Genomic DNA, 57,671 nt, shown 5'->3' with positions numbered 1-57,671 from the left:
AAATGCTGAAAGATCACACGGTTAAACACGCCCCTCCGGAAGAGGGATTTTGTCGGTCACTCATCTAATTACCTGATTGCCGCTCGATCTGTTGGTGGCAACATCTCTGCGACGATCACCCAATTGGAGGGTCCTCATGACAATGACTTTCCAAGCGGCTATGCCCGCCGACGTGCAGACAGCGCCTCAGGCCAAAGCGCGCGACGCCTCGCTCGATCGCATCCGCACCTTCCTGACGCTCGTGGTGCTGCTGCACCATGCCGTCATCCCTTATACCCATTTCGGTCATACCGATCCCAAGTCGTTCATCGGCTTCGACATGATCGTTCTTGCCACCGACAGCTTCTTCATGGCGATGTTCTTTTTTCTGTCGGGGCTATTCGTGTGGCCTGGTCTGGCGCGCAAAGGACCCGTGAACTATTTGGGCGATCGCCTGCTCAGGCTTGGCGTGCCGTTTGTGATCTGCGCGTTCACGATCATTCCGCTCGCCTACTACGCCATCTCGCTGCGCCAGAATCCGGATGTGAGCTTTGCGACGTATTGGTGGAAGACCATTACCGTCGGGCCTTGGCCGAGCGGACCGATCTGGTTTCTGTGGGTGTTGTTCACCTTCGACCTGATCGCCAGCTTTTTGTACTGGCTCTCACCCCGGCTGCTGGATGCGATCAATCGCCTCTCGCTGCGGGCCCGCGAGCGTCCAGCGGACTTCTTCCTGGTCATGCTCGCTGTCACGATCGTGGTCTACGTCCCCCGGCGAATCTACTGGGGCGGAGGCAGCTGGTTCGCGTTCGGGCCGTTCTCGGTGCAGCACGGCCGTTTCCTGCTCTACGCAACCTACTTCCTTTTCGGCGCAGGCATCGGATTGGCCAACCTCAATCGCGGGCTGTTGAGCGCCGACGGCAAGCTGGCGAAGCGCAGCTCGGATTGGGTGATTGCCGCGTTCATTCCGTATTGCCTGATGTGGGGGCTGATCTACATCAAGCGCGGAATATTGGGGAATCCTGTGCGGCTGCCAGCCTGGTACGAGGGGGCGTATGGTCTCTGCTTTGCCGCCTTCAGCGTCGCGATCATGTTCGTGATCCTGACCTACTTTCTGAGGTTCAAGCAATCAGGGCGGAGCATCCTCGATCCCATGCAGCCGGATGCCTACGGCATGTTTCTTGTGCACTATCCGATTGTACTGTGGCTGCAATATTGGCTGTTCGACTTTGACATACCCGCCATCGCGAAGGCGCTGATCGCTTTCGTGCTCACGGTTGTCATTAGCTGGGCTGTGACGGAGGCGTTGCGAAGAATCCCGGGCGCAACGCGGATTCTCTAGGATGGATCCGGATTGCTGGCTTCGATACAGGTATGCCAGTCTGCGGAGGGAGACGCGAGACATCCTCCGCGGTCGTCCATAGCTTGGCCCGCTCCTCTTGCGCGGGCCGGCCGTCATAGCTGTCCTCGTTTCGAGGGTTGCATCCGAGGAAAGTTCGTAGCAAGCGTTGCAAGCATTCCGTGAGGCTATGGTGGCGATCTTCCGCGGCCCGGCGTGATCACTGCTGTCCTGACGCTCAAGTGAAAAACTCCACTGCACCGGTTTTGAGATTGTACATTGCGCCGGTGACCTTGATTGCGCCATTGGATTCCAGCTCGGCAAGAACCGGGCTGTCTTTCCGGATGTTCGCGACGGTCAGTTCGACATTCTTGCGCGCGACTGCATCCACAAAATCGTAATTCTTGGCCGAGCGCTCCCCCTTGTAATCTGTCGCCTCCACTGCAGGTTTGATCTTGGCCAGTAATCCGGTGAGATTGCCCAGCTCGGCATTGTCGATAGCCCCTTTGATTGCGCCGCAGGCGGTGTGCCCCATGACCAGTACGACCTTCGCGCCGGCGAGTTTGCAGGCGAACTCGAGGCTGCCTAGAATGTCAGCATTCTCGACATTTCCGGCGACCCGAGCGTTGAAGATGTCCCCGATGCCGAGGTCCATGATGACCTCTGCCGGAGCGCGCGAGTCGATGCAAGTAAGCAGGGCAGCTGCAGGATATTGTCCGGCGGCGCTTGCCTCCTGTTCACGAAGATAGTTTCGCTCCTTCCTTTCGCCCTTCCGAAATCGTTCGTTTCCGTTCTTCATGGCCTGAATGATCTGATCCGGGGTCAACTTGTCCCGCAGCTCTTTCGTAAGAGCGTCTGAGCGTGCCGCGGCCGCGAAAAGAAGGCTGCCGCCACTGATTCCGACTGCGGTCGCTCCGCCTGCCAGCTTGAGAAGACTGCGCCGATCCAAACAATTGCAATCCTTGTGATGTCCTGACTTCTGGTACACGGCGACCTCCTCTCCATATATTTGTCTCAAACGATCTAAAGCGTAAACGATTCTATGATCGGCGTTCCTGGTAAGATTTCATCAAACAAACAACTTGTGCGACGCGTTCAACGCACTGCAGGCGACGCTCGGCGCGAGACGCATCGTTTGGAGCACACGATAGGAGGACGCACCGCCGCGAACAAGCTTTCGATGGCGTTTGTCGTGCGTAGATGCATGCACTGCGCGGCCTGAAGGTCACAGAAGGCCAACAGCGCCTAAGCCGTTCTGGATCAAGGAGTCGACTGCCTTATCGTATTTGACGCCTCACCCCGCAATCGCCCTCAGCCAGCTAAAGGCAGAGGCGCTGGGCGTTCGAGGCCTTCTCCGAAGGCTGTTACGGCCCGGGGCTTTGATACCGCCATGTTTCAGCTCACGCACAGGCAGAGTGGAGACCGCAACGATTGCTGGCGCGCATCGTTACGATCGGCATCAGCTCCTGATGCGCTGGTCACCTGGGCTGGCCGCCATGCGCATGGTGCCCGCTGCCATGGTAATAGCCGCTGTGGCTATGGTGATGGTGCATGCCGGAGTGATGATGGTACGTCGCGGCATTGGCCGAAACGCTTAAGATGATCAACAGTCCTAAAGCCAAAATAGAACGCATCGCGCCACTCCAATTCGGACTACGGTCGATTTGATATCGATGCAAGAACTCTACTACTCCAGGCTGCAGCAATTCGACGGTCAAATCACATATGCGAGAGCTATCACCTTAATCGCGCGCAGCGGAGCTATGCTGTCGGCGTACCGAATCGCGCCGCCGGATGCAGCCGAGGCTTCAGGGATTGACAACGAAAAACATGAACGCGGCAAACATCACCAAATGCACGATACCTTGCAGCACGGTGGTTCGCCCGGTGCCTAGCGTAATCACGCTGAGAATTAGCGTGACGGCCAACAATCCCTGATCTTTCGTGTCGAGGCCAAGCTGCAAACGCTGCCCGAGTACAATGGAAACGGCTGCGACGGCCGGAATCGTCAGCCCGATCGTGGCCAGTGCGGATCCCAAAGCCAAATTCAAGCTGGTTTGCAACCTGTTCAGACGGGCTGCCCGTGAAGCCGCCAAAGCCTCAGGCAACAACACTAGAGCGGCGATAATTACGCCCACCACCGCCTTCGGCATAACAAGCTGGGCGACAGCGAATTCAACGGTTGGCGTCAAGACTTTGGCAAGACCAACGATACCAAGCAGACACACAAAGAGGAGGCACGCGCTAGAAACAGCGGCGACACCAGACGGCGGAGACTCATGTTTCTCCTCATCCTCGATCTTGACCGGAAGAAAGAAATCTCGATGTCGGACCGTCTGGACGAAAAGAAACGCGCCATAGAGCACCAACGAGACCACCCCGGCGAACACGAGCTGCGGTGTGCTATATGCCGATCCGAGTTCCGCTGCCGCGTAGTTCGGAAGGATCAGCGCAAGGAAGGTGAGCGCAGTGAGCACGGCTAACGCTGCGCTTGCGCCCTGCAGCTGGAAGCCTTGCTCTCGATGGCGTGTGCCACCAAGGAGCAAGCAAAATCCGACAATTCCGTTGCATACAAGCATAACTGCCGCGAATACCGTGTCCCGTGCCAGACCAGCTTTATCGGCTGGAGCTGCGATCATTACGGAGACAATCAGCGCGGTCTCGATAATGGTCACAGCCAACGCCAGCACCAACGTACCGAATGGCTCGCCCAAGCGGTGTGCAATCACCTCTGCGTGGTATACGGCCGTGAACACGGTGCCTAATAGCGTAATGCCGGCGAGTGCAATGACCGGCCCGGCATTCTCAAAAACGAAAGCCAACAGCAAAATGAGCCAAGCCAATGGCGGCCACGTCCATGCCCACCACGGGCTGCCTAATGCTTTCATTTTCAGCCCTTGATCATGAGTGTGATTCCATAATGATGCTCATTCCGACGGCGCCTTTTCTATTCGCGCACGCTACACCGCCGCCTGGGACTGCAGCTGGTGGGCCGCTCGACCTGCTGCTCGCGGCAGTCATAATGGCAGCGCTCCAGCGGTTTGGTGCAGACCGAGTCTCCCGCCTTGCCGCACAGGTAGTTCGGCACGCTCACGGTGCAGCGTCCGCCCGCCGCCGTATAGCAGGCGCAATGGCAAGCCGCCGACGCGCTAGCTGCTCCGATCAGGATCCCGATTGCAGACAGAGCAATCGCGATCAGCAGGTCGTTCGTGCGCTTCATGCGGCTAATGCCCGCTCAGCACCAGCGTCTGGACCGGCAGCACCAGCGCTTGGACGCGCAGCAGCAGCGCATGCACGACCGCCGTCGCATCGACCACGTGCAGAGCAAACGCCTTGCCGGCGCTCGTCTCCTTGGCGTTGATCACGTCATGGTTGCTGGTATAGGCGTTGACGATGCACCGTGAACCCGGCGTGACCTGTTCGAGACCGCCTTTGTAGAGAGGTTCCAGGAAGGCGACGATCGAGCCCGGCTGGCGCAAGCTCTGCGGATCGATCAACTGCTCGCCGGACCGGAACTGACCTGCGGCGATGAAGTCCTGCACAGAGACGACAACCATAGGAATGATCACCCAGGGTTTTGAGATGCAGGTCGCTTCCGCCACCATGCCAGGCTTGATGACCTGCGCCTCGATTTGACCGAACCCTGCTTGCAGAGATTGCTGGCCGGCCCCCGCCGGGATCAGGATTCCGGCGGGCCGCATCGCCTGATTGACGACATCGCCAACGCGGAGCGCGAACTGCTCGACCCGGCCGTCGACGCCGGCGCGGATATAGGTCTTGTCGAGGTCGACCTGGGCCTGTGCCAGCGCAGCCTCGGCGCTTGCCTTCTGAGCCGGCAGAATGGTGGACATCTGGGCGGTCACCGATTCCTTGGTGGCCATCGCCGCATCGATGCCGGCCTGCCTGCCATTGACGAGAACCTGCAGCTTCTCGATGTCGCGCTGCGGCACGATGCCCGGATTGCGGCGCTGTAATTCCGTCTTCGTATCAAGTTCGTCCTTGGCCTGCTGGTAGGAAGCCCTGGCATCGTTGATCTGAGCCTCGGCCTTGAGCATGTCGGCCTGAGCGGCGTGCAGCGCGGCGTCAACCTCGGCGACCTTGCGTTTGGCAGCTTCGAGCGCGGCCTCCTGCCTCGAACTGTCGAGCCTGAACAGGACGTCGCCCTCCTTCACATCCTGACTGAGTCCGACATTGACTTGGGCGACCCGGCCCGAACTCTCCGGCAGGATCGGCACCGTCCGGAAGTACAGCGCCGCGTTCGTCGTCGAGGGATGGTAGTAGAAGATCATGGTGATCAAGGCGATGGTGAGCATCAGACAACCGGTGATGCCCCAGCGCAATTCGTACCACACCGAGAAGAAGGTGATTTCCTTGCCGAACCGCTTGCCCTGCCGATAGCGGCGGTAAAGATAATCGGGCAGGATTGTTACAAGCGAACAGAGGATGAGCTCAAGCATGGCGCTTCACCTCCTCTTGCTTCCCGCCAGAGACTTTCGGCGCGACGCGTTCGGCCCGTGGAGGTGATGGCGCTATCGTCACATCGCTCCCCTGTGCGGCGCCAGCGATCCTCTCGACTGAGCCGGCAATGCTGCGCAGCGGCGTGCCGAAATCCGGCAGATCGATCAAGGCCAACAGCAGCGCCGCGATCCAGAAGATGTGCAGATGGGTGAAGAGCGATATCAGGCAGAGGACGCCGACGATCTCGAACTGCAGCTTGTGTGATCTGTGCGCCATACGTTCGGGCAGACTGTGCAGCTTCCAATAGAGGATGCCGACCGAAAAGACCGCCGCCACAAGCAGCAGGCCCGTGAAGATAGTCAGGCCGTCTACCTCATTCGGCCCGCTGACGAAGAACGGCAGATGATGAGGCGCTGCCGGATGAATTTGTTCGCTCACGATGTCCTCCCTACCCAGATCCGCGCACTCCATTGTTGCGCGGAGCGCTTGCAACCTGCAAGCGCGTTTTGCAATCCAGCCCTGTGACAACCGGCCTGTGATGCATCATCTTCCGGCTATGGCCCATTCGCTGACGCCATGACCGCCTTTGCTTTGGGCTCGCGCTGCCCTGCGCGGCAAGCCGCAATCATCGAGCTTGCGACACCATCATTTGGAAATTGGCGAAGAATTTCCTGGTAGCTGCGGACAGCGCCGTCCAGGTCTCCGGCTTCGAAGAGCGCGGATGCTGCCCAGGTCATTTCAGCCAGTGTCCGGTCAGCGGGACGGGCTTCGAGTTCGGGATCGGCGATGCCGGTCGATCCAATCAGCTCGTAGATCATGAATTGCTGTTTTCGTCCCTTGACCTGAACGTGGCGCAGCGGCCTTGCCACGATCCCCGATGAGGCGGCATTGAACACGCTGTCGCTGATGCAGATCGAGGTGCCGAACGTCTTGTTCGTGCCTTCCAGCCGCGCTGCCACATTGACCCCGTCGCCTATGGCCGTATAGCTGAAGCGTCCCGACGATCCGATATTGCCGACCAAGACTTCCGCGCAATTCAACCCAATCCGGATCCGCAACGTCGGCTTGCCCTGCCCGCTCCACTCGTCGTTGACCGCCTGCATTCGCCGCACCGCGCGCAAGGCGCCGGCGCAGCCGCGCAACACGTGATCCGCGAGCACCACCGGCGCGCCCCAGAACGCCATGATGCCGTCGCCGATGAACTTGTCGACGGTCCCCTGCTCCTCCGAAATGGCACGCGTAACCTGCTCGAAATAGACCGACATCTGCTCGAGCAGCGCATCCGGCGCCGACTGCTCGGCGTGGGTCGAGAAATTTTCGAGATCGGCGAACAGGATCGTCATCTCGCGTCGTTCCACCCCAAGATGCAGCGGAATTCCAGACGCGATGAGGCCACGGACCACATCGACCGGTGCAAACGAGCAGAACGACTGCAGAGAATTGCGCAGCAGCGCGGCGGCAGACTGAAGCTGATCGATTTCCCGGACCCGGGACGGGGCCATAACGCGCTGGTCGAACGCCAGCCCTTCGACCGACTTCAGCTCCCGCGAGACGCCTTCGATAGGCCGCGAAAGCCGTCGGGTGACAAAGTAGATCAAGACAAGTTCGGCGATCGAGAGCGCAACGATGATGATCCCGATCTGCCGGTTCGTCCGCTTGAGCTCTCCGGTGAAATCATCGGCCGGCGTGAGCACGATGGCCTCCCATTGATGCCCAAAGCTGATCGGAAAGCGGGTGAATGACGCACTCCACTCCTGACCATCACGAGGTGATCGGAACAGGAATTTGTCCTCGCCGCCTTGCCGGCGCAGACGGTGGGCCTCCCGGGTATTCTCGTCTTCAATGTTGTCGAGCTTTGCGACCTCCAGCCGGCCATCGACCGCGCGAACGCTCTTTCGCCGATCAGACGCGGCGATCACTTTGTTATCTGACGGATTGACTATGATGGTCTCGCTGTTCGCACTCGCGCGGTGGGTCGCCAGGAACTCCGATAAGACGTTAATGGTGATACTGGCGCCAGCGCAGCCGATGAAATTCGAACTTTGCAGGATCGGGTATCTGAGATTGATAATGGGGTAGCCCGTATCTGCATTGATCTGCGGATCGACGACGGCGAGGTTTCTTGATTGCTTCGCCTCCGGATACCCCGACGTACGGCGATAGTCAGTCGTCGTCGGAACCGCGTATTCACCGACCAAATGTCCCCATGTATCAAAGAACGTCCGGTGGCGCCGACGGTTTTCGCCCAGTGAAAAGTCGTCGATGAAGCTCGAATGCCAATTCGCGGTTCGCGGGATCCTTGGGTCGGAGCGCCTGCGGTCGTCGTCGATCCGTGTCACAACCCGGTGATATCCATCTTCGAAGCTGACAAAGGCGGCGTCGATCTCTTCGGCGGTTGTCAAAACTCGGAATAGGATGTCGCGACTCCCCTCGGTTCGGAAGAATGCGGAGTCGGCCGCCGTCACGACCGCGAGCAATCGGAGCGTCGTCCCGACGCCACCGATCATCGCCTCGACGTTCTCGATGCTGGCCCGGCTCGTTCTGGCCACCTCCTCGTGCAGCGTCGCAATAATGATCTGGGAATTTCGATAGTAGTTATAAAGCAGGATAAAAATCAGGACGGGAATGCTGAGACATACAAATAAGCCAGCCATGATCGCGCTGAGCTTTGGCCGTTTCACCGCAAGCCAAAGACTCCGTCCCCGCTCCGACAGCAAGCTTCTGAACGCGTTCAGGCGCGCCCACATCGGCGCTCGCATCGTGATGCAACCCTTGAGTGATGACGAGCAGGATTGCCCCACAATAGCCGAAAACGTGAGGATCTATTAGCAAAAAGAGCGAGGATTATTCCGCCTGAAAGTGCTTCTTGCCGGCAGCGTGAACGGCTGTCTTGGAGCGCTGGGCTAGTGCCACTCGCTGCTGGCCGATGAGGCGTTCGAGGCGATGCGTCGCCAGAGCCGGAGCGGCACATTCGCCAACCTCGGAGTCCCCCGCGGAATACCTTTCGAGCTCTGCCTCCGGGATCTGGTCGATATTCCCGCTCGGCCTCCCCCAGTTCCGTCTTCCGTGACGGACGCCTTCACTTGAATAGCTTATCGGCACATTTATCCAGGAACGACTGCTGCTTGCCAACGAGATCGGCAAGCCGCAGCGCAGCATAGCCGGCGCTCGGGCCCACGGTATGAGTGCCGACGTGCTGCAATGGGTGCGGGACCGATGCTGAAGCGGTGGCGCTCGCCAAGCTTGCGAAGCTTCGATAGACTCATTCGGCGTCTGTCCGGCCATAGGCTAGCCATGCCCAAAACGGCACAACGATTGGAAGCGCTTGTGCGATGGAGGTGGCTTTGGCTCGCGGCAACTGTGCTTGCATTGTTCGTCGCAATCAATCGCGCCGGGACCTCCGATCCCGATCCCAGCGGCGAGGCGTCCTTTCTCTCCCGCGCCGAAGTCCGCGAGCGGGGCGCCGTCACCGTCCGTGCCACGGTGCTGACCGATGATGAAAGTGAGCGCTATTTTGGCGCATCGCTGGCGGACCACGGCATTCAGGTTATCTGGTTGAACGTGGAAAAATGGCGGTGATGCTCCGCTGATATTTTTGCCGATCGTCACGGATCCGAACTTCTTTTCCGAGGCCGAAGTGGAAAGGCTGCTGAGCGCCTGGTGGCGCGGAAGCAAAAATGCATCCATCGCTGCGGCAATCGAACGCGCGCGCATGTCGGAGGTCGTCGGCGAAAAGCAGACGGTCACCGGCGTCGTCTTCACGCATCGCGAAGGCGGCGCCAAGTTGTTCACCGTCGGGTTCGAAACGGGCGCTGAAGAGCTGCTGTTCCGGTTCGCTCTGCCCATCGCCGGCATCTCGTACGCCATCCAGAAGGTTGATTTCGGAAATATTTATCCGCAGAGCGCGATCGAAGAGGTTGACCTTCCGACGCTACGCCAGAAGCTGGCGCAGCTGCCGTGCTGCACGACCAACAAAAGAGGCGATCGGAATGGCGATCCTCTGAATATTGTGATTGTCGCCCGCGGGCTCGACGGCTTGTTTTCCTTCATCGGCCGCGGATGGAAGCTGGACGAGCCGTTCGATCTTCACAGCATCTTCCGAACTGTTGGGGCATTTATGTTCCGCAACGAATATCTCAACGCGCCCGTGAGCCCTTTGCATGTCTTCGGACGCCCGCAAGAGGTCGCGCTTCAGAAGGCCCGCAACAACATCAGCCTACGCAATCATCTGCGCCTCTGGCTCACACCCTACCGGCTCGATGGCATGCAGGTTTGGATCGGCCAGATCAGCCGCGACATCGGCATCAAGCTGACGACCGATGTCTGGTACCTCACGACCCACCGGATTAGCCCCGACGTCGACCAGGACCGCTTCTATTTGCTGCAGGACCTGATCATGTCCGGATCCGTATCGCGCTTCGGCTATGTGCAGGGCGTCGGCGCATCGACGGCGCAGAACCAGCGCGTGAACCTTGGAGGGGATCCCTATCTGACCGACGGCCTGCGGCTCGTCGTCATTCTTGGCGCGCCACGCCGCGTCTTGGACCAGATCGATTTTCTGAATTGGGAGCGTCTCCGGAGATAAGAAGCTCGATGTAACAGGCGCTTGCGCCGTTTGAAGCGCAAAGCTTGTGAACTCATCGGCCAATGGGAAACTGAGCCGAAGGCGCTCGGGTATACGATCGGCTGGAGTCGCGGAACGCATGCATGCCGCCCGCGAGCGGAGGCTCTCGCGCGGGCGCTTCCCGGCGGAGCGTGGCCAAGTCCCCTCGCCGGTCCCGCAGGCACCACCGGCAATGGCTTTGACCGCCTCTAGGCCAGGCGACTGCCAAAGCGCCACCCACCTCTGCTCTCGCCTCGATCAAGTCCTCCGCGCGTTGGATCGACTGGTCGGCATATCTGCCGCCAGAAGCCCGCTCCGTTAGTGGGACGATGAGCGGGAATTCACTGGTAGTCGGCAAAGAGATTGGAGCGCTAATCGCCGAGCCTGTAACAGCCTCTCATCGCGCAGCAGGATTCGCGACTCAGCTACCTCGAATCTGCGGCTCTCGAAAGCGGTCTGCAATTTGACGTCAGATCGCAAGAGCCGAGAGCCTTGGAGCAGCTAAACCGAAGCAAACTCACCCTGTCGCGAGGGCGAAACGAGAAATTTCGTTCGTATACGCGCCTAAACGCTGGCAAGCTGTTGACATGCCTCGATTTGTCGATCGTTCGGCAAGACTGCTGTCTTCACTCAGGATCTCCTGTGTAAACACGCCTTCAGCGGAATTGCTGGCTTCACCCCAACGAGATAGCCGCATGCGGCCCGCGAAGCGTCAGCACCGGAGGTGCATAGGGTTTGAAAAAAGACCTTGCTTTCTTGTTTGGCCTATCAGCTCGGCTCTCAGTATCATAGCATCCGCTTCAGGGCCTGATCGCGAACGTTCTTAAGGCGAAACGTTGGGCGCGCCGGGCTCAGAATGGACAGTAATCGACATGCGAGGCGGCATCGTTTGGTTTGTCTAGTTTGCGCTGAAGTCTTGCAAGTTGACCGGCAGAAATGCGCGGCCGTTGCGGCACCAGGAGAGCAATCCCGGCCCAGTTTCTTTGCAAGCCGGTTGGCATTTCCCGTCCGTGCAATGGCCGAACAAAGCGCGCCAACGCCAAATTGTTATCATTGCGGACGCAGCGGCATGAGCGCACATTTCACGGATACCGCGCCAGCTGCTTGACTCCCTGGAGCTCTGTGCGACCGGTTGACAGACTCCAGAAGAGCTCTCGCCCGTGAACCGTCAGCAAGACGCGGATTGCCAGTGCCAGGTGCTCGACCTGGATCAGGTGCTCCGACGCTTCAACCCGGAGGGATCGCTGGACACGGCCCTACGGGAGAAATGGCATTGCTTGAGCTTTCGGCGAACGGAATGAGCAAAAGGGCTGCTCCTTGCGGAACAGCTCGCCCATCATTCAAGGGCCCCCCTACCGGCTGGCTCGTCGGCCTCGCGTGGCGTGCAGACAACGGGTCCGCTGTCGCTGAGCGACCGGCTAGCGTGCTCGGCCAAGGCGGCTTCAGCGGCGGCTTTGGCGGCATCGAAGGTCACGGCCAAGCCGGTGGCGATGAGCGTCGCGTATTCGGCTCCGAACAACTCCCAGCCGATCTCGGCCGGGAATCCGTTGGCGGCCGGCAGGTCGAAGGCAATCAATTCGTAGCCTTCGACAAAACAATGTTCGGCGCGATGGGCCGACCAGAACTCCGGGTCGGGGTGCCAGCCAGTGGCTGTCTGCTTGCTAGGCAGCGACATCGGCCGCCTCCACCGCGTTGCAGGAATTCGGCTGAAGCCCGTGCAGAAAGTCGGCGGCGCGCTGGGCACGGGAGGCGGCGGCAAAGATCGCGCGGCTGTCGGCCTTCAGCACCTTGATCCAGGATGCGAGATAGGCGGCATAATCCTCGCGGACCTCAGGCGTCAGCGCGAGATCGGCAGAGAGGAAGGCTGCGCCAAGCTCGACGACGAGCTCCTCCATGGCGTAGCCCGCGTCGCCAAACCGCTTGCGGCCAAACTCCCGGTTCAGACGGCTCTCATGTCGTGTCCAGTGCACCGTTTCATGAGCTCGGGTTGCATAATAGCTCTCGGCATCGCGGAAGAACTCGATGCAGGGCATGTGGATGGTGTCGGTTGTGACGAGATAACAGGCCGTGTTACCGCCGTGCACGACCTGTGCGCCGGTCGCATCCAGGAAGCGTTCGGCATGGGCGATGCGCTCGACGTCGTTCTGGGGTGTTTGCGGCTGGCTGTAATAGTGCGTGGGCAACCCGTCGATCTGCGCGACGTTGAAAACAACGTAGCCCTTCATGAAGGGAATGGCGCGCTCCTGGTCCTCGCCGGTCCTGGCGTCCGTCTCGGTCCGGATGATCTTGTCGGCATAGACGACAAGACTACCCTGCTCACCTTTGCGGACATGGGCGTTCAGTTCCACTGCCTGCCTGAACGTCATCCAGATTGGCGCGGCGTAGCCCTTCTCCAACGCTGCTGCCCATAACGTCAGAACGTTGATGCCCTGATAGGGCGTGCCGTTCGCTCGCAAAGGTCGCGTGATCCGTCGCGCCCTCCGTCCGACCAAGGCCGCTGCCACGGCCTGACGCCCTGCTCCAGTGCTGCAACAACCTGATCCGTGATCCTCTGATAGATGTCCGCTCTCATCTTTGCCTCTGGTTTGCCGGTTGCGCATGCGACCGGGACTAGGCGAGCGCCGATGAGCGGGGGTCGGCCGTCACAGGCCGGCGGCGGGTTGAGGGGAATCGCCCGCCCGAACGAGGAACGAGCGGGTCTGCACGGAGCGCAGCGCAGGAAGACCCGGGATACAGCCCGCCGCCGCTTGCCTCGGCCTTGACGGCCCGGGAGCCGCAGGCCCCTCTTTAGATTGTGAGCTCTTTGACTGAATGCTCGCGGAGAGAAGCGCCCTCCCTTGGGCCGCGCTTTTGAGATCTTGTCCAGCAAGTTGAGGACCTGATGGAGGTTCAGCGGCTGCTCGATCGCGGCAAGACGTCGTAGCGCCGGCCGACGGCATTGGAACAAGCTCGCCAGGCTGTCCCAGGTTGCTCTGAGCTCCACGTCCTTCGTCGAGTCGGGATTCAGCAACACAAGGGATAGCAAATGGCTGATGACAACGGCGTGTACGCATTCATGCCGCACTTGCGGCTTGTCCAACACACCCCACGATCTTGGTGATCGATGCGCAGGCCGCGAAATGTGTAACAACGTCATCAATTGAAGCCATGGGAAAGCCCGCAAAGTGGATGATTGTTCTCGGCGCCGCTATCGTTGCCCTCCCACTTCTGGCGGTGATATTCTTTTACGTCTTTTTGAATGGCGGAATTCACGGCACGATACTGCGGATGACGCCGAGGCAAACCCTGAAAATCCCGGCATCAAACGAGATAGGGCAACGTTGGAAGCCGACCTTGATGGCGCCTTTCAGCGCGTCATCACCAATATGGACGTTTCTCATTACGCGGAATCGAAACACGACGTCTGCTATAGCGGCGAAAACAACTTCATGAGAAGCGAAGGCTATGCCCATCGCTGCACGCTCCAGGTCACTCGTTTCTATGGCTTCGATGGCGATTTTCGGCAAAAAATGATCAACTTCGAAAAGGGCATCATCAGCGCTGGCTGGCACCTCGGGCTTGGCAATGGGGACGGCCGATCCCGCTTTACTGGCGATAGCATGGAAGCCTACATGCTAAATTATTATGACACCCGCCCGAACGTCACGGTCGATCAAATCGCCGGACCGCTCGGATACTCCAAGGGTCCGTTCGATCTCAGGATCAAGTGGGCTGAAAGGAACATGACACAGCGCCTCAGTCTGGAGTTGCTCCAGAACGCGACCGGAAATCTAAACCGGTTTCACGATGAGCGGAACCTTAGTGGGGTCATTATGCAGAACTCGACTCTCTGAGTGCGAATAACATATGACGTCGCTGGAACAAACTGTTTCGGGAAAACTCGGCAGTCGGCTTAGGCCGTATCAATCCTTTCTCTGGTGAGCCAATGCCGTCTACCGTTGAAACACTCGTTTCCGCTTACGTACGTTTGAACAACCGGCGAGCGCTTGAGAATATGCGAGAACTCCGGCGGCAGTTGCTGAAAAACCTGCACTCCGCAGCCAGCATCCATTCGCCCCATGCGCCAAAGCACCTCTATGATGATCTGCGAGCGATCGAAGAAGGATTGGAGCAACTCGGCAGCGTTTGATGCTTCAATCGAGGAAGGCCTGCGGCGAGGGTGGCAAGTCGTCGTGGCTGCAGGTTGCGCAATTCGCGGATGATTTCCTCGGTGACATCCCGCTACCAACCGGCGGCGGTGTTGATCGCAACGATGCGCGCCGGCCGGCTGTATTGCCCTTCCATCGGGCGGCGGATCGGCATGTCACAGAGCGCCGCACAGATCGCTCGCCGTCTGGGGTGTGTAGCTGCAACACGGTCTGCGGTAGGCTAACTCGTTTGAGCTTGAAGCGTGGTCGCAAGCCGCCAACAGCAAAGCCCAAGATAATGCTGGTCCCGAAGCGAAGGCCGGCGTTGTTGGCCGCCTGTGCCCGTCCGATGCTAAAGAAGTGTCCCAGGGAAAAGTCGGAAGGCAGCCCAAGGAATTCAGTAAGCGCCAGCTTTACGCCGTGCTAGCTGAAGCGGTCAGAAATACGGACTGACAGGCTCACATCATAGAAAGAGCAGACTTCGCGTTTTGTCGATGCAAAAGTCACAGGAGGCGGCGCCGCTGATCGAAGTGGCGCGGCACAGCGGCGAGCCGCCTAAGTTTCGCGCGGTTGCTTTGAGCTGTATTTCTTCTCCCCGCGCACAACCCGCGGGCGGTATTACTGCGTCAAAATTCTATATGCGACGATCAACGCCACCATGCAGGCAAATATCAGCAGTGCCGGGAGTGATCTTCGGATCACTGGACTCGTCGAGTGGCGCGCAGCGGACAGACTAGGCTGAGGTTTAGGCCTTCTCTCGACCTTGTCCGCTGTTGTTGCTGTGCGAGGCTTTGGTTCGGGTGCCGCGCCGACGCCTCCCATCTCGTTGTAATAAGCGCTGTAGACCTCGCGAGCAGCCAGGGCCGTGGACTCGGCCTCGGTCATGGTCTCGAGTCGGGTTCGATAATTGGTCAGAAAGCTCTGCGCGTTTGGTGGAAGGTCATCGAAACCGCCGAGCTTGGCCATCATAAGCCAAGTGGCAAAATCCGCCTCGGCCTTCGTCCAGGCCTTCTTGGCGATACTGGCGTTAGAGCTAGAGGACATGGTGGTCCGATTGGTTGGTCCGCCCAAACTTGCCGGCGTTCATGGCTATCGCTGGACAGTATCTCGGTTGACGTCAGCTGTCCCGCCTAAGGCCCGTCTTGGCGCGAGAAGTTGATCTTGCCGCCGAAGCCGGCGCTGGACCAAACTAAAGGCTGCCTACTGGGCGGCCAATCTGCCCTCCCGTGGAAGTCGTCTATCTTGACCGAGCCAAGAAGCTCGCTCACACAAAAATGTGGCCGAAAAGTTCGTGGCTACGGTCCGCAGCAAAAAAGACTCGCCAACGTTAGGGTTGCGCTCCCGCACTTCGATCGCGCCGGGCTTCTGGAGCAAATGCAAGACCTCCTGCGAATAAAGAAAACCAAACTTTCTTGCATCCCACTTGGGCTTGGGCAGCATCATGATCAGCTCCGCCCTTCAAGCAAGTATTTCTCATTGGATATGCCATGGCCGCTGGCTGCGCAGTCCGTGCGCATGTCTATTCGATCAGGATCAGACCGGGAGGGAGTGAATCGTCGTATAGGCCGGCCCGGTCGGATCGTCCGATCGGAACGAACCCTTTGATTTTTGCAGTCTGTGGCGCGGCGACGCCGGATTTCTCCAGCTTGTTGGCAATCAGGCCGCGCGCAGGAACGGGTAGATCAAGGCTCCGATCGTCGACGACCCGCGCGGCCCTGATGAACATTTTCTGCAAGTCGAGCAACTCCGGCGTAGTCCAATCCAAGTGCTGGAAAGCCTGATACGCGTACTCGACGAGGTCGGGCGAGACGACAGTCTCCGGCCCTGCGTAGAACGGAGTTCGGTTGAGCAGAAGCCCGAGTGCCGCAAGATAAGGAGCGCAGTGCCGCTTGGCCTGCGCAAGTGTCACCGCGGTGTCGCAGAAGCAACGCACCAGATCCGCCTTGGTGTCGAGCTCAATCAGCTCCAGGGATCCAGCTAGGCGGACGAGTTCGTCGGGCGCCTTGCCGCTGCGGATCCTGTCGATCTCGCGGGCCATAAGTTTGGTCTGGCGTTCCCGCGTGAGCCCGCCCGCCACTCGGCGCCAGAGAATGTATTCCTGGCTCTTGATGCGCCGACCGGGAAAACACGGGCCATCGTCGTGCACCCGCCACAGGGCATCCATCCGAAGGTCATCCCTGAGAACGCCGAAGCCCGGGCGCAGCAGGAATCCAGCCATGATGAGCCAGGTCTCTTCGTGGTCCGCCGAACGTCGTCGGTCGTCCCACCGCTCCTCGAGCGCAGGCCAAAGCGCGCGCAATAGGGGCCCGTTCCATTCACTTCTGGCAGACGCGAGGATGCGCTCCATATCCTTGAGGATCGCGGCAGCGGTCAGCTTGTTCTTTTTGCCGTTGGTCGCAGGCTGGGTGAACACGATCCCGATCTGCTTGCGTGCCTTTTCCAGCGCGTCTGCTGAAGCGTTCGGTTCGCTCGGAGCGTTTGCCTCCCGCCCCCGCCGTGCTCCAGGCGAGCCCGCAACGCCTTGGACGTGCTCGCGCATGTTGAATTCCAGCGGCCAGGATTGCTGGATCGCGGGGTCGGCGCTGACGCACGAGATCTGGAGCAGCCCCAGCGCGTTCATCCGCGCCGTCAGAGCGACGGGCAACATCCCGCCCACTTCCGGACCGGATAGCTCAGCCGTCCTGATGATGGTCTGGAGTGGCGGCAACGGGTGAAATTCGCCTTCGGACCAGGAAACGATGTCTCCGGCCCGGCTGACGCTCTTCCGGGTTAAGGAATAAGCCTGGAAACGCACCAGTTGATCAGTGCGGAGCTTAAGCCCAAGATCAGCGATCTCAAAAAGCTGGGACGGTGCTGCACCCTGAGGAAGAACGCATACGAGGGGCGGATGCACAGTATGGCGATCCGTTGCCTGTATCCCCTCCACTTCAAGAAAGATCGCAGCGGCCGCGCCGGCGGCGATGCGACGCGAACGTTGGTGGAGAAGGGCACCAAATCGTGCGGCTCCGCGCGCCACCGCCAGGTCCGGCTCCTCGTTCTCCAAAGCCTGCGGTACGAAGCCCTCTTGCCAGCCTCCGATCTGCTCGCGCAGTCTTTGGCGCACCAGCGACGGTCGAACGGATCCGCCGTTGAACAGGACGGCATCAATGCGCGGGCGATCGTTGAGGAACTCCGCAAGGTGTCGGGTTATCGCGCTGTCGGCAGGATAAGGAAGCCCCCATTCCCTTAGTGCCGCGTGCGTCCGATACGGCCGCGCCGCTACGTCGCAGAAGGGAAAAAATCCGTCCAGCAACAGGCTCTCGATTTCCGTCCGCATCACCGTCGCCGCTTGCGAGCCGCCGACCATCCCCGACCCGCGACCGGCCAGTGCAATAACGAAGCGCTCATCCGGCGGCCCCGTAGCGGCCAGCGCGTCTTCTTTCATCTGACGGCAGGCGGCGACGAGCTGATCCCATTGCGGGCCGGAGAGTTGGCCGCCCGCCCCGGCAAGCCGTGGCTCCAGGAAATGGGCGACGGCAAGGTCGATATTGTCGCCGCCGAGCAGGGTATGCTCGCTCACGGCCACGCGCCTGATGTCAGGGTCCTGCGTTTGCTCGTTCAGGCGAACTTCAAAAATGCTAAAATCCGAGGTGCCGCCGCCGATATCGATGACCAACACGTGTCGCAGCCCGGCATCGCCGTTGTCGGCCCGCTGCCATAATGCGCGCGCTGGGTCGTGACTTTCCAGCCAGCAATAGAATGCCGCCTGTGGCTCTTCGAGCAGTCGCACATCGCCGACGAAGCCCGCTTCCTCGGCGGCGGTAATCGTCAGCCGCTGCGCCGCTGCATCGAAGGAAGCCGGGACGGTAACCGTGATGTCCTGATCATCGAACGCAAACCCGGCCTGCGCAAAGCGGCTATTCCAGGTCCCCCGCAAATAATTCAGAATCAGTGCCGAGGCGCGTACCGGTGAGATTTTCTGCTCACGTGCCAGAACCGTCGATCCCCATGGCAGAAAGGGGGCCGACCGGTCGGCGGCGTGATGGCAGAGCCACGACTTCGCGGAATGGACGACCCGTCCGGGCGCCTGGCTTGCCTTCATGCGTGCAAGAAGACCGACGATCCATTGCCCTGCGCCGGCCTCCTCACCGCGCAAGTGTGCCGCGACCGCTTCCTCCGGCAGGTACAGGAAAGAAGGTAGCGTTGGCTTCGCGGTCAGACTTGCCAGGTCTTCCCATTGCGGGACGAGAAGAACCTCCGGCATCCCCTCGCCGACCAGCGGCGCGTATGCGAGTGCGGAGTTGGTCGTGCCGAGATCAATTCCAATGGCGAAACGGGCGCGGTCTTTTGTCAATGAGTATCTCCGGAGGCGGTCCGGCAGCTATTCCGTGCGGACCTGGAACTCAACCTTCCATCTCCGATCGGAGTTCGTGTGCCTCATCCAAAGCTCAAGGATGCCAAGTTCGGTGACGACAGGGCTGACGCGGACCGGCACCACCTGCCCCACCGGGAAGTCCAGTGCCGGGATCGCGACTTCGAGCAGGCCAGCGTCGTCAAGCTCACGTTCGGCGTCGGGGAGTATCTGTCCCGGCGTATCGCCGCTTCGTACCGAGGAGGAGAAAAACCGAAACTCAGCCGTCCGGCCGGTTAGAAGGCCGAACTCGCGTCCTTCGATCAGCAGTTCGGTGCCTTCCTGCATGCCCTGCGGGACAACACACAATGCCTTCAGCGGGGGCTTGTAGCCCGGAATGGCGGGCATCGACGTTTCGAGGCCAATGTAATAGGAGCGCGCCGCGCCGGCCTTGATGCGCATGCCCTTGCCAGTGGCGCGGAGACGTCCGTAGATTGCGCCGCCACGTGCGACAGCGAGATCTGGTTCGAAGCCCTCCAATTCGCGGACCGGCTGGCCTCCATTCCACGAGGCCAGCAGATCAAGCACCCGGGTGCGGATTGGCGCAGCGTTGAAAACGCCTCCGTTGAACAAGACGGCGGTCGGCATGAGCACCTGCGCGCCAGCCGTCGCTCCCACCAGCGCGGAAAGCTTTTCGCTTCCCTTCACGTTCTGCAGACTCTGGGCGAGAAACCGGGCGATATGCTTGCTGACGACCGGATCGGAAGCATAGGGCAGACCGAATTCCTGCAGTCCTGCCATATGGTTCTCGCGCGGCAGGTCCTCAAGGCTGGTCTTGGCGAAGAAACCATCGACAACAACTTGCTCCAGCGTCTCGCGGTCCAGAGTCGTTGAGATGGTCTTCGCAAGCAGGCTGGAGCCGCGCGAAGGGACCGCAATGGGTGCCTGCGCCAACCCGTCATCACCAAACAGAGCGATCTTGGCTTTGGAGGCGGCATGCACGAGCGCCAGGAACTGCCAGGAATCCAGCCGTTTGCCCGTGGCCTCAAGCTTAGCGTTAAGCGCATATGCGAGCGCCAAATCCATATTATCGCCACCTAGCAGAATGTGCTCCCCGACGCTGACACGCTCAAGTTCGAGGCGGCCTTCGACATCTGTGACCGCGATCAAGCTGAAGTCGGCGGTCCCGCCGCCAAGATCGCAGACCAGCACGATATCGCCGGCAGCAATCAAGTTTCGCCATTCTCTCTGCGTCTCCGCCATCCAGGCATAGAATGCTGCCTGTGGCTCCTCCAGCAACGTGACGTCTCCAAGCCCCGCAGCCCTAGCGGCCTCGGCTGTGAGGCTTCTTGCGACCTCATCGAAGGAGGCAGGAACGGTTACGACGATCTCGCCTTCAGAGAGATCCCAGTTTCTCCCGTGCGCCCGTTCGGCATGCAGGAACGCATCCCTGAGGTGTTGGAGGTAAAGGCGTGAGCATTCGAATGGCGAGAGCTTGTCTTCCTCGATCTCGGACCGCCAGGGCAGGATCCGCTGCTTCGGATCGATGTGGGGATTGGACAGCCAGGATTTGGCGGAGGTCGCGACGCGATCAGGCACGAGCGCCCCCCGTTCGCGCGCGAACTGGCCAATAACCGCGCGCTGCGCGGCATCACTCCAGGGCAGAGGAAACGCGTTCTCCGGGAACTCCTCGGAGTGTGGAATGTAGCTCGCGGACGGCAGTGTCGGCATCTCGCCGATCTGATTTGGTCCGAGAGTCTGGGCGATTTCGATAATCCTGGTCTCACCACTCTCGAGATCGGCGATCGCGACTGCGCTGTTGCTGGTACCGAGGTCGATAGCAAGACTGAAACGAGCGCTCATAAGGATTGTCCTGGGGCGTACTCTCAATTCGTGTCAATAGCCGCGCGGGTTGCAAAGCGCCGGTTACGTGATCCGACTCGGCGTCCAAACCGGACAGATGCGAGCTCGCTTATCTCAGCTCGACCTCCGCCGGAGCGATTGCCGGAAGTCGATCGCTCGAGCTCCGCAAAACGCGCGGTAGATTCACTACATCCGTTTTCCAGCCGTGGTGGACAAGCACTCCCGAGAACGGCCCCGGGCCGCTGATCTTGCCCACCAGTCGGTACTCGTCGGGTGAATAGCCGGCGGCGACCTGCACCGTCGATCCCTCGCTCTCTGTGCGAACGGGGGAGATTCTGAAGTGCTCCAGCAGCACGGTCTTGCATCCGGCATGGACCACGCGCGCGGCTGCCCCAACCTGAGCGTCATCATGCGCGTTGATGTTGTCCATCAGGAAATCGACCAGACGGCCCCTTGCCTGCAGCATCGCCAAAAACCTGACGATCTCGGCGTCCGACTGGTTTGCGCGAGTCGTAACAGGCGTCGGTCGGGCCGCCTCGGCCCCAGTCCGGTTATCTCGTGGCAGGCCGCGCCCGACCAGGATCGCTATCAGGGCGACAAGGCTCAGCACCACGGCACTGCCCGATAGATACATTTGGAATGCGCTGGCCGCCGGCAGCAATTCCAGAGCGTTCACCACGACCAGGAGCAGGATCACTATAATTGCGATCGCTTTCATCGCATGCATCTTCAGCCGCAGCTCCCTTTTGAGACGCATCAGCGTTGATTGACCCACGGAGAATATAGGATATCGACGATTGTGGAAACCTGACCGGGTCCGCCGCTCAGATACCTGCTCTCTACGACGATCGGGAACACGTTGATGACGCCGGGCTGGTAAGCTCCGATGTCGATCTTCGGGAACGCTCTCGGCAAGGCGGGTACTATGTCAACGACGTGATGAAGGCGTAGCGCTGAGCGATCTGCCTGTAAAGTTCCCCCTTCGAGACCGCCGTGCGCTGAGCCTCACCATCTCACCACCACCGCTCGCCCGCGCTGCCGTATAGCGGACCACGTCTCCGATGGGACCAACAAGGCTTACAAGTGCAAGATACGCTCGCCGGGGTTTGCCCATCTCCAGGCGATGGACTTCCTGTGCAACGGACATCTGCTCGCGGACGTTTCGGTCATTCTCGGCTCCCTGGACATCGTGTTTGGCGAAGTCGATCGCCGTTTATTCCAGCCTGCGGCTACAGCGCGCTCGACCTGCACGCGGAGCCAGTGTTCCGAGATGGGCTTAATCTAGGAAAGCCGTCAAAGCCCGAAACTGCTCCTGAAGGATCTCCGTCACGCGCTCCGTTGCGCGGACCCCGAGCGGCATTGACATGTTGTGCAGGTGCCGCATCCGGTACGACTTCCCATTCGATTGGCGACATCAGCGGAGTGTGCGCTTTCGCGTGATTGATTCTGATCGGACCACGACGCGGCGGCCGAGGCCGTGGAGCACTATGACATTTCACGGTACCAGGCGTTCGTAAGTTGCCAGCGCGCGAACGGGACCCACGCAGCCCGAACGCAAGGAGCGATTGCGACAGAACTTGACTGCTAGGCCACAGCAACTCCGGCTTTCGGTGCTTTAGCACGTTATTGCGGATGTTCCGCCCTCTGCTTTATGCGCAGAGAAACGTTGATCACTGTCAGGTCTTCGTCCCGTAATCGAAGCAGCCGCGAGCGTAGGCGGGCCGCCCGATGCGTATGCAGAAGATGCTGGTACCATCGATCCTTCACCACATCGGGAATCAAAACCGCAATGCGCTTGCTCGGATGTTGTGCTTTTATCTGATCGATCAACTTCATCATGGGCAGCTGCAGGTTTCGATATTCGGATTGCAGAATGACCAGTCGGGGCGGCGATAACCCTTCTCGGGCCAAAGGCTCTTCAACCTCAGCTCGCCAGCGCTCCTCCAGCTTCCGCCGCTCTTCTTCCTGATCCGGTCTCGAGAGCTTCAGCAGATGGACCGCTATCACATCCGGCGAGATGCTCATCGCGAATGTAAGGGCGTTCTCGCTTAACTTGGTCCAGCTCTCTAAGGTGACCATGGCAATCGGCGCACTCAAGTCACTCAGTTTGATTGGTGCTGGAACGCGAAGCTCGTCGAAAAGCCGGTCGTAATAGCTTCGTATATTTTTAAGCAGAACGATAACAATCGGAAGCACCACAATTGTAATCCAGGCCCCTTCAAGAAGCTTAGCAGCCACGATGACAATCAGAGCTACTCCGGTCGTAAGCGCTCCGGCCGTGTTCAGGGCAAGATGGGTCTTATTTCCTCTGTTGGAGCTTCCGGCCGTTATGGACCTGCGCCAATGCCATACCATTCCGGTTTGCGAGATCGTGAAGGTTAGGAAAGCACCGATCGCAAAGAGCGGGATCAACCTGTCAGTAATCCCTCCGAACGCAATCAAGAGAACGCCAGACGTCACGGCGAGGTAGAGGATCCCGACATCAAAAACCAGACGGCGGCCCGCGATGGCGAATGATTTCGGCAGAAAACCATCTTCCGCGACAACTCGGCACAGGCGAGGGAAATCGACGAAGCTGGTATTGGCCGAAAAGGCTAGCACGCAGAGCAACGACCCGATAGTCGTGTAATAGAGGACACCTTCCCCGAGCACCGCTGCTGAGATCTGGGACAGGACGCTGCGATATCCATCCTGCTCCTGTGACATCGCGCCGATCTCGTAAGTATGTGCTAGAAACGCGATCCCAAGCAATAAGGTGCCCAGGATAACTACGATGGCGGTCAGCGTTCGATGGCCATATTTCACCGTCGGCTCCCGAAAGGCGGTCATGCCGTTGGAGACCGCTTCGACCCCGGTCATGGCGGTGCAGCCGCTGGCGAACGCGCGCAAAAGCAACCACAGCGTCACCGCTTCCGTTGCCTCCCCCGCTGCAGGCGGCGCCACCAGGGCTTGTGGATTACCGCCGGACGAGAACACCCGATAGGCACCTAGAGCAAGAACGAAGCCGAAGCTTACAATGAAGAGGTAGGTTGGGAGCGCGAACACGCGGCCGGCATCCAAGGTACCGCGCAGATTCACGACCGTGACGATGACGAGGATGGCCAAACAAAGGGGAAGAATGTAGGGGTGCAGCGCTGGAGCGGCGGATACTAAGGCGCCAACGCCTGCGGCGATGCCCACGGCGACGTTGAGGACATAATCCACCATCAGCGCGGCGGCGGCCAGGAGACTGGCGTTCGTGCCCAGATTGTCTCTCGCCACGATGTATGCGCCCCCATTACTGGGGTAGGCGCGAACGGTCTGCCAGTATGAGGCGAAAAGTATCGCCAACAGGGCCACTATCGGCACCATGACCCAGCCGATGTAGGATGTCGCGCCTGCTCCCAATGGGATCAGGATCGACAGCGCGGCTTCGGGTCCATATGCGGACGAGCCGAGCCCGTCCAGTCCCATCGCTGGCAATCCTTCGAAGGCACCGATTTTCCGCTCGTTGAACTCCCGATTGGCTAACCGTCTGCCGAGAACAAGGTCGAGTACGCTCACAGAAGGATCCAAAAACGAGAGGCGAAAGGGACCTAAGAAAATGGCTGCTTTACTGTTTCGCCAACCCTGTCACGTCCGTTCTCCTGGTTGGCTTCTATCGACCGTCGACTTCCCTACCCTGCTCCCTGGCGATCAACACACCTGCGGCTCGCGACCGTGTGTCCGCTCCTCGGCTTCCTAGTGCGGTCAGATCTGACCCGTCCTTTGTTCGGCTGGCAAGCGGACATTTTGGAGTTCGCTCCTGGGTGGGTGGCTTGCGGATCAATCTCGTGCGGCGTTGATCGTTCCTGCTTTTGATCCCGCCCACGGACCGCGCCATCTATGAGGTCGGCCCGAGCGCGGCCTTGGCCTTCGCAACCGCCTTAGAGCTTTCGTGTCACCAGCTTGAAGCGCAGGTTGGAAATGGCTTCGCCCGGGTTCAAGCCCTTTGGGCAGGCCTTTGCGCAGTTCAAGATCGTATGGCAGCGATAGATGCGGAAAGGATCCTCGAGCTTGTCGAGGCGCTCTCCAGTGGCTTCATCGCGGCTGTCGTTGATCCAGCGCGCCGCCTGGATCAGTGCCGCCGGCCCCAGGAATCGTTGCGGGTTCCACCAATAGCTCGGGCATGATGTGGAGCAGCAGGCGCAAAGTATGCACTCATACAACCCGTCCAGCTTCTCCCTGTCTGCGTGGCTCTGCCGCCATTCCTTCTGCGGTGTCGGTGAGCTGGTCTGCAGCCAGGGCTCGATCAACGTCAGTTGTGCGTAGAAGTTGGTGAGATCCGGCACGAGATCCTTCAGTACGGGCTGATGCGGCAACGGCATGATGCGCAGAGGCTCGGTCACCGGATCGGTCATGGCTTTGGTACACGCCAGTGTATTCTGGCCATCGATGTTCATCGCGCATGAGCCGCAGATGCCCTCGCGGCAAGAGCGGCGAAATGTCAGCGTCGGATCGACGTTGTTCTTGATCCAGATCAATCCGTCGAGGACCATGGGCCCGCAATCGTCTGTGTCGACGAAGTAAGTGTCCAGGCGCGGATTGCGCCCATCTTCTGGATTCCAGCGATAGACAAGAAATGCACGCAAGGATCCGCTGCTTGGCTTGGGCCAGGCGTTGCCACTCTCAACGCGGGATCTCTTCGGCAAGCTGAATTCGACCATTGAACCTCCAAAAACACCTGGCGCCGAATACACCAATGATGGGTCCACTCTGACAGCCATCAGGCGCATCGGCGGCGCCAATTGCGCCTCAGCCGAGGCGCTTGCGGTCCACGCTGTACCCATCGCCAGCCGGTGCGGGAGCCCTCGCCGTTTTTTCGACCTGCGCGATCACAACGGTGCGCCTCTATTCGCCCTCCGCTCCAGCCTCGGCAGCGTCCTGGTTGACGCGCTCCTCAGCAAGCTTGGTGAGGATCTCGTCGGTCTTTCTCTCCTCTTCCAGGGTTTGTGCCAGGAGCGGCACTGCCTCTTCCAGGCCAAGTTCCGCGGCCCAGCTCTTGAGCGTGCCATAGCGCGTGATCTCATAGTGCTCGACCGCCTGCTGCGCAGCGATGATGCCTGCATCCAGCACTTCACTGCCCTTGAACTCCTGCGCGATCTCGTTAGCCTCCTCAAGTATGCCGTTAATAGCCTCGCAGGTCTTGCCACGGGCGGGCTTTCCGAGCATTTCGAAAATCTGCTGCAACCGGTCGATTTGTCCTTCTGTCTCCGCCCGGTGCGCGTCTAGCGCCACGGCGAGCTTTTCCGATTCAGCCGCTTTGCTCATCTTACCAAGGGCGCGAAGAACTTGTTTTTCCGCCGAATAGGTGTCTTTCAGAATCTCGGTAAACAGGTCGTTGAGAGTCTTGTCTGCAGCTTTCATGGATGTCTCCGTTGGTTTGGCGCATCAACGGCACCCAGAGACGCTTCGTTCCTAATTGGGGCCGCGCGGCGTGGGTCGTAAGGTCTGGAATGTCGCTAGCGCGCGGAGGCTGCCTGCCAACACGGGAAAGCGCTCCCCTCGTCTTTTGTACCATGACGAGGGCCCGCACCGCTCAGCCGGCTCGCCACGGGCACATCAGGAGGATCACAGGTAACAACCTTTGGTCAGGTTATTACTTCGTTATACGAGAAGACGCTCACCACGAGAAAATCGACGCTTTCCGGCCGAACATCTTTATCAGGACGAGGCAGTCTTGAGGCCATCCGCAAGCTCGAAGACCTACGGCCCTGCGGTCCTGCGCCGCTTTGCACTGCGTACGGCGATGCTCGCCATGTTTGCAGGCTTTGGCACACTGAGCTATGGTCGAGGCCTAGCAGCTCTACTGTGGCTGGCGATCATCATCTGTGCTGTGGTAGCCGCGATAAGGCGTGAACCGTTGTTCGGCGCCGACCTGAACCACTGGGATGAGATGACGGCTTTCGCCGCATTGCTTTGCATGGTGCTAAAACTCGATCAAATGTTCGTCAGTGGCTAAGCCCTCGTGGATACTCAAGTTAGGTTCGAAAGCGACTGTCGTTTGTAAGGAGTCCTCGAACTCAGGGTCCCGGAGGCTCTGGTCAGGTTGTCACCGCCTGCTCCCAACCTCATCAGAATCGCTATCGCACGCCCATTCGGCAAGCGGCATCAGGCGGACGCGTCAGTGGCTTCAATCGTGGCCATGTGGGCGCGAGCTCGCGCGTGCCCGCGTTCAGAAGCAGCTCCGATCCAGCGGCGAGCAAGGCAGAAGTCGGCGGGAACACCGTGGCCACCCCAATACATTGCACCTAGGGCAAACATCGCCCCGACATGCCCGCTGGCAGCCGCTTGCTCGAACAGCACCCTGGCCTTTGGCGGTGAAGCGGGACCGCCTCGCCCGTTGACCAGCATTTCGGCGAGCGCAACTTGCGCGTCCGCAAGCCCGGCGTCGGCCGCGCGAGCCAGCCAAATGCGCGCCCCAGCCGGATCGGGCTGCATTCCACGCCCGTCCGCGAGCATGCGGCCATAGGCATATTGCGCCTCTGGCAAACGCTCCGCGCTTTGCCGAAACCACACCGCCGCAGCTGTCTCGTCCAGCTCTATCCCAAGAGATCGGCCGCAGCATAAAGCCAGGTTGAAGGCTGCTGCGGCGTCACCCTCATGCGCTTGCTTCTCCCATTGCTGCCTAAGGTGTTTGGCCGCCGTCGGATCCGGCACACCTGCGAGCAGAAGATTGCCGGCCTCAGCCTTGGCCATCTGATTGCCGGCGTCGGCTGAGACCAAAAGCCATTGTAAAGCTTCCTTGGGATCACAGGGCAAATCCTTCCCTGTGAGATGGAGCTGGGCCAGGCTTCGCGCCGCCGTACCGTCTCCGGCTTGAGCCGCTCGGCGCAACCAGTTGGCCGCTTCGGGATAATTCGACGGTAGCAGGCCAGAGCCGAGGTAGAGGTCGGCAAGCCGTCGCGCGGCATCATGATTGCCGGCACAAGCCGCGCGACGGAGCCACGTTTCGCCCCCAATGAGATCACGCCTGCCGGAGATGCCTTCGATCAGCAAAGCTCCCAAGGATGTCTGGGCGCCGTGATGACCCTTCTCAGCCGCGCGTTGGAAATACGAGACTGCAAGTTCGAGATTGCGCGAAGTGCCTCTGCCGTCCTGATGCATGAGCCCGAGAACATAGGCGGCCGCGGGAATGTCTTGGATGCGCTCGAGCAGAGCTCGCACGACTCCCCAATCCTGGAAAGTTGCCGCATGTCTGGCTTCAGTCAGCGCGTGCCCGAGTATGCCTTGTGGACACCCGGTCATTGCGGACTGCGTGTAGAGCTCCCGCGCAGATTCCAGATCAACCATCGATCCTGGGCCGAAGGTGAGAATGTAAGCGGCGAGGGCCTGAGCTTCGCCGCAGCCGGCTTCGGCGGCTCGAAGAGCCCAGCTCAATGCGGACTCGTAATCCGGCTCGCACTTTGCGCGGACATCGAACAGCGCGTTGAGCGCTGTACTCCCCTGCTCTGGCACGGGTGCGACGCCAAGCAGGTGAAGTGCCGCAAGCCGTGTCTGCGCTTCCACGATACCGCGGCGAGCCGCGAGGTCCAACCAGCGCAGGGCCTCGGCCTGACAGGCCGGCAGATAGCCGCCGTGCAGGTAGCCGCACCCGAGCCGATAGGCTGCGGCCGCGTTGCCAGCCCTCACGGCACGCACCAGCAACTTGACCGCCGCGGAATGCTTGTCGCGTTGGATGAGGCGATTTGCGCGGCGGACGCAATGATTGGAGAAGGCGGTTGCGAGATGATGGGGCAGCCGCATGCTCAGCTCACGGCTCTCGCATGCCTTCATGGAACACGGGAAGCGTCGAACCGAGCAGATAGCTCAGCACAGTGCGCTTTCCGACCTTAATGTCGACGCTCACAGGCATACCCGGTATCATTCGAAATTGCTCGGGGACATCTCTCAATCCGACTTTGTCGATCGATATACGGGCACGGTAGAACGCATCGGTGTCCGTGCTCACCACGGGGCCGGTCGGATTGCGCGCTTCGCTCTGGGCGCTGAAGCTGTCGGGACTGACGATGTGCACGGCGCCTTCTGCGGCGCCGTATTGCGCATAAGGGAACGTATCGAACTTTATCGACGCCGGGTCGCGCACGTGAACGAACCCGTTCTCGCGCGCCGGAATATTGGCCTCGACCTCCATTTGCGAGCCGATCGGCACCAGCGTCAGGAATTGCTGACCCGACTGCATGACCGAGCCGATGGACACTCTGGCAACCGATTGAACCACGGCGTCCGTCTGAGCCCGCAGTTCGACCAGTTTGCGCCGGTGCGCCGCCTTGGTCAGCTGCTCCTGCGTGTCCTCGGCCTTGGCCCTCGTTTCCGAAAGGGTCTGAGAGGTCTCGGCAGTCCAGCCCCGCAGGAAGGCGTCACGTTCGGCCACAAGGGCATCCTGGTCTCGCGTGGTTGCCTCCGCGGTGTTTTCGGCATCGCTCAGCGAACGTTGGACATCGAGACGCGAGTCAACTGCGGCAAGAGTATTGATGTGGGTGCCCGCATGCAGGCTTTCGAGCTGCTTTCGCATCTGCTCAAGATCGTGCGCGATTCCAAGTCGTTCGCGATATGTGGCAGCAGCCGCGCGTGAACGGGCCAGGGTCGCGTCAAGCTCGTGGATTCGATGATTGTAGTTATCGAGCTTCGCCTGGTGCTGGGCCTTACGGGCGGCATAGATGGCGGCCTGCAAAGACCAGCTCGGGTCTGTTCCTTCATAGCTGAATGGCGCGCCAGACGCCTCCGCAGTCAGCCGCGCAACCTCGGCCTGGAGCTTATTGCGCTGCGCCTCGAGGGCCGCCGCATCCGCGCTGACGAATGTCGGATCGAGCCGCGCCAGCACCTGCCCCGTGTTGACGACCTCGCCCTCTCGAACGTCGATAGAGCGCACGATCGCGGTCTCCAGCGGCTGTACCAGGATAGTCGGCGCCTGTGAAACGACCAACCCGCGCGCGCTCACCACGCGATCAATCGGGACGAGCGCAATGATGGCAATCAGCACTACTACCATGCTGCAGATAAGCGACACGAGGCGCGCGGCCGATGTCGGGACCGGAGCATGAACGACGGCCGCGGACGGCGATTGAAAATGCAGCAAGATTGCGTCTGCGCTGGACGGCTCGCGGGCCGGAACGGTGCGAGAACCTGTCATGCGCGCCCTCCTGTGGCGGCCACGCGCGGCACGGCGATACCACGAGCGGCGGATTCGGAGTAGCGGTTCTGCTGAGCCCAGAGCTGGCGATAAAGGCCGCAGCGGCTCAGCAATTCGGCGTGCTCGCCGACGTCGACGACACTGCCGTCGTCAATTACCATAATCTGCTGGCATTGCACGATCGAGCAAAGCCGGTGTGAAACGACGATCATTGTGCGCCCGCTGGCGATGCGCAGCAGATTGGCGTTGACGATCGCTTCGCTTTCGGGATCGAGCGCGCTAGTCGCCTCGTCGAGGATGAGGATCGCAGGCTTGTGGATCAGAGCCCGCGCGATTGCCAGGCGTTGGCGCTGCCCGCCGGACAGGTTGGGCGACCCCTCTTCGATGTAGGTCTCGTACCCGCCGGGCATCTGTTCGATGAACTCCTCGGCGCCAGCAAGCCGGGCTGCCTCGATGACGTCAGTCAGCGTGAAGCCCGGCCGACCGGCGATGATATTTTCGCGAATCGAGCCGCGGAACAGAAAGTTATCCTGCAGGACGATCCCCATATTCCGACGCAGGTGCCTCAAGTCGATATCGCGAAGGTCAACGCCATCGATCTTGACGCGCCCCTGGTAGTTTCGATTGATGCCCTGCAGCAGGCGGGTGACCGTCGACTTCCCCGATCCACTGCGGCCAACAATGCCGAGCGTGGTCCCCGGCGCCACTGCGAAGCTCATCTCCTTGACGGCCGGGCGGTCCACGTTCGGGTATGAAAAGGTCACATCTTTGAAGCTGACCTCGCCGATGAACTGCGGCCGCAGTCCGACCACGCCTGCCGTCGCCTCAGGACACTGATTGAGCACGAGCGCCGCCTCTCCAATGGCCGCTCCGACCTCTTCGAGATCTTCCAGCAGCCGGACCAGACCGACCAGCGGTTGGGCCACGCGCTGGCTCAACATGTAGAACGCAAACAGGGTCCCCACGAGATAGCCGCTCGGCCCGCTGATGGCCATGGAAGCACCGATCAGCAGCGTGCCGAGCACCATGAAGCGCTCCAGCGGCATCACCAACGTCTGAGGCCAGTTTGCCATTCGGGAAAACGCGATCCGCCATGATCCGGTCTCGGCAACGCACTCGTCCCAGAGCGCGCTACGTTGCGGTTCCAGAGCCAAAGATTTGACGGTCTTGATGCCGACGATCGTCTCACCGAGTGCTGCCGATTTGCGCGTTTCAGCCTTGGCGACGCTGCCGTAGATTGCCCGCATCGGCTTCAGATAAGTCATGATAATCAGCGCGATCGCCGCCGCGCATGCCAGCACAATGGAGGCGAGAATCGCATTGAGATAGAACAGGAAGGGAAGAAGAACGACCAGCGTAACGAGATCGAGCAACGTCGTGAGCAGCCGGCCTGTCAAGAACTCCCTGATGCGGTAGACTTGGCTAATCTGGTAGAGGATCTCGCCGGCAGGATGCCGCTCGAAATAGTCCAGCGGCAGGCGAACCAAACGGTTGAAAACATGCAGATTGAGCTTGGCGTCGAGCCGCGCGCTGACCACGGCGACGATCAGGCGTCGGGCGTATCCGAGAAGTGTCTCATAGACCATGGCCGTGGAGATTAACAATGCAAGCAGGATGAGCGTCGAGACACTCTGGAATTGCAGAACCTTGTTGACGGTAGCCATGACCACCAGCGGGGGAAGAATGGTCAGGAGGCTGATGACGAGTGATGAAAGCGCCATCAGGCGGAGCGGCTGCCGTTGCTGCAGGACGAGTTTAAGGATCCAGCTCAGGTTGAAGGGCGCATCTTCGGCGCGCTCGCGGCAGGCGCGCAACAACACCGCCTCGCCGTCCCACACCCGGGTCAAGCGGAGCTCATCGACCAGCACTTCAGGCTCGCTCGAACATGGATTCTTCAGACGAACCAGCCGTCGTTGGGCGTCTACGCCGGTCAATAGCGCAGCGTTTCCGTCGTTCAATACCAGCACGACCGGCCCTGTCTCGCCGAGGCGAAACAGATTGCGCCAACGGATCCGGACGGCGCGCGACCAAAGGCCGCCGGCCTGGGCCCACTCCGACAGCGCGGCGGCAGTCACGTTGTCAGATCTGCGGAACTCTTTCTCGTCTAGCTCAATGCCGTGATAGCGCGCGGCTTGCATTGTCGCGGCCAGCGGGGAGTCAGGCGCCACCATCTCATGCGAATTCATTCTTGCGCTCCGCTCCGTGCGCATTTCGTTACTTGGCCAGCTCAGCTCGGACGAACGGGCGGCGGCCATCGGCCGCCTCCCAATAGTCATCAGGAATGCTGAAGCTGCGTTATCGGCATGGTGTGAGAGGTACCGTCGAGGCTGTTCGTGGCCGCTCCAACGGTGCTGTTCTGGGTCTGATCAGTCGCGGCGCCGCGTTGGTTGCTGACTTGCGAGGGAACCAACGAACCCGAACCGCTCAGCACACTTCGAACTTCGCTACTCCACAACCGCTGAGGGAATGCTGAGTCAGGATTTTCACCGGCGAGGCCGCGTTGGAGAAAACCCAGATGCTCGAGGCTACCACAGACGTCCGCCGTACGAATTGGGATCGGGCTTCCGGAGCTTCCGCCTGTGCTAACCGTGGTCCCGCTCGAGCTTGTTTCGTTGGCCCCCGTGCCCGAGGCCCCGCTGTTGCCGCCGGCAGCGCCTGCGATTCCCGTGCTGGCGGTCGGGCTCGTGGTGGTGCCGCCGGAGCCGGCGTCGTTGGTACCGGTGTCTGAAGTGCCGGCTGAACCAGAACTGGACGTCGACGAGCCGGAGCTTGATCCGCCACTCGCGGCAAGGGACTCAGCCACCTGCAGATGCTGCTCGAGCACCGGGAGTGATTGCCTGGCAAAAGCGCCGACGGGATCATTCTCCTGACCGACGAACGCGAATTGCACGATTTCCTTCACGTGATCGACGACCATATCGCGCGCGAAATGGGTGTCGAACTGAGCTCCCGACAATCGGCTCAGCTCCTGCAACGTTGCGCGCTGCTCCGCGTCCGGCTGGCTTGGAACCGCTATTCCCATAGATTGCGCCAAGGCCTCAGCTTCCTGAAGATTGGCGGTGTGGTCCGCCACCAGTGTCTGACCGAACTGCTTGGTCTGCTCCGAACCGCCGTTCTGTTCCGCAAGCTGTCCCACTTGGATCTCCGCAAGATCACCCCGAATGGCTTCGCGCAGGAATGCGGCGTCGACCTTGGCATTTTCGGTGCTCGTCTCCCCCGTCGGCGTGCCACCACCGCCTGCAGTGTTCGTGCTTGTGCCCGACGTGCCGGTCGCCCCGCTCGTACCGTCTCCAGCTCCCATGATCATGGTCTCTCCCGTTGTGATTCCAGCGCCTGCGGCGTTCCCACCCACGCCTGGGCTGTCGGCCGCCCCGCTCGCGCCGCCACTCGTGTTAGTGCCGGTCGCTCCCATTGTGGTGCCGCCAGCACCTGCGGTGTTCGTACCCGCTTCCGACGTGCCGCTCGCACTGTTGGAATCGGAGGTAGCAGCCGAGCTCGTTCCGCCGCTCGCGGCGAGCGACTCAGCGGACTGCAAATGCCGCTCGAGCACTGGGAGAGATTGCCGTGCAAAATCGCCGACTGGATCAGCTTTCCAAGCCTCGAATGCGAACTGGACGATCTCTTTGACGTGATCGACAACCATGTCCCGTGCGAACTGCACATCGAACTGGCTTCCTGACAAACCGCTCAGCTGCTGGAGCATCGCGCGTTGCTCCGCGTTTGGCTGCGAAGGAGCCGCTATCCCCAACGATTGCGCGAGCGCCTCGGCCTGCTGAAGATTGGCCGTATGGTCAGTCACGAGCGTTTGTCCGAACTGCTTGGTCGCCGCCGAGCTGCCATTCTGCTCCGCGAGCTGGCCGATCTGGATCTCGGCCAGATCGCCCTGAATGGCATCCTGCACGAAAGCACGTTCCACGCGGCCCGCTTCCGAAGAAGTCCCCCCGCGCGCCCCCTCCGTCGGGCTTGATTGCAGCTGTCCACACTCGCCGCGAGCGGTTGCGGGCTCGGAGATGTTTCCGGAGTTTCCAACAAACCTAATCATGCTGTCTCCACTTCAACTATCTGAGGAGTTCGGTTACTTCCAGTTCGGCAACGACGACCGAACGTCATCCTCAAGGATGACTACATTTTTGGGCCTCTACAAAACTCGATCGTGTGACTGATCGGTTCGCCAGATACGGCCCACATGCCGGCATTCTGGATGCCGCGATGAGTCGGCGCATTGACTCATGTAAATGGAGATACGAATGTCGTTGCGATATGCGAAAATCTTAATGCAAGCTAACTTTGGGCCTAAGCATGAAAGGAGCTATGTCCGCATCCATGTTTAAACGCAGTCAATGCTGATCGCTCTGTGCAAAACAGTGATCACGACCGCCCGGAAGGCATGCTGTCGTGCGCGGCATCCAAGCTGCCGATCGTAAGCGCCGTCCTGGCGCCATCTTCCGCCAGGGATCATTGTCGGTGGTCGGAGAATGAGGAGCTTCAACACATGACATGACTATTTATCCAGGCCTGGAGCCGGCGCCTCGCGGCGGATTGGTTCACTGGCGCGGGGCGGCGACGCGAGTGGAGCGCGAACAGGAGGCTGCGATCTTGGCCGAGAGCTACGCAGCGACCAGCAACGCTTGCAACGCCGCCCCGCGGCATGGAGTGACGCCAGGGAGTTTGTTCACATTTGACGGAGCGCGGCTCGGGGTCAGGCGGCAGCGGGACGAGGAGATGGACCCACATGCCCGCCCTGGCGTTGCTTCGCGATATCAGTTGCCTTGAGACCTATGATGTCCCAAAACCCCCCTCGACTGATTGATACCGAGTTCCTCCGCGTCGCCTATCTGGAAGAGGGGCCGTCGGACGGCTGGCCAGTCGTCCTCGTTCACGGCTTTCCGTATGACGTGCACGCGTTCGAGGCCGACGCGCACCGCCTGGCCGCTATCGGCGCTAGGGTCATTCGACCGTATGTTCGCGGCTACGGCCCCACCCGCTTTCTGTCCGACAGAACGATAAGGAGCGGCCAGCAGGCCGCCCGCGGGCTGGATGTCGTCCAATTGATAACCGCCCTGCAGCTGACCCGCCCGATCCTTGGTGGCTTCGATTGGGGCGGCAATGCATGCTGCGTCGTCGCCGCGCTCTGGCCGGAGCAGGTCGGCGGTCTAGTTTCATACGCCAGCTACGACATTATCGATGTGGAGCAGCAGAGGTCGGCCTTCGCACCCTCGCTCGAGCGCGTCTGCTGGTATCAGCACCTCTTCCAATCAGAGCGGGGCCGAGCCTGCCTGCAAGAAAGCCGCGTGGAGATCAGTCGGCTGCTGTGGCGCGAATGGTCACCTGGCTGGACGTTCGATATGGCCACCTTCGACCGGACGGCCCGCGCATTCGACAACCCCGATTTCGTCGAAGTCGTGATCCACGCCTACCGCTGCATGCACGGCCACGCCGCAGGTGATCCCATGTTTGAGCCGCTTGAAAACCGACTTGCGGGACGTCCTCCAATCACGGTGCCTTCCGTGACGATCGATGGTGCCGCCGACCCTCTCAAGCCGGGCGGCACCCTGGATCACGCACGCCTGTTCACTGGCCCTCACGAGCATCGAACCCTGCCGGTCGGGCATAACGTTCCGCAGGAAGCGCCAGGCGCTTTCACCGAGGCGGTAATGACGGTACGAACTTGGCAGACTTAGCTCGTAGCTGGATTAGCGGAGTGTAATCTGCCATCCGCGACTCTTGATGATCGGGTCGAGGAGTTGCCGGACGACGAGGCAGCATGGCGCGAGCACCAGCTTTGTTGGCGCGCTGTTCAAGGACACGGGCGGCAAGCTTCGCCCAGCGCCACGAGTCGAGCTTATGTCGGGAAGCGATCGGCCGAGGCGATGCGGACGCTGCGCCTGCTGCCGATGCGCACGATCGCTGGCTATACCGCATCCTGGCCGGCCTATTGTTACGAATTCGAGGATTTGCTAGCGCAGCAGGGCGCAGGCAGGGCGAATGTCCTAATAGACCCGATAGAGGATGCCTCCGGCTCGATACCGCTAAAAGTGCCGGACCCAGGCGAGCCAAAAGGGTGCTTCGGAAATCCCTTTGAATCAAATAGCGACGCCTGTTCGACGCTATTGCTGTCGAAGAAGCCGTTTCAGGCCGGCACAAGCGCTTGGTTCCTGATCTTTTAACTCTCTACAATCTTAATCGTCGAGGCGCCGCCTCGGACAGAAAAAATGAAGAGTTGGCCGGGAGAGCTGTCCTAGCGGCAAATAGCGCAGCACACATGCGAGAGGACCACAATTCATGAGGACTTGGAGAGCGGCCTTGTCGCTTGCCGTATCAGAACAGCCGAACCACCGTATGAGCGCGAGGAGGATTGGGCCGCGAGCTACATAGCTAAGTCGGAAAAATATGCCACGCCACTCGGCAAGCCGTTTGTCATCAACTGTGGTGCTAATCTTCTGAGTGCGGCCATCGGCCACTGTGACGTTGCTTACGCGGTATATCCCGGCGTCGGTGTGAGCTATCGATTTCGACCTTACTACGGCCTAAGTCCGATCCCGATCAACCAGGCAATTACGTACGACAGGTTGCTTCGCGAGGTCATCGGACACGCCCTAGTCAAGGACTGTCCTTGGCCAAACCAGTGACTTATACCCCAAGTTAGCGGGTTGTCCGCTTCTGGGCCCTAAGGCGAAGTCTAAGCTGCGATTGAGGATGTCCGCTCACGTGTCAGAGGCGGTCGACGCGGTCGGCTCTTCGTCGAAAGGCTGAATTGGCCGATGCTGGGAGAGTTCGGCGCTATGCCTGCTGAGTGGCGCCGCGGCAGTGATCGCGCTGTCGAGAACGGTTGGCTATGGCCGCATGAGAGCGGCACCCATTACCGCATCACAGACACGGGCAAAGACCTGTTCGCCTGATTGCCCAGCGGGTTAGGAACAAAAAAAGCGCGAAGCGTCGGTCCATTGTCCCGGTTGTCCGGGACATATAGCCTCGGCTCGCGTCCGGGGCATATAAGCCTCGGCCCTCGCAGAGCACCCCCCGCCCGTGCGAGGCCGCTTTTTCGGACCGGTTCGATGAGACGCATCCGCCCTCCGCAACCACCGAAGCGCCTGACGGCCGCCCCATGACCGATGCTGATTTTCGCGAGCTGCACGACCAGATCGCCGACTTCGACGACGTCGAATGGATCGACGACGGTACACGCGAGATCGTTGAGCTCTTCATGCCGGAGCTCGCTGACAAATTGCCAAATCGAAAAACAGAGACCTTTGATCAGGCTTTCGGCAGGATGGGCGGTGCAGCCGGTGCGGAAACATCCGAAGCGCAGGAAGAGCGCGATCAGACGTCCGCGTTGAGACCTAACCCGCAACTCGGAAGGCGAGAGCGGCTCTCCACCGAAAGCTGCCCTTCCAATTCGCCGATGATCTCCTCGTCCGGTCCGCACCAATCAGCGGCCGTGCACTCAAGGTGTTGATAATTGACGAGGGAATTCGAAATCCGCTGTTATCATATGAGATTGTCGGAACAAAGCGGTTCGGGAAACTTCGGCAGCCAGGGCATGCATGCTTTCTCTTGAGGGGCCCCAATGCCGTCCACCATTGAACCGCTCGTTTCCGCTCATGTACGTATGAAGAACCGGCGAGCGCTAGAGAATATGAGAGAACTTCGGCGCCAGTTGCTGCAAAACGTGCACTCCGCGGCCAGCATCGATCCACGCCACGCTCTAAAAGACATTTATGACGATCTGCGAGCGATCGAAGAGGGGTTGGAGCAATTTCGATAGGACTGTGCCTGCAATGACCAACAAGATCCAACCATCGCCGGTTGGAACAACTCCAAGCCCCCTAACCTGCGAGCGCTGCGGGACGTCGGCGCGGCTGGCGGTCGCCCCCATCTTCGATCCCAAAGCGAACCGGCCGGTGCGGGTCTATGCCTGCGGCGACTGCGGCCACCTGACCTGGCACGAGCGGCAGGACGCGCCGGCCTAACCTACATTATACTAGCGGAGGGGCTGGTCAGACCGGAGTTCGGGATGGCTGTCAAACTGCAGGTGTGGATCGAACAATAGGTCGAGCCCGTGCGTGGGCGCACCGGACGCGGCGCCGAGCTCACACAAAGATGCTGCAACGGTCGTATGAGCGATTCCAGGTATCGGAGGCGCTCCTGCGTCTCCGGTTGCCGAGAGTTTGGCATCCACAGCGACCAAAATCGCAGACGGATAACGACGCCACTTAGGAACGAATTGATCGGTGGAGCGTCGCCAGCTCGCCCCGACCGCATAAGGGGCACTCGCCCTTAACCCCGTGCATCATACCCTGCGTGCACGGGGTTTTCTTTTGTGTAGCGCCGATCCGAAGTAACGAAGCCGCAGATCACGTCAACAGCGGTCATGCCCGCCGACAGGAACGAATTGCAGGTTCTACTCTTTGAAATACTGGTCTGTGGCTGGATAGCTCGACTTCAGCTTCCCGCCATCCACCCGGGACGGCCCGTCGTCGGATGCGCGCGTCTGGTGATGGGCCGGCTCTCGCCGCGCCGAGCAGCGCGCTGGCGACCTAGAGAACGCCTGGCAGTGGAAGTGTGAGAGCGGCACATGTCAAGCTTAACGCCCTCGGGCACAGACCTTCGTTGATCGCCACGCCGTAGGAACTAAATTAAATCCGAAGCGTCGGCTAACTGCCCCGCCCCCACGGGGCAGCGCGCGCGTAAGGCCCTGTGCGGTCCCCTGCCCCCAGCATCCGCACGGGGCCGATCATCGCGACAGCGAATGTCATGATGCGCCACCCCAAGCAGCCACACCTAACTGAAAAATGTCAGCTTTGCGGCTATAAGTAGTAGCCAATGTGTTCCCACAAGCTCCGGCAATTAGTTTAGACTCGTCCTACTTTCCGTTCTTGTGGCCGGGGTTTAGAGGGGTGTCATCACCGCGCGGCTATGGGCGTCCATCGCACAGAGAGACGCTACTGCGCTCCCGCCTGCTCGGAGTAAGCGCATGCCAGTCGATACCAGGGAAATCATTATTCCAACGGCAAGTGCGCCAACGATCAAGTGCGATCGTTGTGGCGCTCAGCCGAAGCTCTTAACGAGGATGCTAGACCCCCGACAGGGGACCATTCTTCGCATATACATGTGCCCGTGTGGCGAGCAAACATGGACCGCGAGCCGAGAGTAAGGCCGCCTCGCTTGGCGGCTCTGTTTTCCAGCGTGCATTGGGCCATGTATTCGGCGAGAAGGTGGGGACCGCTCGGCTTGCGGCGCGCGCCGCTCTGGCCTGAAACGTGCTCAGAAGCCGTTTGGCCGTCGAGGAGAGACGTACCAACTCGTCGTTATCGACCGGGTCGCCCCGGAGCATTGCCGTTCGCCGGCTGACCCGTCGCCGTGGGATCTAACGTTCAGCAAGGCCATCCTTGATCTGTGCATCAGCCACGGTGATGCTGGGATCGTCCTCCACAAACCTGAAACTCAGGCGGCGGTCGAATATCGACTGCTCGGGCACGAGCCGGCGGAACTCGTTGAAGGCCATTGCAATACCCCGGTCGAGCTCAAGATCGTTGATCGGATATTCAAAGAAGTGCTCGCTGTCGAGCATCGCAATCATCCTACGCACCGCCATTTCAGTTCTCCGAGGGGCCAGGGCTCATTGGTCAAGGTCATCAAGTAGATGCAGCGTGCTTCGTTCCTGGGCGAGAAGGCGGTCACCCTCTTAGGTTGCAGTCTGTTGACGGTAGCTGGCCAAGAGCTTGAGCAGATGCGCGGCCTGAGACTTGCAGGCCTGCGCGGGGTCCTGCGGCAGCGCGATCACACACGCGACGCCATCTTGCGAGGCGGTGTTCTTCAGCAGCCATTCGACCTCCGAAGGCGTGCCGCGGATGCGGACCGAATGCGCGACGATGAACCGACCGTCCGGCATACGGCCGATCTTCGTGCCGACCGTCCAGTCCGGGTCATTGCCTTCCGTCTTCGGCGTTGCCGCCAAGTCCCAGCCGCGAACAAACTGCGTCCCCTTCGGGATCGCGTCGACCACCTGGCACCATTCGCGGCGAAAGAGCAGGCCTGCAGCGGCGAGGATTTTCCAGTTCCCGCCGAGAAGCCGCTCGCGCTCGACCAGCGGCAGCGCCATCAGATTGGCAATGTAGCGGGATCCGCAGCCATCAAAGCGCGGTTCTCCGTGACCTTTGCCGGGATGAACGTCAGCGACTTCGGCGGAATCGGCGCCTGGTTGCCGTTCTCATCCGGCGCGGTGTGCGCGGCCAGATCCTCCGGGCGATCGGCCCAAATGATCTCGTAGCCGACGCGGACAAAGCCATCGAGGAAGCCGCAAAGGTTCATGGCTACAACACGCCAGACGGCATGGAGCTGGCGACCCTACGCACGCGCCGTCCGAGGGACCCCGAGCTCGGCGAGCTCATCAAGCATTGGCAGACTGAGGCCAGGGCGCTGGGGTTCGAGGTTGGCCGGAGCTTCGATCAGATGCGCGTCATTGCTAGCGGACGCTCTCACGCAGGAACAGCAGAGCCATGCCTCCTCCCGGGTTACGCAGGCATCAGCGCAACGGTTTCTGCAGCTGCTACGCCGGCCGAGCACCAGAGCGCCGCCCAGCTCGGTTCGACGCTCGCTGCTACTCGCAGCTCTAGCAGCAGGAGCAAGTCTGGCTGCAAAATCTGTTGCTGCTGAAGAAGATCAGCCTGGCAGCAACGAGCGACCGCAAAAGGGTGACTTTCTCGTTCACTTTGAAGGAGAACATGCGGGCGGAAATCATCACTCCGAGCGATCTCACAGTCGGCGGGCCGCCTGTGCACGCTTGGCCGAAGGACCCGAAATCGTCAGTGATCCGCAGGGGCTCGCGGCTCAACGAGATTGTTCTCATAAGGCTTGATCCGGGCGAACTCGACGAGAAGTCTCGATCGCGATCGGCCGACGGCATTGTCGCCTATTCGCTGATTTGCACTCACGCCGGCTGTCCGGTCTCGCAGTGGGTTAAGGCAGCAGAAGGCGACAAAGAATATTTTGAAATGTCCATGTCACAACTCGGAATTCACTCCACGAGAAAGCGCGCAAGTCGTGTTCGGACCGGCGCCCCGCCGTCTGGCGGCGCTTCGGCTCGCAATCGCCAATGGGTCGCTCACAGTGGCTGCAGCATTCGTAGGAAAAGTGGGCGCCTCGCAGGGGTAGCGGTAGCGCGGTCGCCGAGATCGTTTAACTGAACGGCATTCCATCACGGCGCATGGTGCGAATTCGATCCGCCAAGTCGCAAGAGGCCTTGCTACAGCCGACAGCAATCGGTGATCGAGCGAACAGCACCGCCTGACGCGGGCTGCATCGTGCAAGCCCGCATTGTGGAAACTGCAGCATCGCGGCCTTCAAGGCAAAACTGCAGAGTCCCAGAGGCTCCCTATCATCCTAACTTAGGTTGTGCAGTCTCCTGATCCAATATCTGCGTGGGCTTGTTATGTGTCGGCCGAGTACCCACTTTTAGGAGGCCACCGCGCTGCTCGTGGCTTCTATCGGTGATGAGAACGCTAGTTGCGCTCCGCCGAAAATAGGAGCACCACCATGTTGAAGCAATTGCCAAAGCTTGAGTATCGTCTGTCGCAAGAAGCAAGCAATTTGCGTAAGCAGGCCGAGGGCATGCGGGAAGGAATCTATCGCGACGAACTTCTTCGCAAGGCGAATCAAATGGGTGTTGCCATTCAGGTCAATTACTGGCAACAGGTTCCGGCCCCCGTGCCACCCGGGTCGGGGCTTCGCCCGACGCGTTCGGCGATGGGCCGGTTCTCGTAAGGCCGCCTCAGTGGACGGCCTCTTTTGTGCCAAGTGAGCAGTGTCTGCTCCCGGTCGATTCCGTTGAAAAAGTCGGCAGTTGCGACGCAGAGATATCGATGATTCAGTCTGTCTAATTGGGCAGGACTGAAGATCATGATGGGGCATCGGCAAGTCGAACAGGCTGCGTTGTTCTATGAGTTCTCGCTAGAAAGGCACATCCCAGCCGACCACCTCCTGCGGTCGATCGATAGGTTCGTCGACCTGGAGGACCTGCGACGGGAGTTGGCACCGTTCTACAGCAACATCGGGCGGCCCTCGATCGATCCGGAGCTGATGATCAGGATGCTCCTGATCGGCTATTGCTTCGGCATCCGATCGGAGCGGCGGCTCTGTGACGAAGTCCACCTCAATCTGGCATACCGCTGGTTTTGCCGTCTGGGTCTGGACGGGACTGTCCCTGATCACTCGACGTTCTCGAAGAACAGGCACGGCCGCTTCCGTGAGAGCGATCTCTTCCGCCGCGTGTTCGAGGCCGTCTTGCGCCGGTGCATCCGGGAGCGCCTGGTCGGCGGCGAAGGATTCGCGGTCGACGCGAGCCTGATCAAGGCGGATGCCAATCGGCAGAAGGGCATCGAAGGCGACAAGGGGCTTCCACCGGAGGCTGCCAGCCGAGCGATCGATGAATATCTTGCTGTTCTTGATGATGCCGCGTTCGGCGCCGCGACGGAGGTCACGCCCAAGTTTGTGTCGCCCTCCGACCCAGCGGCACGCTGGACGGGAGCGCACGGCGGCCAAGCCTTCTTCGCCCTACTCGACGAACTATCTGGTCGACGTCGAGAATGCGATCATCGTCGATGTCGAGGCGACCACGGCGATCCGCCAAGCAGAAGTGTTGGCCGCCAAGCGCATGATTGAGCGTTCACTCGAAAGGTTCGATCTTTATCCAAGCCGGCTTCTCGGCGACAGTGCCTATGGCTCCGCTGAGATGCTCGGGTGGTTGGTCTACCAGCAGGGGATCGAGCCGCACGTGACCGTCTTCGACAAGTCGGCCCGCACCGACGGGACTTTCTCGCGCGAGGCCTTCACCTACGACTATGCTGCGGACGTCTATCGCTGCCCCGATGGCAAAACCCTCACCACCACAGGGAGGCCGGTGAACGACCATAGGACGATCCTCTACCGCGCGAGCAAGCACGATTGTCAAGCATGCTCTCTGAAAAGCAGGTGTTGCCCCAACACCCCGGCCCGGAAAGTTCCACGCTCGATCTACGAGGGCGCTCGCGACATGGCGCGCGAGATCGCAAGCTCATGGGAAGGCCGCACTTCACGCCGGCTCCGCAAGAAGATCGAGATGCTGTTCGCGCATCTCAAGCGCATTCTCAAGCTGGATCGGCTGCGCCTAAGAGGACCGAACGGCGCACGCGACGAGTTCACCCTCGCGGCCACCGCTCAGAACCTTCGTAAGATGGCCAAGCTGATCCCGATGCCTGCACCGACGCCCGCGTGAACCCCACCAAGCCAAATTCGTTCGTGGAACAGCGGTCTTTCGCGACGAAACTACTGCCGACTTTTTCAACGGAATCGGTCCAAAGGCGGCCTTCGGACTTCGGACTGCCCACTCTGGTTGATCCGTAAGCGCACATGCTGGCACAGACCAGGAGGTCCGAAACGAGGCCAACACGCGACATGAGGCCGCCACGTGATTAGCACAAGGTCAGTCGCCTTCGCCTCGAACTCTCGCAAGGCCTGTTCGGCGTCCGCTCCCAGCTATTTCTTCTTTGCCGGTCCAAAATCCGGCTGCCAGGCGGCTTCCTTGCGGTTCGGAGCTGCGGCGATCACTTTGGCTTTTTCCTTCTTCGGCTTCTTGGCTTCCCGATTGCCGCGCTGCTGGCCCTTCGCCATGTCGCTCTCCTTTGATTTGCGTTCGTCGAATTCATCCAACTGAAGCACCCGTCCGCCGCGTGCACACCCTGACGTTCATATTTCTCGCGCAGCAGTTCCTGGCGAGGCGAAGCACCATCGCGCCGCGGCCCAGATTGGCTGCCGCACCGTATTCGTCGGTCCCGCTGACAGATACGGCACGCGGGCTGACCTAGCCATTAAGGACGGCCGATGCGCACACGAGAAGCAAAAGAAACAGTGGTACGATCACTGGCGGCACGATCCATTCCGAGATGCGAAAACGCGCTATCGAACGCTCCTGCGAAGCTTTCGGCGGGAGCACACGCGCCCCTCAGTCATCGATCGATGCCGTTGGAGGTGCGGTGATGGGCGTAACCTTACGCCTGCGTCACGGCAATAGCGAGCGCTAAAGTGCCTCGTCTTCGAAGGCCTCCTGCGGCATCGTCGCGAGGCCGCATGGTGGGATGGTGCTGGCTATTGCGCAAGCGCTCTCGAGGGTCGCGGCCGGCGCGAATGGCGAGGCTGCGGACAATGCGCGCACCGTCGCCTCGCAACTCGACCAGGTGGCAAGCGCGTCGGCTGAGGTTCGTCGAAGGGCGGATGCCGCCATCGTGCCGTCCCTGAACTACGATCTTGACCGCCTTCGAAAAGACGCTCTTGGCCCAACCGACTGCAACGGAAAGCCTGCCTGCCGACTTGGTCCACGACTGGCAGTTGCCGGACGGGCCCGCGCCGTGCAGGCGCTAACCAAAGACGATGCCAACGATGTCGGCGTGCTGCGAAATTCGCTGAGGCCGTCCTTGCCGCCGAATCCGCCACGGCGGGAGCTGCGATTAGCTATTGCGAGTGCGCCAGGATCGTGACCCGCGCCTTCGTGGAGGCCGTCACGCGCGGGATCGAATGGATTGCTGAGGGAGGCTCATATCTGCTGCTCCGTTGATCGAGTTGCTATGCATCGAGCACGCGCGTGAAGAACCAATAGCTGCCGAGCGCAGCAATAAGCGCCGAAAGCAGGTAAACCAAACCTGCGGCCCTTACCGGTTTGCTCCTATCGACCGCCGTAAGCTGGTCAAGGGCGATCAGCACGGGAACGACCATTGCGACGATCGCAACCTGGCCGATCTCGACGCCGATGTTGAAGGCGGCAAGCGCCGGGGCGACAGCGTTGGTCGGCAGCCCGATTTCCCGAAGCGCACCAGCAAAGCCGAAGCCGTGAATGAGCCCGAATGCAAGAGTAACCCGCCAGCGGCCGTCGATATCGCGGGTGAAGAAGTTTTCCATCGCGACGAATATGATGGACGCGGCGATGGCGGGCTCGACGACGGAGCTGGGAATGACGACGATCTGGAGCGTCGCAAGCGAAAGAGTTATGGAATGAGCAACCGTAAAAGCGGTCACGACCTTGATCACAGGCACGAGCCGGCGGGCCCACAATACGACGGCGACCAGAAAAGCGAAGTGGTCATAACCTAAGAAGATGTGCTCGATTCCGGCGAGGAGATAGCGCTCCATCGTCGAGAGCAGTGACGGCGCAGGCGCTGATAGCGTGACCGTGGTATTGGCGGCGTCAAGCAGCCCTTGCTGAGCATTGTCGCCCGTCCCGATCAGCACCACCTGGCGCGCTGCGGCATCGACGTCGGTCAACACCGTCGACCGGTAGACGATATCGCCGTCGACATCGCCGCACCCAAAGCGGTTGCGGAAGATCACGCCGTCGCCATCGGGCACGAGCGCGGGCTCGTCCGGCACGCAAGCCTTGCCGTCGGTGGTGGCCACGGCAATATGCGCAGCGACGTAGGCGATGATGAGTGCGGCCGACGCCTGAACCAGCGCCGGATCGACCTGATCGCGCGGCGCATCGAAAATCCTGGTCCCGGCGAGGCGGTCGGCATCGCTGCCCTTTAGTCCCACCTCGATACTGACGCTACGATTGTCTCCCAATGTGACGCGTGCAGTCGAGAGATTGACTTGATGTGCCCGGGCCTCAACCATCACACCAAGTGCAACCGCCAGTTCCAGCAGCACGCGCCGCAGTCTCACGAGCCTGCTCCGACGGTCTTGAGAAGCTCCGTAAGACGCTTCGGCTCGAACTCCGCCACGGTGACGATCGCGCCACCGGGCGCCAGCCGGGCATAGCGATCGAGCCGGTCGGCAGGCGCGCCGAATTCAAGCCGCGCTAGAACTGTCGAGCTATCGCGCGCATAGAACAGTACGATCATGGTCGGCAAAGCGAGGCCGTATCGGGCGAGGTGCGCTGCATCGCCCGGCGCGACGTGCGCTTCGGCCACGGCCGGATCGAAGCCGCTGAAGACAGCATCGATGATCCTCGCCTGAGCCGGATCGGCGATATGAGCGTTGCCGCCGAGGCCATGGGTGTGCTGGCCGAGGTGCCTGAACCAGTTTCCGGCAGGGTCACGCTCGAAGCGAGTAAGCTTGCCACCCGTCACGATCTCGATCGCCCACACCTGCGCCATCGAGATGGGCAATAAGAGAGCCGTGCTACGGTTCGCGGCGGCGGAGCCGGCCCTGTCCTGCAGCCGCCGTGCCATGTCGAACAGGAGACGCCACTCCTCCCCGACATGGCGCGGCATCAGGTAGACCGTCGGAGCGCCAGCGAGCCTGATATAATGCGACGTGCCGGCCGGGTTTGGCGTGCCAAAGTTCACGGTTGCTGCGACCGCGGCAGCGGTCTCGATCACGGCAACCTCGGCCGGTGGATCAAGCCCGAACGCCGCAAAGCTCTCAGAGCGGAGCTCGGCAGCGGAGATCTCGCGCGACGCTTCGCTGATGTTGAGGAACTTCAACGCTGTCTCGATGTGCGCGGCAAGCTCGGCCGGCGCCGCGTCGTCCACCCCTTCCATGGCCCACCCGTTTGGCCCGCGCCACAATGCGACGCTTTCGGCGCCGGAGCGAATGGCGATACGTTCAATCTCGGTTGGCGCAATGCCAACCAGCCCCTTGGACGCGGACGCTGGATTGCCGTGCAGGCCCGGCCATTGCCCGGACATGACCAAGGCGACAAGAAGCGCAAGCAGCACGGCGAGCGCGAGCGGCGTTGTCCATCGCGCAGCCGGCAGCGTCCCCGCCCTCACCGCCGCCTCCACCACATTGCCAGACCGAACAGCGCCGTGCTGAGCGGCAGCACCATCTCAAGCACGACGAAGGTGTTGCGCATCTGGGCGCTGGTCAGCACGATTTCGGGCAGATTGTATGTTCGCGGGGCGATGTTCGGCGACGGGTCGTCCTCGGCAAGCCAGCGCATGATGCCGATGGCCAATTCGCCATTGGAAACATAGGAAAAATATTCGTTGGTCGCGAATTTGCTGGTGCCCGATATCACCAGCCGGAAATGCTTGTCAGGAGAGGCGCCGGGAAAACTTCCCTCGATCGCGACCGCCAGCGCCTGCGCGCCGTGCTCGACCTCAGCAGGAGCCGCCACGCTCGCTGGGACCATCATGCCGCCTGCAGCGGAAGCCGGCCGCAGGTAGCTGTCCTGGGTGCTGGCGGCAAGGACGCTGCCCATCACCGTCGCCGGTGGCCGGCTGAAACGAATCGGCCGCACTTGCGCAAACACTGTGAGCGCCAGTCGTGCCGTGATCGGATGCGACGGATAATAAGGTACCGCCACCTTGTCCGGATCAGTGCGAAAATGATTTAGCGGATCGATGACGATCGCGGGCTCGCTTGATAGGCCGAGTGGGGTCAGCAAGCGGCTCTGCAGATCCGCTTCGATCGGGAACTGCGGATCGATCAACATCAGCAGCCGTCCGCCGCGGCTTAGATAGTCGGCCAGAAGATCTGCTTCGCCCGCGGCAAATGCCGTTCGTGGACCGATCTCAGCGACTACGGCGCAATCGTCCGGAATGGCATTCGCCGTCGCCATCACCAGCGGGCGCATGGCAAAGCCAATCTCGTTCAGCGCCAGCTGCAGGCGGTCGAGTTGCTCGGGCTGGGCGACCAGTACGTCGCCCGCGCCCGGCACATCGTGCCCTCTCAGCGTTTCGACATGACTGAAATGATAGTGGTCCGGTGTCGGCCGGAATGTCTCACCATGGCCGGTCACGAAGCAGACCGTCTCGGCGCGCTCTCGAAGCACCCGCAGCGCGGCGTAGCCGAGTCCCGCCGCGTCGGTGACATTTTCCACGAGCACTTTGCGATCGGCAGCCTGCAGCACCGCGGTGTTATAGGCATGCACGCCGATATCGCGCGCAAGCCCTGGTTCCTTATCGAGATCGATGGCACGGAAGGTTAGCAGCGGATGGTTGCGTGCCGCGGCCTGGATCATGTCCCGCACGCGGTGTGCGTTAGGGTCGCTGGTATTATAGAAATAAACCAGCGACAGCGGCGACCGCAGCGCGTCGACGACGTCAGTCAGTTGCGCCGGCGGCGTGTTCAGTCCTTCGCGGGTTGCGTCGAAGTGCACGTCGTGGCGATAGAGAGCCACGTTGGCACCAACGACAACCCCGAGCGCGCCGCTGACGATCAGGGCGTTCGCGGCGAAAGCGGTCCACCACGAGCCGCGGCCGCGCAGCGGCAGGCGCACCGCCAGCGCGAACAGCGTCAGCAGGATCAGCGCCCATGCCGCGAACAAGAGGCTGTTTGCGATCCGCGCGGCAAACCCCGCAAAGCCGAGTGCGCCGAGCACGACAGCGGCGGCGATCAGGGCTGCGACGATAAGATCGAATCGGGCGAGCCGCGACATTCTGTGCCCCCTAACGCCGCGCCAACGCCCGTACGGTCAACAGCAGCGTCAATAAGGTAACGCTCAGAAAAAAGCCAATGTCAGAGAGATAGATCGAGCCCACGGCAAACGGGCGGAAGTGCACCGCAAGCGAGAGGTTCACCACCAGCGTGTCCGCCGGGCTCGGCAGCAGCCAACCGAAATTATCGATGATCCACAACAGCAGGAAGATGCTGAGCGAGATCAACGCGGCGATGACCTGGTTGGCCGTGAGCGCCGACGCCAAGAGCCCGGTGCCGATCAAGGCTGAGCCTAACAGCAACAGCCCAAGGTAGCCGCTATAGATCGGCCCGAAATCGGGATCGCCGAACCAGGCCAGCGCCGCCGCGTAAGCGCTCGAGAGCAAGAGCATGACGACGATCAGGCTCATGCTGGCGAAATACTTTGCCAACACGATGGCAACCTCGGATACTGGGGAGGTCAGCAGCACCTCCAGGGTGCGCAATTTTCGCTCCTCAGCCAACAGCCGCATGGTAATCAGCGGCGCGGTCAGCATGAACAGCACGAACATCTGGAAAAAGACATGCACCATGCTGGGCTGGTGACTGATGAACAGGGTGAGCGTGAAGCTGTAGCCCATGATCAACAGGAAGACTGTCATTGCAGCATAAGCGATTGGAGACGAAAACAGCGCCATCTCCTCCTTGCGCAACAGAGTTGCAAAGCTCCTCATGCCGCTACCCTCGGCGATCGCCGGGTCAGATCGAGGAACACGCTCTCAAGATCCGGACGGATTTCGGTCAGTTCGGAGATCACGACGCCAGCGCCGGCTAGCGCCGCGGCGACCTCCCCTGCAACTGGGGCACCCGGCTCGACCATGATCAGATAACGCCTCGGGCCTGGTCCGGCGCCGGATTCGACTACGACATCGCGCACTCCGGGAATGGCGGAGACGAGACTTCGGAAGGTCCCCTCTGCAGTCAAGCTGCCAACACGCAACATCGTCCCTTGGGCTTTCTCTTTCAGAGCGTCGGCGCTCAGAAGCCTGCCATCGAGCAGAATCATGACGCGAGAGGCGATCTTTTCGATCTCGGGCAGGATATGCGAGGCGATCAGCACCGTATGGCTTCCCGCCAGCGATTGGACGAGATCGCGAACGGCGATGACCTGATGCGGATCGAGCCCGCTGGTGGGCTCGTCGAGCACCAGCAGTTGTGGATTTGCCAACAGCGCCTGCGCGATCGAGACGCGCTGGCGGAAGCCGCGGGAGAGTTTCGCCGTGAGCAGTTTCAAGACCCCGGTGAGGTCAAGCCGCTCGGCTGCGGTATGCACCGCAGCCTTTGCGGCCTGCCCGCGCAATCCTCTGAGATTGGCCATCAAGTGCAGAAACTCGCCAACCCGCATGTGATCATAGAGCGGCGCGTCCTCCGGCACATAGCTGATCACGCGGCGCACCGAGAGAGAGTCTGCCACGACGTCATGGCCGGCGATCTCGATGCGGCCGGAGGACGGCACGAGATATCCAGCCAGCATGCGGAAGATCGTGCTCTTGCCCGAGCCGTTCGGCCCCAGCAGGCCGACGACCTCGCCCGGCTCAATGGCAAAAGACACGTCATTAACGGCGCGGCGCGGCCCGTACCATTTCGTGACCTGCCGCGCCTCTACGAGAGGAGACATCAACTTACCAGACTGAGATGCCGCAAACAGATGCGCGCCCCGAACCACCCCAACACGATCCCGGAGGCACGGTCCGGGATCGCCGGCCGCTTATGAGACCCCGTTCGATCATTCGTAATATTCGGGCGAGTGCTTGTGCGCCTTGTAGACGTCAGGATCATGCGCGAAGATGATGTCGCCACCCTCGGCGTCGTGCAACCGCTTGACCCAGGCGTAGGCGTCGAGCATGCCGACCGGATCATAGACGCTGCCGATGCTCGGCAGGATGTTCTTGTCGAGATTTTCTTGCAGATAGACGGCGTCGCTGGTGAGCACGACCGTTCCCGTCTTCGGCAGCCGTACCACCATGATCTGGCTGCCGGGCGTATGGGACACTGTGCGATGGATGTAGACGCTGTTGTCGCCGAACAGATCGAGGTCGCCGTCAAGCTCTATCGTCTTGTACTTGCTCGGCATCGGGCCCCCGACGTCGTTGCGCAGCATAGCGAAATCATCGCTGATGAAGAAGGTGGCATAGCCCGGCGCCGGCCAGAACGCGTTCCTGATCTCGTCGCGCTGATAAACGAAGGTCGATTCCAGAAACTTGCCGATATTGCCGGCATGATCGACATGGAAGTGACCGAGCACGACGTACTTGATGTCGGACGGCTTGACGTTGATCTTGCTCAGCTGAGTGTCGATGGCGATATCAGGCGAGCGGCCCGGATCGAGCGCCTTCACGAATGGCCCCCAGTAGTCCGGATTGGTAATGATCTTGTCGTTGTTGCCGCAGTCGAACAGCACGTCGCCTTTCGGATGGCGGATCAGGAAGAAGCCCACGGGGATCTGGACCTTGCCGCTGGCACCGTTCTGGATGATCGACTTGTCCAGGTTCAGCGCTCCCGAGCTGAACACGTAGAGCTTCATCTCCTTCGGAGCGTCCGCCGCCACCGCCTCGGCGGCTGTCGAAATCAGTCCTACGATCAACAAGCCAAGGACCCTCGCACCGCGCATCAGCATGTCGCCCTCCCGGTTTGATCATTTTGTTTTGTATTTCTGTGTTTGCGTCTGACTTGGTCGTTCTCCGCGTTTGTCGGACGTTAGGTTCATACCACAAACGGTGTCGGTTGTGCAGCTCCTGGCCCGACCCACACGATGAAATTGCGCGAGCGGCTTTGCTGCGCGGCAGCAAGATCACGGTCCTCTGGCCGCCTCCGCAGCACGAGCCTATTTCACAGGGCGAGATATTATTGGAGCCGCGGTCACCGGTATTTCTCGCCTGATAGTCGGCATCAACGATCTACCCGCCTTCGATCACGGCCGCGTCGCTCGACATAATGACAGTAGTGATGACCGCGGCGCCCTCGCTGGTTCGGGTCAGTCGCAAATGTCAGTTGATCACAAAGCTGTCGCCGATCTACAGTCGGCCGCCTGAATAAGAATAGCTGGCCGTCTTCAAGACAGGCGACAGTAACAGGTTCACTGGGAGGTGCGGTTCCATGAGCGCAGTCTTCACGCGTCGCACTGTGCTGGCCGGTGGTACCGCCAGCCTGCTGACGGCTCCCTGGGTGGCCAGGGCACAGGCGAACACCTTGCGTATCGGAATGCAAAGCATCCTGTCGGGGCCAATCGCGCTGCTCGGGACGTCGTCGCGCAACGCGCTGATGATGGAGCAGGATCGCATCAATGCTGCCGGCGGTTTCCTTGGCCGACAGATCGAAATCGTTTACCGCGATTCGAAGGGCCAGCCGCAGGAGGCCGCCCGCATCGCACGCGAGCTGGTGAACAGCTCAGGTTGCGAGCTCCTGATCGATGCCGAGGCGTCGTCCGCCTCCTTCGCCGTCCAGGAAGTCGTGCGCGATCTCGGCGTCGTCGCCTGCATCCACACTAACAGCGAGACCTCGTCGCTGACTGCCGATCCCAAGATCCGCGCGCCCACCGCGTTCCGCGTCGCAAGGCAGGGCGTGCACGATGCTATCGCGGGCAGCATTTATCTGTCCGCATACGCCAATGCCAAGAAGCTGAACAAATGGGCGACCTGCTCGCCTGACTACGCCTACGGCCGCGACACCACCGCGCAATACCTGCAGTTCTTCAAACAATTCAAGCCGGACCTCGAGGTGATCACGGAGGCCTGGCCCAAGCTCGGGCAGCCCGACTTCACCGAAGTCATCACCAAGCTGATCCAGGCGAAGCCGCAGGCGCTGTTCACGTTGCTTTATGCAGGCGACCTCTCGGCCTTCGTGAACCAGGGCAACATATATGCGCTGTTCTCGCAGATAGCCGTGGCTACGCCCAATGTCGATTATCCGGTGCTGGCCGCGATCAAGAATTTGCCGGCTGGCATCCAGTCGGCGACCCGCTACCTGGAGACCTTCCCGGATACGCCGGCCAACAAGGAATGGGGTCAGGCCTATTTGAAGAAGTGGAACGAGCGGCCGACCAACTGGTCCTGGCAGAACACGGTCGCAATGACGTTCTACGAGCAGGCCATCAAGGAGGCCAACACGCTGGACGGCAAGGCCCTGGCCGCTGCGCTGACCGGCATGAAGATCAAAACGCCTTTCGGCGTCGACGGTACGATTACCATGCGCGACGACCACACCACGATCGGCTATGCCATTGGCTGGGGCCAAACCATATCAAAGGAGCCGTTCATCGTCGATGTGAAGGCCGCCGACTGGAGCAAGATCATCGAGCTCGAAACGGAGTGGAAGAAGCAGCAGAAGTACATCTGAGCTCAATGGACCTCGACGCGCTCGGCGCCTGTCTGATGACATCAGCCTGTGTGGTGACGCAAACCACCAGCGGGTTGATCGTGGGCATGCTGCTGTTCCTTGTCGCCGCAGGCGTGACTCTGATATTCGGGGTGCTGAAGATCGTGAATTTCGCCCATGGCACCTTCTACATGCTGGGCGGCTACGTTGCCTATACGGTCCTCGGCGTAACCGACAGCTATGCGCTTGCGGTGCTGTCGGGCGCGCTCTCAATGGCGCTGTTCGGGGTTGTGTTCGAGCGCGCGCTGATCAGCCGCGTCTATGGCTCCAACGTCCTGATGCAACTTCTAATCTGCTACGCCGTGGTGTTGATCTTCGATGATCTCGTGAAGATCATCTGGGGACCCGAGTTCCACGCCATGGGCATGCCGACGGCCTTTCAAGTGCCACCGCTCTTCATCGCGGGCGGCGTGGTGCCACCTTTTTACGCCGTGCTGATCGGCATCGCTGCGCTGATCGCGATCGTTCTCGGGCTCGGGCTCTCGATGACGCGGCTCGGCAAAACAGTGCGCGCCGCCGCGATCAACGCCCAGATGGTGTCGGCGCTCGGGGTCAACACCACGCTGCTGTTTGCGATCGTCTTCGCCGTCGGCGGCGGGCTCGCAGGGCTCGCGGGCGCGCTCGCAGCCCCCGTGCGTTCGCTGTCGCCAGGAATGGGCTTCTCGATCCTGATCGAGAGCTTCATTGTCACCGTGATCGGCGGCATGGGTTCGATCGCCGGCGCGCTGGTGTCGGCGCTTTTGGTGGGGCTCGTCCGCGGCTTCGGCACCATCGGCTTCCCCCAGTTCACCGAGGGGCTGATCTACGTCGTGATGATCTCCATCCTGCTGCTTCGGCCGCAGGGCCTGTTCGGTCGCCGGCTATGAAGAACAATCGCAGTACGGCCAAGCGCGATGCAGCGATTGCCGCAATAGCCTTGATTATCGTGCTGGCCATTCCGCTCGTCCATCGCAGCCCCGCGTTCGAGGATTTCGTCATCCGATTGAGTGCGATGGCGCTGTTTGCGACCTCGCTCAACCTGCTGGTCGGCAACACCGGCATGGTCTCGTTTGGCCACGGCATGTTCTATGGGCTGGGTGCCTACGCCTTCGCATTGATGATGCAGATGACGGAGCTCCCACTGGCCTTCGCCGCCTTGCTCGCGGTGCTGGTCACAATCCTTGCCGCGCTCTGCGTCGGCGCCATCTGTGTCCGGCTCAGCACCGACTATTTCGCCTTCATCACGTTGGCGTTTCAGATGCTGATCTACAGCATCATCATCTCCTGGCAGAGCCTCACCGGCGGCGACCAAGGGCTGCGCGGTGGCCTGCCGCGCCGCGAGATCTTCGGTTTCGAGCTCGCCTCCCAGCTTCACCTTTACCAGTTCTGCGCGGTTGTCGCGGTGTTCGGCCTGCTTGCGCTGCGCCACATTTCTGCGAGCCCGTTTGGCCAGACACTGCGCATGATTCGCGATAACGAGAGCCGCAGTGGCTTTCTGGGCGTGGTGCTGTGGCGCGCTCGGCTGGGGGCCTTCACCATCGCCGGCGGGTTTGCAGGGCTCGGCGGCGTACTAGCCGCGCTGTTCGTGTCGGGGGCCTATCCGGAATTCGCCGACTGGCCAAATTCGGGCCAAGCGATCTTTGCCGTTATGCTGGGAGGCATCAACAGCTTTCTTGGCCCGGCTCTGGGCGCGGCGATTCTGCTTGCGCTGAACGACCTGGTGGCGCGCGTCACCGAGTATCAGGGCCTGGTGCTGGGAAGCGTGATCCTCATCTTCGCCCTTGGCTTGCGCCGCGGCGTGCTTGATTTTCTCCGACTTGCCTGGCCGAAAGGCTTACGATGAAGCTCGAGGTCAGACATCTCACCAAGACGTTCGGTGGCGTGCGGGCGATCGACGATGTTTCGCTGGCCTTTCCGTCAGGCTCGCTTTCGGCGGTCATCGGACCGAACGGCGCCGGCAAGAGCACCTTCTTCCACCTGATCAGCGGTGCCTTCGCACCCGATGCCGGTGAAGTATTGCTCGATGGCCAGGACGTCGTCCGTCGCTCCAAGACCGAACGCATGCAGCTTGGCATCGGGCGGGCATTTCAGGTGGCGAGCTGCTTTGCGAGCATGACGGTGGCGGAGAATCTGATGGCCGCCGTCACCGCCCATCTCGGCCAGTGGGGCAATCTCGCCCGCCGCTTTCCGCCGCCCGGCGTGCGGGAGCGCGCTGGAAACGTGATGGAGTTGGTAGGCCTGACTCACGTTGCCAATGTCGAGGCCGCGATCCTTTCCCACGGCGACCAGAAGCTGCTCGATATCGCCATTGCGCTTGCGCTCGAACCGAAGGTACTCCTGCTCGATGAGCCGACGGCCGGCATGGGCCCCGACGAGCGCTGGCGCATGATCGGGCGCGTCCGGGGCTTATGGGACCAGCGAAAGCTGACGCTGGTGTTCATCGAGCACGACATGGACATCGTCTTCCAGATCGCGAGCACCATTCGCGTGCTGTGCTACGGCCGCGTGTTGGCCGAAGGCACGCCGGACGAGATCCGTAACAACCAGGCGGTGATCGACGCCTATCTCGGCAGGGAGGAGCACGTGGCATGACGGAGCTCCTGCGCGCCGACGGATTGAGCGCCTTTTATGGTGCCAGCCAAATCCTGTTCGATATCGACCTCGTGCTCGAAGAAAAGTGCACCCTGGCGCTGCTTGGCCGCAACGGGGCGGGCAAGAGCACGACCATGAAGACGCTTGCTGGGATCGTACCGGCCGGGAGCGGCCGCATCGTCCTCGCCGGGCGCGACATCACCCACGCGCCGCCCCATGCGCGCGCCAAGCTCGGCCTCGCCTATGTGCCCGAGGATCGCCAGGTGTTCCCCGAGCACACGGTGGAGGACAATCTCCTGATCGCGGCCAAGAGCGGTCCCGATGGACGGCGCGACTGGACGCTGCCGCGGATCTGGGACGCCTTCCCGCTGCTCGCAAACCTTCGCGCGCGCCAAGCGGGTCGCCTATCCGGCGGCGAGCAACAGCTGCTGGTGATAGCCCGGGCCCTGATGGGCAATCCTCTGGTTCTGTTGCTCGACGAGCCGAGTGAAGGGCTTGCTCCCATCGTGGTCGCCACTATCAGCAGAATGCTCCGCGAGCTGAGAGCAAGCGGCGCCACCATCCTGCTTGCCGAGCAGAACATGCATTTCTGCCTGCGAATTGCGGAGATGGCCGTGGTCATTGATAAAGGTAAGGTGGTGCACCGCGAGGATACGGCCGGTCTTGCTGGGAATGACGATATTCGCCGGCGTTATCTTGCCATTTAGCAGTCAGGACGGCGCTTGCATTTGCGAAACTCTACCCGGTTCAGTTCGAGGACACCGGATCATGAACGTCGAACTGTCCCGCCGAGAACTCGACCTCTCTTCCGCCATTGCTAAGGCTGATATTCGCTGACTCTTGATGGTGCTGGTGCACATGACCGGTGACCAACGTTGGCTGGAGCCCCCGTACAAGCCCAAACGCGACGTGCGCCTGATGCCCGGTCCCGACGCCGGCGTGACCGCGAATGAAATCCGCGCTAGGTCGTGAAACTGTTCGCTCAAGGCAACGCGCAGCCCGCCATCGCCGATCCTGGCGACGAGCTGATATTGAAGATGATGCGCGGGTGCCTCGGCGAGAACGTCGCGAGCGAATACGTGCCGCTCATGCGCGAACAGATGGGATTTGTTCCGCGCTGAAGCGCGCTGGAGCCGGCCTTCGCCGGACCAAGCTCTTGCCCAGCATCATGTGTTCATCGTGGGTGCCGGCGTCTGTCTCTGTGTCATTGCGCTAGGCGTTGCCTTCGGCCATCTGGTGATTCCCTACACCATTGTCGAGAAGAATGCCGAACTCGGTTGCACTTGGTGGGTCAACCGCTGTCCTGGTTGCGGCGTCGACACGCCGAACCATTCCTATTCCTATTCGTTCAGGCCGCGTAACGACTGGACCCGCTACTTCTGCCATCGCGAGCAGCTGCTCGATTACCTGAAGAAGGTCGCGGTGAGTACGGCATCGCCAGCCTCTACGCCTCGATACCCGGCTGACGTCGTCGCGCTGGAATGAGAGCAAGCGGCCCTGGGATTTCGACGCAAGACAAAAGATCGCGAACAGCGCTTTGAATCGACGGTACTCGTCAGCGCCATCGGCCGGCTCAACGATCCCTTGCGCGCGCATTTCGAGGGCCGGGAGGCGTTTCGCGGTCTCACTCTGCATTTGGCACTATGGTCCAACGAAGTCAAACTCGACGGCAAGCGCGTTGCCGTGATTGGCACCGAGGCCACCTCGATGCAGCTTGTGCCGTCCATTGCCGACCGTGTCGCGTCGGTGACGGTGTTTCAGCTAACCGCGCAATCGGTGCGGCCGGAGGAAGGCTATTCCGATCGCAACACCGAAGGCGCGCAGTGATCGCTCGCACGTCTGTCATTCTATGTGCAGTGGGTGGCTTCGTAGAGCAGCCGTTCAGCTTTCGCCGTCCCTTCGGCCGGCGGCAGATAGAGAAATGTCAGAAAATAGCTCGACTCATAGTGTCCTCCGGCTTCCTCGAATTGCGCTCGCCGCTCTGCATCGAGTAGTGCTGAAGCCACATCGGGAAACGTATTCGGGGGATAGCTGCCGGCGGAATGGCGTTGCGCCTCGACAAAGATCGCCCATCCGGATTCCAGGCGACGCAACTGCCAGCGAACGGCGACCCGATCTGCCTCCTCGACCATATCAAGTGCAACATAGTTCAGAGGAGGCGTGAGCGTCCTGAAAAGCGCAAGCAGCTTACTGGCACCCTCGTGTCCGCGGGGCCAATCCGGTTTAGTTGGCTCAACGAGTTTGAAATCCTCAGTGAACCATTCGTCTATCCGATAGGGCTCATTCTCATTGATTGCCCGGGCAATCTCGCGCAACAGTGCCTTTTGTTGCGACATCACACGTCTCCATCACTGAGCCGCCCACCAGGTCAAATTCACGCCAACCAAGTTGTCTACTCGTTGATCGGCTGTCCCGTCTACTTCGGCTTCGGTTTCGGGTCAAAATGCGAAACACTCGGCCTGAGCAATTCCGGTCCGCTTAATCCCGGG

The 57,671-nt window shown here is 60.8% G+C and carries 47 protein-coding genes and 6 pseudogenes; 21 read left to right on the top strand and 32 right to left on the bottom strand.

Going from position 1 to position 57,671, the window contains the following annotated elements; all coding sequences use genetic code 11:
• Positions 1-136: 136 nt before the first annotated feature.
• The gene (locus tag P6U24_RS12640) at positions 137-1,321 is read left to right on the top strand and encodes an acyltransferase family protein (RefSeq protein ID WP_407159442.1); all 1,185 of its coding nucleotides are present in this window, start codon (positions 137-139) and stop codon (positions 1,319-1,321) included.
• 235 nt (positions 1,322-1,556) lie between these two features.
• On the opposite strand, the gene P6U24_RS12635 is transcribed toward P6U24_RS12640, so the two are convergent.
• The 6 genes from P6U24_RS12635 to P6U24_RS12610 form a co-directional block, all read right to left on the bottom strand.
• Positions 1,557-2,306, bottom strand: a complete 750-nt coding sequence (locus P6U24_RS12635; protein ID WP_407159441.1) for a carbonic anhydrase family protein — start codon at positions 2,304-2,306, stop codon at positions 1,557-1,559.
• 820 nt (positions 2,307-3,126) lie between these two features.
• The gene (locus P6U24_RS12630; RefSeq protein WP_407159440.1) at positions 3,127-4,206 is read right to left on the bottom strand and encodes a calcium:proton antiporter; all 1,080 of its coding nucleotides are present in this window, start codon (positions 4,204-4,206) and stop codon (positions 3,127-3,129) included.
• Between the two features lie 59 nt (positions 4,207-4,265).
• On the bottom strand, positions 4,266-4,538 hold the full coding sequence (locus P6U24_RS12625; protein WP_407159439.1) for a hypothetical protein: 273 nt from the start codon (positions 4,536-4,538) through the stop codon (positions 4,266-4,268).
• A gap of 4 nt (positions 4,539-4,542) precedes the next feature.
• Positions 4,543-5,775 (bottom strand): HlyD family secretion protein, encoded by a 1,233-nt coding sequence (locus P6U24_RS12620; protein ID WP_407159438.1) that lies wholly within the window; start codon positions 5,773-5,775, stop codon positions 4,543-4,545.
• The gene (locus P6U24_RS12615; protein ID WP_407160437.1) at positions 5,768-6,214 is read right to left on the bottom strand and encodes a hypothetical protein; all 447 of its coding nucleotides are present in this window, start codon (positions 6,212-6,214) and stop codon (positions 5,768-5,770) included. Before P6U24_RS12615 ends, P6U24_RS12620 begins: the two co-directional genes overlap by 8 nt.
• 116 nt (positions 6,215-6,330) lie before the next feature.
• A complete protein-coding gene (locus P6U24_RS12610; RefSeq protein ID WP_407159437.1) occupies positions 6,331-8,523 on the bottom strand; it encodes an adenylate/guanylate cyclase domain-containing protein in 2,193 nt (730 codons plus the stop codon).
• A gap of 622 nt (positions 8,524-9,145) precedes the next feature.
• On the opposite strand from P6U24_RS12610, the gene P6U24_RS12605 reads away from it, so the two are divergent.
• Both P6U24_RS12605 and P6U24_RS12600 read left to right on the top strand, forming a co-directional pair.
• Entirely contained in the window at positions 9,146-9,355 is a 210-nt protein-coding gene (locus P6U24_RS12605; RefSeq protein WP_407159436.1) for a hypothetical protein, read from the top strand.
• 16 nt (positions 9,356-9,371) lie between these two features.
• Positions 9,372-10,361 carry an LssY C-terminal domain-containing protein gene (locus P6U24_RS12600; RefSeq protein WP_407159435.1) on the top strand — a complete coding sequence of 330 codons (990 nt, stop codon included), beginning with the start codon at positions 9,372-9,374 and terminating at the stop codon, positions 10,359-10,361.
• A 1,354-nt stretch (positions 10,362-11,715) separates the two neighbouring features.
• Here P6U24_RS12600 and P6U24_RS12595 read toward each other — a convergent pair.
• Both P6U24_RS12595 and P6U24_RS12590 read right to left on the bottom strand, forming a co-directional pair.
• Positions 11,716-12,054, bottom strand: a complete 339-nt coding sequence (locus tag P6U24_RS12595; RefSeq protein WP_407159434.1) for a hypothetical protein — start codon at positions 12,052-12,054, stop codon at positions 11,716-11,718.
• Positions 12,041-12,951 (bottom strand): annotated as a pseudogene (locus P6U24_RS12590) (ArdC family protein). Before P6U24_RS12590 ends, P6U24_RS12595 begins: the two are co-directional and overlap by 14 nt.
• Positions 12,952-13,543: 592 nt before the next feature.
• On the opposite strand from P6U24_RS12590, the gene P6U24_RS12585 reads away from it, so the two are divergent.
• The gene (locus P6U24_RS12585) at positions 13,544-14,212 is read left to right on the top strand and encodes a hypothetical protein (RefSeq protein WP_407159433.1); all 669 of its coding nucleotides are present in this window, start codon (positions 13,544-13,546) and stop codon (positions 14,210-14,212) included.
• A 912-nt stretch (positions 14,213-15,124) separates the two neighbouring features.
• On the opposite strand, the gene P6U24_RS12580 is transcribed toward P6U24_RS12585, so the two are convergent.
• From P6U24_RS12580 to P6U24_RS12560, 5 genes are all read right to left on the bottom strand, one after another.
• On the bottom strand, positions 15,125-15,550 hold the full coding sequence (locus P6U24_RS12580) for a hypothetical protein (protein ID WP_407159432.1): 426 nt from the start codon (positions 15,548-15,550) through the stop codon (positions 15,125-15,127).
• A 156-nt stretch (positions 15,551-15,706) separates the two neighbouring features.
• Positions 15,707-15,949, bottom strand: a complete 243-nt coding sequence (locus P6U24_RS12575; RefSeq protein WP_407159431.1) for a hypothetical protein — start codon at positions 15,947-15,949, stop codon at positions 15,707-15,709.
• Between the two features lie 76 nt (positions 15,950-16,025).
• A complete protein-coding gene (locus P6U24_RS12570) occupies positions 16,026-18,839 on the bottom strand; it encodes an Hsp70 family protein (RefSeq protein ID WP_407159430.1) in 2,814 nt (937 codons plus the stop codon).
• Positions 18,840-18,866: 27 nt separating this feature from the next.
• Entirely contained in the window at positions 18,867-20,699 is a 1,833-nt protein-coding gene (locus P6U24_RS12565) for an Hsp70 family protein (RefSeq protein ID WP_407159429.1), read from the bottom strand.
• 109 nt (positions 20,700-20,808) lie between these two features.
• Positions 20,809-21,417 carry a DUF2760 domain-containing protein gene (locus tag P6U24_RS12560; protein WP_407159428.1) on the bottom strand — a complete coding sequence of 203 codons (609 nt, stop codon included), beginning with the start codon at positions 21,415-21,417 and terminating at the stop codon, positions 20,809-20,811.
• Between the two features lie 336 nt (positions 21,418-21,753).
• On the opposite strand from P6U24_RS12560, the pseudogene P6U24_RS12555 reads away from it, so the two are divergent.
• Positions 21,754-21,909: pseudogene (locus P6U24_RS12555) on the top strand (NADH-quinone oxidoreductase subunit D); the annotation flags it as partial.
• 413 nt (positions 21,910-22,322) lie between these two features.
• On the opposite strand, the gene P6U24_RS12550 reads toward P6U24_RS12555, so the two are convergent.
• The 3 genes from P6U24_RS12550 to P6U24_RS12540 form a co-directional block, all read right to left on the bottom strand.
• A complete protein-coding gene (locus tag P6U24_RS12550; RefSeq protein ID WP_407159427.1) occupies positions 22,323-24,242 on the bottom strand; it encodes an APC family permease in 1,920 nt (639 codons plus the stop codon).
• A 362-nt stretch (positions 24,243-24,604) separates the two neighbouring features.
• Complete coding sequence (locus tag P6U24_RS12545) at positions 24,605-25,384, bottom strand: succinate dehydrogenase iron-sulfur subunit (protein WP_407159426.1); 780 nt, start codon at positions 25,382-25,384, stop codon at positions 24,605-24,607.
• Positions 25,385-25,568: 184 nt separating this feature from the next.
• The gene (locus P6U24_RS12540; RefSeq protein WP_407159425.1) at positions 25,569-26,084 is read right to left on the bottom strand and encodes a ferritin-like domain-containing protein; all 516 of its coding nucleotides are present in this window, start codon (positions 26,082-26,084) and stop codon (positions 25,569-25,571) included.
• A gap of 313 nt (positions 26,085-26,397) precedes the next feature.
• Between P6U24_RS12540 and P6U24_RS12535 the strand changes: the two genes are divergently transcribed.
• Positions 26,398-26,679 carry a hypothetical protein gene (locus P6U24_RS12535; RefSeq protein ID WP_407159424.1) on the top strand — a complete coding sequence of 94 codons (282 nt, stop codon included), beginning with the start codon at positions 26,398-26,400 and terminating at the stop codon, positions 26,677-26,679.
• Positions 26,680-26,828: 149 nt separating this feature from the next.
• Here the strand turns inward: P6U24_RS12535 and P6U24_RS12530 are convergent, their stop codons facing one another.
• From P6U24_RS12530 to P6U24_RS12515, 4 genes are read right to left on the bottom strand one after another with little or no spacing between them, the layout of a single operon-like run.
• Positions 26,829-28,463: a tetratricopeptide repeat protein gene (locus P6U24_RS12530; RefSeq protein WP_407159423.1), complete on the bottom strand. Its 1,635-nt coding sequence runs from the start codon at positions 28,461-28,463 to the stop codon at positions 26,829-26,831.
• Positions 28,464-28,470: 7 nt separating this feature from the next.
• Positions 28,471-29,850, bottom strand: a complete 1,380-nt coding sequence (locus P6U24_RS12525; protein ID WP_407159422.1) for an HlyD family type I secretion periplasmic adaptor subunit — start codon at positions 29,848-29,850, stop codon at positions 28,471-28,473.
• Positions 29,847-32,105, bottom strand: coding sequence for a peptidase domain-containing ABC transporter (locus P6U24_RS12520; protein ID WP_407159421.1), 2,259 nt, complete (start codon positions 32,103-32,105; stop codon positions 29,847-29,849). The genes P6U24_RS12525 and P6U24_RS12520 overlap by 4 nt, the downstream gene beginning before the upstream one ends.
• A 20-nt stretch (positions 32,106-32,125) precedes the next feature.
• Positions 32,126-33,766 (bottom strand): DUF4142 domain-containing protein, encoded by a 1,641-nt coding sequence (locus P6U24_RS12515; RefSeq protein ID WP_407159420.1) that lies wholly within the window; start codon positions 33,764-33,766, stop codon positions 32,126-32,128.
• An 865-nt stretch (positions 33,767-34,631) separates the two neighbouring features.
• Here P6U24_RS12515 and P6U24_RS12510 point away from each other — a divergent pair.
• The 4 genes from P6U24_RS12510 to P6U24_RS12495 all read left to right on the top strand — a co-directional run bounded on the left by P6U24_RS12510 (position 34,632) and on the right by P6U24_RS12495 (position 37,820).
• Positions 34,632-35,531, top strand: a complete 900-nt coding sequence (locus P6U24_RS12510) for an alpha/beta fold hydrolase (protein WP_407159419.1) — start codon at positions 34,632-34,634, stop codon at positions 35,529-35,531.
• A gap of 189 nt (positions 35,532-35,720) precedes the next feature.
• The gene (locus tag P6U24_RS12505) at positions 35,721-36,017 is read left to right on the top strand and encodes a hypothetical protein (protein ID WP_407159418.1); all 297 of its coding nucleotides are present in this window, start codon (positions 35,721-35,723) and stop codon (positions 36,015-36,017) included.
• 938 nt (positions 36,018-36,955) lie between these two features.
• Positions 36,956-37,306 carry a hypothetical protein gene (locus P6U24_RS12500; protein WP_407159417.1) on the top strand — a complete coding sequence of 117 codons (351 nt, stop codon included), beginning with the start codon at positions 36,956-36,958 and terminating at the stop codon, positions 37,304-37,306.
• Between the two features lie 322 nt (positions 37,307-37,628).
• The gene (locus tag P6U24_RS12495; RefSeq protein WP_407159416.1) at positions 37,629-37,820 is read left to right on the top strand and encodes a hypothetical protein; all 192 of its coding nucleotides are present in this window, start codon (positions 37,629-37,631) and stop codon (positions 37,818-37,820) included.
• 1,397 nt (positions 37,821-39,217) lie between these two features.
• Here the strand turns inward: P6U24_RS12495 and P6U24_RS12490 are convergent.
• The 3 genes from P6U24_RS12490 to P6U24_RS12480 all read right to left on the bottom strand — a co-directional run bounded on the left by P6U24_RS12490 (position 39,218) and on the right by P6U24_RS12480 (position 40,161).
• Positions 39,218-39,421, bottom strand: a complete 204-nt coding sequence (locus P6U24_RS12490; RefSeq protein ID WP_407159415.1) for a hypothetical protein — start codon at positions 39,419-39,421, stop codon at positions 39,218-39,220.
• A 114-nt stretch (positions 39,422-39,535) separates the two neighbouring features.
• Entirely contained in the window at positions 39,536-39,952 is a 417-nt protein-coding gene (locus tag P6U24_RS12485; RefSeq protein WP_407159414.1) for a hypothetical protein, read from the bottom strand.
• Positions 39,952-40,161: a hypothetical protein gene (locus P6U24_RS12480; protein ID WP_407159413.1), complete on the bottom strand. Its 210-nt coding sequence runs from the start codon at positions 40,159-40,161 to the stop codon at positions 39,952-39,954. The genes P6U24_RS12485 and P6U24_RS12480 overlap by 1 nt, the downstream gene beginning before the upstream one ends.
• A gap of 229 nt (positions 40,162-40,390) precedes the next feature.
• Between P6U24_RS12480 and P6U24_RS12475 the strand changes: the two are divergent.
• The 3 genes and pseudogenes from P6U24_RS12475 to P6U24_RS12465 all read left to right on the top strand — a co-directional run bounded on the left by P6U24_RS12475 (position 40,391) and on the right by P6U24_RS12465 (position 43,102).
• Positions 40,391-41,004 (top strand): annotated as a pseudogene (locus tag P6U24_RS12475) (ubiquinol-cytochrome c reductase iron-sulfur subunit).
• Between the two features lie 381 nt (positions 41,005-41,385).
• Positions 41,386-41,613, top strand: coding sequence for a hypothetical protein (locus tag P6U24_RS12470; protein ID WP_407159412.1), 228 nt, complete (start codon positions 41,386-41,388; stop codon positions 41,611-41,613).
• Between the two features lie 135 nt (positions 41,614-41,748).
• A pseudogene (locus P6U24_RS12465) lies at positions 41,749-43,102 on the top strand (transposase).
• A 260-nt stretch (positions 43,103-43,362) separates the two neighbouring features.
• Here P6U24_RS12465 and P6U24_RS12460 read toward each other — a convergent pair.
• The 7 genes from P6U24_RS12460 to P6U24_RS12430 form a co-directional block, all read right to left on the bottom strand.
• Complete coding sequence (locus P6U24_RS12460) at positions 43,363-43,497, bottom strand: hypothetical protein (RefSeq protein ID WP_407159411.1); 135 nt, start codon at positions 43,495-43,497, stop codon at positions 43,363-43,365.
• Positions 43,498-44,445: 948 nt separating this feature from the next.
• Entirely contained in the window at positions 44,446-45,537 is a 1,092-nt protein-coding gene (locus P6U24_RS12455; protein WP_407159410.1) for a HupE/UreJ family protein, read from the bottom strand.
• Complete coding sequence (locus P6U24_RS12450; protein WP_407159409.1) at positions 45,534-46,589, bottom strand: DUF4340 domain-containing protein; 1,056 nt, start codon at positions 46,587-46,589, stop codon at positions 45,534-45,536. The genes P6U24_RS12455 and P6U24_RS12450 overlap by 4 nt, the downstream gene beginning before the upstream one ends.
• A complete protein-coding gene (locus P6U24_RS12445) occupies positions 46,586-48,199 on the bottom strand; it encodes a Gldg family protein (RefSeq protein ID WP_407159408.1) in 1,614 nt (537 codons plus the stop codon). The genes P6U24_RS12450 and P6U24_RS12445 overlap by 4 nt, the downstream gene beginning before the upstream one ends.
• Positions 48,200-48,209: 10 nt before the next feature.
• A complete protein-coding gene (locus P6U24_RS12440; RefSeq protein ID WP_407159407.1) occupies positions 48,210-48,875 on the bottom strand; it encodes an ABC transporter permease in 666 nt (221 codons plus the stop codon).
• A 32-nt stretch (positions 48,876-48,907) separates the two neighbouring features.
• Positions 48,908-49,855: an ABC transporter ATP-binding protein gene (locus P6U24_RS12435; RefSeq protein ID WP_407159406.1), complete on the bottom strand. Its 948-nt coding sequence runs from the start codon at positions 49,853-49,855 to the stop codon at positions 48,908-48,910.
• A 108-nt stretch (positions 49,856-49,963) separates the two neighbouring features.
• Positions 49,964-50,854 (bottom strand): N-acyl homoserine lactonase family protein, encoded by an 891-nt coding sequence (locus P6U24_RS12430; RefSeq protein ID WP_407159405.1) that lies wholly within the window; start codon positions 50,852-50,854, stop codon positions 49,964-49,966.
• A 479-nt stretch (positions 50,855-51,333) separates the two neighbouring features.
• Between P6U24_RS12430 and P6U24_RS12425 the strand changes: the two genes are divergently transcribed.
• The 8 genes from P6U24_RS12425 to P6U24_RS12390 all read left to right on the top strand — a co-directional run bounded on the left by P6U24_RS12425 (position 51,334) and on the right by P6U24_RS12390 (position 57,009).
• Positions 51,334-52,572, top strand: coding sequence for an ABC transporter substrate-binding protein (locus P6U24_RS12425; RefSeq protein ID WP_407159404.1), 1,239 nt, complete (start codon positions 51,334-51,336; stop codon positions 52,570-52,572).
• A 5-nt stretch (positions 52,573-52,577) separates the two neighbouring features.
• On the top strand, positions 52,578-53,477 hold the full coding sequence (locus P6U24_RS12420; RefSeq protein ID WP_407159403.1) for a branched-chain amino acid ABC transporter permease: 900 nt from the start codon (positions 52,578-52,580) through the stop codon (positions 53,475-53,477).
• Entirely contained in the window at positions 53,474-54,433 is a 960-nt protein-coding gene (locus tag P6U24_RS12415) for a branched-chain amino acid ABC transporter permease (protein WP_407159402.1), read from the top strand. Before P6U24_RS12420 ends, P6U24_RS12415 begins: the two co-directional genes overlap by 4 nt.
• On the top strand, positions 54,430-55,182 hold the full coding sequence (locus P6U24_RS12410) for an ABC transporter ATP-binding protein (protein WP_407159401.1): 753 nt from the start codon (positions 54,430-54,432) through the stop codon (positions 55,180-55,182). The genes P6U24_RS12415 and P6U24_RS12410 overlap by 4 nt, the downstream gene beginning before the upstream one ends.
• Positions 55,179-55,889 carry an ABC transporter ATP-binding protein gene (locus tag P6U24_RS12405; protein WP_407159400.1) on the top strand — a complete coding sequence of 237 codons (711 nt, stop codon included), beginning with the start codon at positions 55,179-55,181 and terminating at the stop codon, positions 55,887-55,889. The genes P6U24_RS12410 and P6U24_RS12405 overlap by 4 nt, the downstream gene beginning before the upstream one ends.
• Before the next feature lie 261 nt (positions 55,890-56,150).
• Positions 56,151-56,303 carry a hypothetical protein gene (locus P6U24_RS12400; RefSeq protein WP_407159399.1) on the top strand — a complete coding sequence of 51 codons (153 nt, stop codon included), beginning with the start codon at positions 56,151-56,153 and terminating at the stop codon, positions 56,301-56,303.
• A gap of 58 nt (positions 56,304-56,361) precedes the next feature.
• Positions 56,362-56,667, top strand: coding sequence for a hypothetical protein (locus P6U24_RS12395; protein WP_407159398.1), 306 nt, complete (start codon positions 56,362-56,364; stop codon positions 56,665-56,667).
• Positions 56,668-56,766: 99 nt separating this feature from the next.
• Positions 56,767-57,009 carry a hypothetical protein gene (locus tag P6U24_RS12390; protein ID WP_407159397.1) on the top strand — a complete coding sequence of 81 codons (243 nt, stop codon included), beginning with the start codon at positions 56,767-56,769 and terminating at the stop codon, positions 57,007-57,009.
• Positions 57,010-57,047: 38 nt separating this feature from the next.
• On the opposite strand, the pseudogene P6U24_RS12385 reads toward P6U24_RS12390, so the two are convergent.
• A pseudogene (locus P6U24_RS12385) lies at positions 57,048-57,299 on the bottom strand (hypothetical protein); the annotation flags it as partial.
• Between the two features lie 30 nt (positions 57,300-57,329).
• A pseudogene (locus tag P6U24_RS12380) lies at positions 57,330-57,518 on the bottom strand (hypothetical protein); the annotation flags it as partial.
• Positions 57,519-57,671 lie beyond the last annotated feature (153 nt).

Origin of the sequence: Bradyrhizobium sp. STM 3557 (assembly GCF_045571465.1) — a bacterium.
In the GTDB taxonomy this organism is placed as follows: Bacteria; Pseudomonadota; Alphaproteobacteria; order Rhizobiales; family Xanthobacteraceae; genus Bradyrhizobium.
The sequence above is the reverse complement of the archived record's forward strand: the minus strand, read 5'-3'. Positions and strand labels throughout refer to the sequence as shown.

Excerpts from the sequence above, each read along its gene's own strand:
- P6U24_RS12640 (WP_407159442.1), top strand. The coding sequence starts at position 137 with ATGACAATGACTTTCCAAGCGGCTATGCCCGCCGACGTGCAGACAGCG.
- P6U24_RS12630 (WP_407159440.1), bottom strand. The coding sequence starts at position 4,206 with ATGAAAGCATTAGGCAGCCCGTGGTGGGCATGGACGTGGCCGCCATTG.
- P6U24_RS12625 (WP_407159439.1), bottom strand. The coding sequence starts at position 4,538 with ATGAAGCGCACGAACGACCTGCTGATCGCGATTGCTCTGTCTGCAATC.
- P6U24_RS12620 (WP_407159438.1), bottom strand. The coding sequence starts at position 5,775 with ATGCTTGAGCTCATCCTCTGTTCGCTTGTAACAATCCTGCCCGATTAT.
- P6U24_RS12610 (WP_407159437.1), bottom strand. The coding sequence starts at position 8,523 with ATGTGGGCGCGCCTGAACGCGTTCAGAAGCTTGCTGTCGGAGCGGGGA.
- P6U24_RS12595 (WP_407159434.1), bottom strand. The coding sequence starts at position 12,054 with ATGTCGCTGCCTAGCAAGCAGACAGCCACTGGCTGGCACCCCGACCCG.
- P6U24_RS12580 (WP_407159432.1), bottom strand. The coding sequence starts at position 15,550 with ATGTCCTCTAGCTCTAACGCCAGTATCGCCAAGAAGGCCTGGACGAAG.
- P6U24_RS12575 (WP_407159431.1), bottom strand. The coding sequence starts at position 15,949 with ATGATGCTGCCCAAGCCCAAGTGGGATGCAAGAAAGTTTGGTTTTCTT.
- P6U24_RS12565 (WP_407159429.1), bottom strand. The coding sequence starts at position 20,699 with ATGAGCGCTCGTTTCAGTCTTGCTATCGACCTCGGTACCAGCAACAGC.
- P6U24_RS12560 (WP_407159428.1), bottom strand. The coding sequence starts at position 21,417 with ATGAAAGCGATCGCAATTATAGTGATCCTGCTCCTGGTCGTGGTGAAC.
- P6U24_RS12545 (WP_407159426.1), bottom strand. The coding sequence starts at position 25,384 with ATGGTCGAATTCAGCTTGCCGAAGAGATCCCGCGTTGAGAGTGGCAAC.
- P6U24_RS12540 (WP_407159425.1), bottom strand. The coding sequence starts at position 26,084 with ATGAAAGCTGCAGACAAGACTCTCAACGACCTGTTTACCGAGATTCTG.
- P6U24_RS12530 (WP_407159423.1), bottom strand. The coding sequence starts at position 28,463 with ATGCGGCTGCCCCATCATCTCGCAACCGCCTTCTCCAATCATTGCGTC.
- P6U24_RS12525 (WP_407159422.1), bottom strand. The coding sequence starts at position 29,850 with ATGACAGGTTCTCGCACCGTTCCGGCCCGCGAGCCGTCCAGCGCAGAC.
- P6U24_RS12520 (WP_407159421.1), bottom strand. The coding sequence starts at position 32,105 with ATGGCCGCCGCCCGTTCGTCCGAGCTGAGCTGGCCAAGTAACGAAATG.
- P6U24_RS12510 (WP_407159419.1), top strand. The coding sequence starts at position 34,632 with ATGTCCCAAAACCCCCCTCGACTGATTGATACCGAGTTCCTCCGCGTC.
- P6U24_RS12505 (WP_407159418.1), top strand. The coding sequence starts at position 35,721 with ATGCGGACGCTGCGCCTGCTGCCGATGCGCACGATCGCTGGCTATACC.
- P6U24_RS12500 (WP_407159417.1), top strand. The coding sequence starts at position 36,956 with ATGACCGATGCTGATTTTCGCGAGCTGCACGACCAGATCGCCGACTTC.
- P6U24_RS12495 (WP_407159416.1), top strand. The coding sequence starts at position 37,629 with ATGACCAACAAGATCCAACCATCGCCGGTTGGAACAACTCCAAGCCCC.
- P6U24_RS12490 (WP_407159415.1), bottom strand. The coding sequence starts at position 39,421 with ATGCTCGACAGCGAGCACTTCTTTGAATATCCGATCAACGATCTTGAG.
- P6U24_RS12485 (WP_407159414.1), bottom strand. The coding sequence starts at position 39,952 with ATGGCGCTGCCGCTGGTCGAGCGCGAGCGGCTTCTCGGCGGGAACTGG.
- P6U24_RS12480 (WP_407159413.1), bottom strand. The coding sequence starts at position 40,161 with ATGAACCTTTGCGGCTTCCTCGATGGCTTTGTCCGCGTCGGCTACGAG.
- P6U24_RS12470 (WP_407159412.1), top strand. The coding sequence starts at position 41,386 with ATGTTGAAGCAATTGCCAAAGCTTGAGTATCGTCTGTCGCAAGAAGCA.
- P6U24_RS12460 (WP_407159411.1), bottom strand. The coding sequence starts at position 43,497 with ATGGCGAAGGGCCAGCAGCGCGGCAATCGGGAAGCCAAGAAGCCGAAG.
- P6U24_RS12445 (WP_407159408.1), bottom strand. The coding sequence starts at position 48,199 with ATGTCGCGGCTCGCCCGATTCGATCTTATCGTCGCAGCCCTGATCGCC.
- P6U24_RS12440 (WP_407159407.1), bottom strand. The coding sequence starts at position 48,875 with ATGGCGCTGTTTTCGTCTCCAATCGCTTATGCTGCAATGACAGTCTTC.
- P6U24_RS12435 (WP_407159406.1), bottom strand. The coding sequence starts at position 49,855 with ATGTCTCCTCTCGTAGAGGCGCGGCAGGTCACGAAATGGTACGGGCCG.
- P6U24_RS12430 (WP_407159405.1), bottom strand. The coding sequence starts at position 50,854 with ATGCTGATGCGCGGTGCGAGGGTCCTTGGCTTGTTGATCGTAGGACTG.
- P6U24_RS12425 (WP_407159404.1), top strand. The coding sequence starts at position 51,334 with ATGAGCGCAGTCTTCACGCGTCGCACTGTGCTGGCCGGTGGTACCGCC.
- P6U24_RS12420 (WP_407159403.1), top strand. The coding sequence starts at position 52,578 with ATGGACCTCGACGCGCTCGGCGCCTGTCTGATGACATCAGCCTGTGTG.
- P6U24_RS12415 (WP_407159402.1), top strand. The coding sequence starts at position 53,474 with ATGAAGAACAATCGCAGTACGGCCAAGCGCGATGCAGCGATTGCCGCA.
- P6U24_RS12410 (WP_407159401.1), top strand. The coding sequence starts at position 54,430 with ATGAAGCTCGAGGTCAGACATCTCACCAAGACGTTCGGTGGCGTGCGG.
- P6U24_RS12405 (WP_407159400.1), top strand. The coding sequence starts at position 55,179 with ATGACGGAGCTCCTGCGCGCCGACGGATTGAGCGCCTTTTATGGTGCC.